The organism is Pseudomonas sp. PGPR N4 (assembly GCF_059693665.1).
On sequence record NZ_JCAUKV010000003.1, the window covers coordinates 226640 to 284049 of the forward strand.

Here is a 57410-nt window from a genome sequence, read left to right on the forward strand (position 1 = left end):
TTGGCGCGGTCCGAGCCTGCCTGCAGGTTGCTGATCATCTGCTGGATATTGCCGGTCGACTCCTGAGTGCGCTGAGCCAGCGTGCGCACTTCCGAGGCGACGACAGCAAAGCCACGGCCATGGTCGCCGGCGCGGGCGGCCTCGATAGCGGCGTTGAGGGCGAGCAGGTTGGTTTGCTCGGCGATGCCGCGAATCACGTCCAGCACCGAGGTGATGGCGTCGCTTTCGTCCTTGAGCTCATCGATGATGGTGGCGGTCTGCTGGGCCTGGCTGGACAACTCGCGGATCAGCGTGATGGTGGTTTCGATCTCCTCGCGGCCCACCACGGTGCTGCCATGGATCTGCTGGGAGAGGTTGGCTGCATCGCTGGTGCTCTGGGCCACGTCGCGCACGGTGGCGCTCATTTCATTGATCGCGGTGGCGACCAGTTCGGTGCTCTGGCGTTGCTGTTCGACGCTGCGGCTGGTTTGCAGGGTGACGGCCGACGACTCTTCGGCAGCCGTGGCCACCTGAGCAGTCGCGCTGCCGATCTCCTGGACGATCTCGGTGATCTCCTGGGCCATGCGGTTGAGGTTGGCGGCGATCTGGCCGAATTCGTCCTGGCTGCGATAGTGGGTGCGTGCGGTCAGATCGCGGCCGGCCAGAGCATTCAGGGTGGCGTTGATGTCATGCACCGCCCGGCCCATGCTGCGGATGATCAGTGATGCCAGCAGAGCCACGCAGAATAGCGCCAGCGCTGCACCAATAGCGGTCAGCCAGAGCGCGCGGGCGGCGCCGCTGCGGGCTTGCTCGGCAAGTTGGCCGACGGTCTGCGCCAGGCTGGTTTCGACTTCGCTCATTTGGTCGATGCGTTGGGTCGCAAGTTCAAACCAGGCTTCAGGCTTGGTATTCAGAGGCTGGCCCAGCGGTACGTCGAAACCCAGTTTCTGCAGTTTTGCCACTTCCAGCGCTGCCGGGCTTTGCAGAGCGTTCTGGTATTGGCTCAATACGCCGGCGGGTGCCTTGCGCATAAAACCTTCGCTATAAGCGGTAAATTCACCCAGGTTACGGCTAAAGCGCGATAACAATGCCGCATCGAAGTGATCCTGATTGAATGCTAGGCCGAGGATAACGCGCTCACGGCCCGCGCGCTCCTTGAGTTCGATAAATTGATTGAGCGCGCTGAGCGCTTGCACCACGGCAGTATCGGTGACGCGGTTTTCCAATGAATGGGTATAGCCGATCAGCTGTTGAATAAGTTCGGTATAACGCAGACTGGATTGTGTGCTGTCGATGCTCAAACCGTCGACCTGGCCACGCAGCGCTGAAAGTTGCTCGAGGCTGCTTAGTGTCTGGCTCAACTCAGCGGATTTTTCCGGCAGGTTGTGCAGTGTTTCCAGTGCAGCGCTGCTGTCCTGGCGAAACTGACCAAGGCGATCGCCCATGCTCTTGCCCTGGCTACCGATGAACACCCCGCTGGCGCCACGCTCGCGTTGCAGGCGGGTGATCAGCTGGCTGATCGACTGGGCGGTGCCGCTGGCGCTGACGGTGGCCTGCATGTCCCGCAGGGTGCGCAGGTTGTCGTTCAGAAACAGGCCGGCTAGCACCAGAAAGCCGAGCAGGGGGAACAGCAATATCAACAACAGTTTCTGGCGTAGCGGTGCGTTGGTCAACATTGGCTTTGGCCTCGATATACTTGTGAGCAGAAGTAAATATGGCGAGTGCCGAAGCTGTTGTTGTCATTGGTGGCACGCAGCCACTATGTTAAATGTTTAATCAAATAAAGCGAAGATAATAAGCGACGTATTTCGTCGGAGAATTTGCTGCCCAACTTTAGTGCAATAAACAAAGTGTTGATCCATGTCAGTGCATGTTTAATTAGTTGCGACATAAAGATAATTAGTTCGAAAATCAACGTTTGCCCCGCCGTGCGCGCATCCCCGTAGGAGCGGCCTTGTGTCGCGAAAGGCCCGCACAGCGGGCCCGGCTATGTCAGCGGCGAAGCTGAAAATATGGGGGCGCTTCGCACCCCTTTCGCGACACAAGGCCGCTCCTACCGACAGCGCTGAAATGCTCGACAAAAAAAACCGCATCCTTGGATGCGGTTTTTTATGGGCCGGCGGTGAGTTAAGCCGCCTTGGCCTCTTCCTGGCTCAGTGAGCGGTTCAGGGCACTGAACAGCGCCTTGAAGCTTGCGGTAGTGATGTTTTCATCAATACCCACACCATGCACCGGGCGGCCACCGGCAACGCGCAGCTCGATGTAGGCGGCAGCCTTGGCGTTGGTGCCGGCACCGATGGCATGCTCGTTGTAGTCCATGATTTCTACCGCAACCGGCATGCAGGCCGCCAGCGCTTCCAGCGCGCCGTTGCCCTTGCCGTGCCAGTGCAGGTTGGTTTCGCCTTCACCGGCTACTTCCACTTCGACCTTGCTGCTGCCGTTTTCTTCCTGCAGGCGGTGGCTGACCAGGGCGTACGGGGCGTTGGCCTGGAGGTACTCCTTGTGCAGCAGCTTGTAGATCTGCTGGGCGGTCATTTCCAGGCCCAGGCGGTCGGTTTCACCCTGTACGACCTGGCTGAACTCGATCTGCATGCGGCGCGGCAGGCTGATGCCGTATTCCTGTTCAAGCAAGTAGGTGATGCCGCCTTTGCCCGACTGGCTGTTGACGCGGATCACCGCCTCGTAGCTGCGGCCAATGTCGGCCGGGTCGATCGGCAAGTACGGCACTTCCCACAGCTCGCCTTCCTGCTGCTTGCTGAAACCTTTGCGAATGGCGTCCTGGTGCGAGCCGGAGAACGCGGTGTGGACCAGGTCGCCAACATACGGGTGACGCGGATGCACCGGCAGCTGGTTGCACTCCTCGACGACCTTGCGCACGCCGTCGATGTCGGAGAAGTCCAGCTGTGGGTCGATACCCTGGGTGTAGAGGTTCAGCGCCAGGGTCACCAAGTCGACGTTGCCGGTGCGCTCGCCGTTGCCGAACAGGCAGCCTTCGGCGCGGTCGGCACCGGCCATCAGGCCCAGCTCGGTGGCAGCAATGCCAGTGCCACGGTCGTTGTGGCAGTGCAGGCTGATGATCACGCTGTCGCGGCGATTGACGTTGCGGCAGAACCACTCGATCTGGTCGGCGTAGATATTCGGCGTGGCCACTTCAACGGTAGCTGGCAGGTTGAAGATGATCTTGTGCTCAGGCGTCGGGTTCCACACCTCGGTCACGGCGTCGCAGACTTCCTTGGCGAACTCCAGTTCGGTGGCGCTGAAGGTCTCTGGCGAGTACTGGAAGGTCCAGTGCGTCTCGGGCTGCTGCGCTGCGTATTTGACGAACAGCTTGGCGGCGTTGACGGCGATGTCCTTGACGCCTTGCTTGTCCTGGTTGAAGACAATGCGGCGGAACGACGGGCTGGTTGCGTTGTACAGGTGGACAATGGCCTTTTTCGCCCCACGCAGCGACTCGAAGGTGCGTGCGATCAGGTCTTCGCGGGCCTGAGTCAGTACCTGGATGGTGGTGTCATCCGGGATGTGGCCGCCTTCGATCAAGGTGCGCACGAAGTCGAAATCAGTCTGCGAGGCAGACGGGAACGACGCTTCGATTTCTTTCACGCCAACCTGCACCAGCGTCTTCCAGAAACGCAGCTTCTTCTCCGCGTCCATCGGCTCGATCAGCGACTGGTTGCCATCACGCAGGTCCGAGCTGCACCAGATCGGCGCTTCGGTGATGGTCTTGGATGGCCAGGTGCGGTCGGGCAAATCGATGGTGGGGAAGGCGCGATATTTCTTCGACGGGTCTTTGAGCATGGTCATGCGAATAATCCTTTTGGGTGCGGCCGAGATCGGGCCTGCCGGACGATAACGAGATGAATAGGCGAGGCGACGCGATTCACCCTGGTAGTCGGGCACTGACCAGGCAGAGGCTGCGGTGTTGGCGGAGCAAAATGAGGGTGCTGGAGGTTTTCATGGCTTCAACCCTAACCACAGCGGTGAGGGTTGGCAAGCCTTGAAAAAAAATTGAGATAAATGTTCAAGAATGTGCAGTTGGCGAGATTGAATCGCCGCGATCAAATTCGGAACCCGATTAAATTGCGCAGTCCATTTCATCAGCGCAAGAGCTTCCCGGTGGCAGGGAAGCTCTTGCCTGGCCTGCGCTCAGGGTTGGAATGCCCCGATGAAAATCGCCGGATCAACCCGCGCATCGTTCAGGCTGACGTTCCAGTGCATGTGCGGGCCGGTGGCGCGACCGGTCGCGCCGACCCGGCCAACCACGTCGCCACGGCGCAGCTGCTGGCCATTCTTCACATCGATTTTCGACATGTGGCAGAACATGCTGATAAAGCCCTGGCCGTGGTCGACGAACACGGTCTGGCCATTGAAGAAGTAGTTACCGATCAGGATCACCGTACCGTTGGCCGGGGTCTTGATCGGCGTCCCGGCGGGTACGGCAAAGTCCAGCCCGGCATGCGGATTGCGCTCTTCACCGTTGAAGAAGCGGCGCACGCCAAACTTGCTCGACAGCGGCCCGTTGACCGGTTTGTCGAGGATCAGGTTGCTCGGCAGGGCCGGGCTGAAGCTGCGGTAGGCCTTGATCTGCTCGGCCAGCTCGCGGTCGATGCGCTTGAGGTCGGCCGGGTCTGGGTTGACCTGGCGCTTGTTCTTCAGGGTGATGTGCTGCTCGGGGTACTTCTTGCTGCCGACGGTGAACGGCAGGCTGCGGTTGCCCTGGCTGAGGGTGGCAGTGCCGGGTTTCTGTGTCAGCGGGATGCCGACGATCGCCAGCCAGTTGTCCTGCTCCTTGACCACCAGCACCGGCTTGCCGTCAAAGCGCGCTTGTGGGGCGTTGGCAGCAGGGCCCAGGTCGACCACGGCGACGCCGCCCGGCACTGGCTTGTTGAGGGTGCGGGTGATGTAGCTGGCCTGGGCCGCAGTGGTCAGCAGCAGCAAAGACAGGGCAAGCAGCGGGGCGAGCAAACGGGGCATGTGTCAATCCAATAGCGAAAGGGTGACCGGAGTCTGGTGGTTGTCTTCGACCCGCACCTGCAGCTCACCTTCGTTGAGGCGAGCGGTCAGGCGTTGACCGTTGCGCGTCTGCGCCGCGCTGCGGATGGCCTGGCCGCGCTCATCCAGGAGGATGCTGTAGCCACGCGCCAGGGTCGCCAGCGGGCTGACCACCTGCAAGGTCTGCAACTGGGCCTGGAAGCGTTGGCGGCGGTCCTTGAGGGTTTCGCGCATGGCTCGTGGCAGGCGCTCGGCGAGGCTGTCCAGGCGCTGGCCGAGCAACTTCAGCGTGCGCCCCGGGTGCTGCGCGGCCAGGCGCGTGTCGAGGCGGCCGAGGCGCTCCTGACGTGCGCGCATGTTCAGCGCAAAGGCGCGGCGCAGGCGCATGTCCAGATCGTCCAGACGCTGCGCCTGTTGGCGCAGGCGTTCGCCGGGATGTCGCAGGCGGCGGGCCAGGCCTTCGACGCGCAGGCGGTCATGGCTCAGGCGGTTCTGCATCCGTAGCAACAGCCGCCGTTGCAGGCTCTCAAGGCGCAGCTGCAAACCGCTGCTGTCCGGGGCCAGCAGCTCGGCGGCAGCGGACGGCGTGGGTGCGCGTACGTCGGCGACGAAGTCACTGATCGAAACGTCGGTTTCATGGCCTACAGCACTGACGATGGGCGTCACGCAGGCGGCAATCGCACGCGCTACCGCTTCTTCGTTGAAGCACCAGAGGTCTTCCAGCGAACCGCCGCCACGGGCCAGGATCAGGGCATCAAAGCCACGGCTGTCGGCCAGGCGCAGGGCGCGCACGATCTGGTTGATCGCCTCGCGGCCCTGCACGGCAGTCGGGATCAGGTTCAGCTCGACCTGCGGCGCGCGCCGGCCAAACACGCTGATGATGTCGCGGATCACCGCGCCGGTCGGCGAGGTGATGATACCGATGCGCTGCGGGTGTGCCGGCAGTGGCTGCTTGCGCTCGGTGCTGAACAGGCCTTCGGCGCTCAGTTTCTCTTTCAGCGCTTCGAAGGCCAGGCGCAGGGCGCCGTCACCAGCCGGTTCGACCGTATCGAGGATCAGCTGATAGTCGCCACGCCCCTCGAACAGCGAGACCTTGCCGCGCACGCGCACTGCCAGGCCATCGCGCAGTGCCTGACGCACGCGCGTGGCGTTCTGCCGGAACAGCGCACAGCGCACCTGCGCGCCGCTGTCCTTGAGGGTGAAGTAGATGTGGCCAGAGGCGGGCCGGGCCAGGTTGGAAATCTCGCCCTCAACCCAGACGTTGCGGAACACGTCCTCGAGCAGCACGCGGGCGCGGCCGTTGAGTTGGCTGACGGTGAGGACCTCGCGGTCGAGGCCGAGTCGTTCGAAAGGGTCTTTGATCATGTTCGGCATCATAAAGGACAAGGCCAGCTTGTGCATCGCCCTCTGCACCGAGCATGCGCTGGAATGCTACCTTTGCGCATTGCCCAGGGAGGGACTTGCATGCTCGCTCAATTGCCGTTTACCGGCCTCGACTGGCTACCCGTGCTGCTCGCGGTCAGCGCGGCTTACATCGTGTTCGGCATTGCCGGCTTTGGTACGGCGTTGATTGCAGCGCCGGTGTTGATTCATTTCATGCCGCTGTCCAAGGTGGTGCCGCTGCTGGTGCTGCTCGACTTCATCGCGGCGTTCGGTAACCTGCTGCCGTCGCGCAAGGACGTCGCCCGCGCCGAATTGCTGCGGCTGCTGCCGTTCATGGCCATCGGTTGCATTTTGGGCGTGGTGTTTTTGTTGCAGCTGAAATCAGACCTGCTGTTGCTGCTGATGGGCGTGTTTGTTACGGCCTATGCCATTTATGGCCTGGCGATCAAAACCCGGCCGACACGTCTGAATCCGCTCTGGGCGGTGCCCATGGGAACCGTCGGCGGGCTGTTCGGCGCCATGTTCGGCAGTGGTGGTTTCCTTTATGCGATCTACCTGAATGCACGGCTGGATTCCAAGAATGAGGCCCGCGCGACCCAGTGCGCGCTGATCAGCTGCAGCACCATCGTGCGCCTGTCGTTGTTCGTTATCGCCGGGGTGTATGCCGACATAAGCCTGCTGTTGCTGGCGGCGTGCTTGCTGCCAGTGATGTTTCTGGGCACCTGGATTGGCCGTCGGTTGAGCTTCAAACTCTCCCGCGAAGCCTTCGTGCGGCTGGTGACCTGGCTGGTACTGGCCAGCGGTGTGGCCTTGATTGTTCGCTACCTGACGAGCTGAGCAGGGGGTAGAATTGGCCGATTATTGAAGTCCCAGGCCTGCCTTGTTCATGAACACCCAGAGCATCATCGTCCCCAAACTGTCCACCGTCCCGGTGCACGAGGCCCGCGCGCGGGCGATCCTGCGCTGGCTGGTCAGGGAGAAAATCGTCGAGGAGCAGTTGAGCACCTGTGGGCGCAGCGGCAACCGCATGGCCTACGCGCTGGCGCCAGGCGCGCGCAAGATCGCCCTGCGGCCTGAGCTGCTGCCGTTCGATCAGCCGGTCAACGGCCTGGAAGTCATGCTCAAGCGCTGCATCTATACGCCGACCGAAGGCTTTCTTGAAGAAGCCGGCTGCCCGGAGTGCCGGCGCGAAGTCGGCGAGCCGCTGTTCGACAGCCTGGAGGAGTGGATGCCGGGGGTGAGCGACAACTTCACCTGTCCTCTGTGCGCCTTCGAAGACGATATCAATGGCTTCCTATTCCTGCAGCCATGTGCCTTTTCCAACCTGGGGTTCATCTTCAACAACTGGGGCGAGGCCGGTTTTACCTCGACCTTCCTCGCCGCGTTTGCCGACTGGCTCGACCATCCGGTAGCCGTGGTGCAGGTAAAACTGCCACAGGCCTGACCGAAGGCCCTTATTTTGCATTGAGTGGCGCGCCGTGGATGAGTATAATGGCGCGCTTCCAATTTTCCCGCCCGGGAGCCCCCGCGATGCTGCGTATCAGCCAAGAAGCACTGACCTTCGACGACATTCTCCTTGTACCTGGTTATTCCGAGGTACTGCCCAATGAAGTCAGTCTCAAGACCCGTTTGACCCGTGGCATCGAGCTGAACATTCCGCTGGTATCCGCTGCCATGGACACCGTTACCGAAGCCCGCCTGGCCATCGCCATGGCGCAGGAAGGCGGTATCGGCATCATCCACAAGAACATGACCATCGAACAACAGGCCAGCGAAGTGCGCAAGGTCAAGAAGTTCGAGGCTGGCGTGGTCAAGGACCCGATCACCATCGAAGCCGACGCCACCGTGCGTGACCTGTTCGACCTGACCCGCCTGAACAACATCTCTGGTGTTCCGGTGCTGGCCAATGGCGACCTGGTCGGTATCGTCACTTCCCGTGACGTGCGCTTCGAGACCCGTCTGGACGCCAAGGTGCGTGATGTGATGACGCCAAAAGAGCGTTTGGTCACCGTCCGCGAAGGCGCCGACAAGAACGAAGTCCGCGAGCTGCTGCACAAGCACCGCCTGGAAAAAGTTTTGATCGTAGACGGCAACTTCAGCCTCAAGGGCATGATGACCGTCAAGGACATCGAAAAGGCCAAGGCCTACCCGCTGGCGAGCAAGGACGACCAGGGGCGTCTGCGCGTCGGCGCTGCGGTCGGCACCGGCAAGGACACCGGCGAGCGCGTTGCTGCGCTGGTTGCTGCCGGCGTTGACGTGGTGGTGGTCGACACCGCCCACGGTCACTCCAAAGGCGTGATCGACCGCGTTCGCTGGGTCAAGGAAACCTATCCACACGTGCAGGTGATCGGCGGCAACATCGCCACTGGCGCTGCCGCCAAAGCCCTGGCTGACGCCGGCGCTGACGCAGTCAAGGTCGGTATCGGCCCAGGCTCGATCTGCACCACGCGTATCGTCGCTGGTGTCGGCGTGCCGCAGATCAGCGCTATCGCCAACGTTGCCGCTGCCCTCGAAGGCACCGGCGTACCACTGATCGCCGACGGCGGCATCCGCTTCTCCGGTGACCTGTCCAAGGCCATCGTCGCTGGCGCCTCGTGCGTGATGATGGGTTCGATGTTTGCCGGTACTGAAGAAGCACCAGGCGAAGTCGAGCTGTTCCAGGGTCGTTCCTACAAGGCTTACCGCGGCATGGGTTCGCTGGGTGCAATGGCTCAGGCGCAAGGTTCGTCCGACCGTTACTTCCAGGATTCCTCGGCCGGCGCCGAGAAGCTGGTCCCGGAAGGTATCGAAGGCCGCGTACCGTACAAGGGCGCACTGGCTGCAATCATTCACCAGCTGATGGGCGGCCTGCGTTCGTCCATGGGCTACACCGGCAGTGCCACCATCGAAGAGATGCGCACCAAGCCTGAGTTTGTACGCATCACCGGTGCCGGCATGGCCGAGTCCCACGTGCATGACGTGCAGATCACCAAGGAAGCGCCAAACTACCGCGTAGGCTGAGGCTTCCAGCATCATTAGCAAGCGGGGCTGTTACGACAGCCCCGTGTTGTTTCCGATTTCCACTGACGAGATTGAGTCATGGCCCTCGACATTCACGCTCACCGCATCCTGATCCTCGACTTCGGTTCCCAGTACACCCAGCTGATCGCCCGCCGCGTGCGCGAGATCGGTGTCTACTGCGAGCTGCACCCGTTCGACATGGACGATGAAGCGATCCGCGAATTCAACCCGCGCGGCATCATCCTCGCTGGCGGCCCAGAGTCGGTCCACGAAGCCAACAGCCCGCGTGCACCGCAAGCGGTGTTCGACCTCAACGTACCAGTGCTGGGCATCTGCTACGGCATGCAGACCATGGCCGAGCAGATGGGCGGCAAGGTTGAAGGCTCCGAGCTGCGCGAATTCGGCTACGCCCGCGTTGACGTGGTCGGCAAGAGCCGCCTGCTCGACGGCATCGAAGACCATGTAGACGCCGACGGCGTATTCGGTCTCGATGTCTGGATGAGCCACGGTGACAAGGTCACCCGCATGCCAGAGAACTTCCACGTTCTGGCCAGCACCCCAAGCTGCCCGATCGCCGGCATGTTCGACGACAGCCGCGGCTACTACGGCGTGCAGTTCCACCCTGAAGTGACCCACACCAAGCAGGGCGGACGCATCCTGTCGCGCTTCATCCTCGATATCTGCGGCTGCGAAGCGCTGTGGACCTCGTCCAACATCGTTGAAGATGCCATCGCTCAGGTTCGCGCCCAGGTCGGCACTGCCAACGTTCTGCTCGGCCTGTCCGGCGGCGTCGACTCGTCGGTGGTTGCTGCGCTGCTGCACCGCGCCATTGGCGACCAGCTGACCTGCGTATTCGTCGACAACGGTCTGCTGCGCCTGCACGAAGGTGAGCAAGTGATGGCCATGTTCGCCGAGAACATGGGCGTCAAGGTGATCCGCGCCAACGCCGAAGCTCAGTTCCTGGGCAACCTGGAAGGCGAAGCCGACCCGGAGAAAAAGCGCAAAATCATCGGCCGCACCTTCATCGACGTGTTCGATGCCGAAGCCAGCAAACTGGAAAACATCCAGTTCCTCGCCCAAGGCACCATCTACCCCGACGTGATTGAGTCGGCTGGCGCCAAGAGCGGCAAGGCCCACGTGATCAAGTCGCACCACAACGTCGGCGGCCTGCCAGAGGAAATGAACCTCAAGCTGGTCGAGCCACTGCGTGAGCTGTTCAAGGACGAAGTGCGCAAACTCGGCCTGGAGCTCGGCCTGCCGTACGACATGGTCTACCGCCACCCGTTCCCAGGCCCGGGCCTGGGCGTACGTATCCTTGGTGAAGTGAAAAAGGAATACGCCGACATCCTCCGTCGCGCTGACCACATCTTCATCGAAGAACTGCGCAAAGCCGACTGGTATCACAAGACCAGCCAGGCCTTCGTAGTGTTCCAGCCGGTCAAGTCGGTTGGTGTGGTCGGTGACGGCCGTCGCTACGCCTGGGTCGTGGCCCTGCGCGCCGTCGAGACCGTGGACTTCATGACCGCACGTTGGGCACACCTGCCTTACGAGCTGCTGGAAACGGTCAGCGGGCGGATCATCAACGAGATCGAAGGCATCTCGCGCGTTACTTATGACGTGTCGAGCAAGCCGCCGGCGACGATTGAGTGGGAATGATCTGCTAGCGCAGCGATTGAGAAACCGGCTTAGGCCGGTTTTTCTCTATCTGCGGGCGGTAAGCGAGGGCTACGAAGCAGCCCTGGCGTCCTCAAGTCAACCACAGCCTGAAACGACAAAGCCCGCATTCGCGGGCTTTGTCGTTTCAAGCGCAGACCTCTATCAGAAGTCGTAACGCACGTTTGCGGTAAAGGTATCCGCGTCGAACCCACTGCTGGTCAGGTAGCTGTAGTTACCGCCCACGCTCCACGCGCCGACGCGGTAGTTGGCGCCCAGGCCCAGCTCGTAGCTATCACGCGCAGGTGTCGCACCGGTGGTGGTGAACGGCGTACCGCCGAGGACGAAGGTGGAAGTGGTGGCGGTCTTGTCGCCGATGAAGTCGTGCCAGGCCATCAGCTTGGCTTCTGGTTCCAGCGTGCCCACACCTACATCGAAGGCTGCTGCCAGGCGAGCGCCGAGGCCCATTTCGCCGATTTCGTAGCGTTGGCTGCCGACGTTGAGGGCGGCCGAGCTGCCTTTTTCACGGTACGAATCAATCGACACGTTGGCATAGCGTGCACCGACCTGAGGTTCCAGCAGCCATTGCTTGTCGAGCTGGAAGGTGTAGCCAGCCAGGGCGTTGACGCCGAAGATCTCACTGTCGAAGCTGGCCTTGGCGCGGGTGCCGGCAATGTAGCGTTTGGACTCGTTGTCGTTCCAGCCATACATCAGCGAGGTGTCGACGAAGAAGTTGTCGTGGGTCCAGTTGCCGTACAAGGTCAGTGCATGGCCTTCGACATCGGTTTTGCTGCCCAGGTCGGATTTGACGTCGCTGGTCAGGTAGCTGTAGGCCAGGCCCACGGTGGTGTCGGCGTTGAGCTTGCCGTCGGCACCCACGGCGATGCCGTTGGTGTTGGCGTCGTAGCCGTCGATACCGTGGCGGCGGTCCTGGTTGGCATCGCTGGTCAGCGCTTGCAGCCATACGCCTTGCTCGGCCAGCACGTCACCGGATGACAGACCGCTACGCGCCTTGCTGGCACGGCGGTTGATGGCACCGGCGACCAGGTTCTGGCTGTTGGTGGCGGCGTGGATTGCGCCACCGCTGACGTCTGGGGTCAGGGTTTCGGCCAGTTTGGCCAGCTCTTCGCTGGTGGCGGCGTTGGCGAAACGCTGGAACACCGGGTCGCTTTCGTCCAGTTGGCCCATGACGGTGTTCTTGAACGGCTTGATGGCGTTCACTGCGTTGCGCGAACCACGCGCTTCCAGCAGGTTTTCCGTGATCACCTCATCGCTGCGGGTGGCAACCAGAGCTTTCACATCCTGGCCTTCGATGCCGAAGTTCTTCACTTCAAGCAGCGCCGAGGAGGAGACCACCGAGAGGTTCTCTGGGTCTTCCCAAGTGCCGGAGTTGAGCAGGGTGTAGCGGGTGCCCTGGGCCGAAGTGCGGAAGTCGTCGGAGCGCGCCTGCAGTTCGATCTGGCTGCCGGCGGAGAAGAAGGTATTGCCGGTGACAGTCAGGATCGGCCTGTTCGGCAGGGTGTCGTTGTCCAGCAGCAGGCGCAGGCGGGCGGTGTCGCTGTCCATGTCGAGGTCGCCGTCAATCGTCGTCTGCGGGCGTAGCAGGGTCAGGCGGCCGCCGTCGATATCGACGAAGCCGGCGCGGATGGTCGAGCCATCGAACATCGCCTCGCCTTGCACCAGCACGCCACTCAAGCCCAGTACATCACCCTTTACCTGGCCGCCTTGCCAGTAAAAATACGATGGAGCTGCATCGTCATTGGCCTTGATTGCAGCCTCGCCGCCTTCGATCAGGCCAGCTGTCTGGGTGATGGCGAAGGTGTCGAAACCGGCAGCGGGATCCAGGCCGACGAAGTGAATGCCAAAGCCTTCGCCCGAGATGGTCCCGCTATTGTTGACGTCGGTCTTGAAGACGTCGGTGATCTGACCGGTGAACTGAGCGTGGTCGATCTCGATACCGGCGGAGTCGAGGCCGCGCGCGGTAATGATGCCGGTGTTGTTGATGCGTGCCTGAGTCGAGGTGATCATCATGCCGTTGGCGTTTTCACCCGTGACGTTGATGTTGCCGCTGTTGTTCACTTCACCGGCGATGACCGCTCTGTACAGATCCAAGCCCATCGCGCCGGGGCCGTCCACCGTGATGTTGCCCTGGTTTACCACGTCACCAGCGACGGTAGAACTCAGGGTCATGGAGATACCGCCCGCGTAGTCGGTCAGGCTCTTGGTTGTCAGGTTGATATTGCCCTGATTGACCAGATTGCCACCCAGGGTCACATCTTGCAGGTATACACCTGCGCCCGTCGACGTTCCGGTGAAAGTGGCGTTGCCAAAGGTCTCATCGATGCTGATGAATTGGCCGGTGCTCAGGTCGTAATTGACGTCGGCCACGGGAACGGCATTGGCTGCGGTAGTCGTGGTAGCCGCAATGGCGAGCGCGAGCAATGAGCGACGCATAGGAGAAATGTTCAAGGCAGTATCCTTACAGGGCAGAAACTGACATGGGAGGACCTACGCGTCAGCGTCTGTTTCAGGCATCCCTGCCAGCTTGTCAGTGAAGTGCTGAGTCAAGCGCGAGCGAATTTACACCAAACCATTAGAATGATTCATCCTTGATCGGGTTTTTTAAGGGGAAAAATCCAAGAAATGCGACCAGCTAGCTATTTTCTAGAGAAATACAGGATTAATCAGCAATAACCGGAACTTTGCCGTTCGTGAGATGGTCAACAGTAGTCTTTTTTTGCCAAGCCTCATTTTTCAGCGGAGTTTCAAGCCACTCAGACCATGCCGCTTCCCAGCCCTGGTCATGGCTGGCGCCGTCAATGCGGACTGTTTGGGAGAGTGGGGAATCAAGCGCTTGTTGGTATTTGTCAGCCAGAGTCGCTGGAATGATCTGGTCCGCTGTTCCAACCAGATGCCGCTGTGGAACAGAGGCGAGCTGAGACCGGTAGTCCAGTGGCTCCAGCGAACCGTCGAGTGGCGACAGGTTTTTCATTGCGACCCACAAGCGCGGGCTGAGATTGCCAGCCAGTGTCTGCACCTGGGTCACATCAGTCCGCTGGGCTGCCAACAGCAAGGCAAGCGCGGCGCCACCTGAATACCCCACCAGTTCGAATTCCTGGTTGCCATAGCGCTGTTTCAATTGGTCCAGCGCCTGGCTGAGGCGAGTGACCACGTCCTGAGAAAACCGTCTGTTGGTCCACAGTTCTGGGCGGCACGCCGCGCTCATGACGAACTGGCAAGGGCGTGCCAGGTAGGCGTTTGGTGCCGGGTCGGCCAGCGCCAGCCGGGCCACCAACAGATTGTGCGGGCTCGGATCCAGGCTGGGTTGGCTGGCCGTGGCCCAGGCATGGCCGTCGCCTTCGAGGTAGACGCGCAGGCGAGTCTGGTTGCCTGCAGCGTGCGGTGTCAGTACCAGCAGCGGGAAGGCGCGTCCCGGCAGCACCTCAACCTGGCGACCCTGTGCGTCAGCTAGGTGCTGCAACGCCTCGCGCGGCGATTGGCAGGCCACAAGCAGCGCGCTTATGACCACCAGCCAGGCTTTACCGAGGTAGACCAGTGCCTGAGAGTAGGGGGCGTATCTATTGCTCATCGGTTGTGGATTACCATGGCTGATATTTAATAGCTCGCCGGCGTCCAGATCGAGGTGGCCTCTGCAGTAGCCAAGATCTTGATACTTCTATGGTTGCTTGGAGTGGCAGTCTGGTTCGGTTGGTGCAAATTGCGCGACGTCTACCGATACTACAGAGCCAGATGATCCCTGGCACGCCAACACGCCCCGCTCAGGATTGAAATAAACAGCCCGCCACGGGCTTCAGGCTTGCTGGGAACGGTCGATAGCCTGACGATGCGCCCGCCGCGGCGATCGCAGCTCGTTCTCCCCCGTGCAGGTCCGTATATGAACTGGTTCCACGACGCCAAGATTTCAACCAAGTTGTATGTTGCATTCGCGCTATGCGCTTCCATCACGTTGATCGTTGGGATTATCGGTAGCCAGGGAATTGGCTCGTTGTCTACAAACTTGCAGTTGGTCTTCAGCAACAACCTGGTGTCGGTGGCCAAGACCGCAGAGGCGCGGTCCGATGCCATTGCCCAAAACCGCGATTTGTATCGTCTGCTGGCAGCTTCCATCGCAGGCAGCGACGCCGCTGAGCGCAGCGCCATTGTTGCTTCCATGAATGAAAACCGCCAAACCAGCGAGCGCGCCTTCGCCGTTTACCGCGCCACACCGCTGGCGGATGACGAGCGTGCCGCGGGCGATCGCATGGAAAAGGACTGGCCAGCGTATCAGGCCATCATTGAGCGTGTGGCGGCGACCATCGAGCGTGGTGATCTGGCCGCAGCCAAGCAGCTGATGGCTGGAGAAATGCACCAGGCGTATCGCACCGTGATGGACGAGATGGAGATCATGGTCAAGTCCAACAACCGGCAGATCGGTGAAGGTGCACAGGATGCTCGCGACAGCGAGGCTGCTGCCAAGCTCAACCTCTACCTTGGCATCGGTGCCTCCTTCATCACTGCGCTGCTGCTGGGTATTTTCATCAGCCGGGTGATCAGTGCGCCGATCGCATTGGCGGTTGGCAACGCGCAGCGAATTGCCGGTGGCGATCTGAGCAAAACCATTGAAAGCGGCCATCGTGACGAAGGCGGCCAGTTGCTCGCGGCGTTAGGCGCGATGCAAAGCGGGCTCAAGGGCACTATCCAGCAGATTGCCAGTGCGGCAGATCAACTGGCTTCGGCGGCCGAAGAGCTCAACGCGGTGACCGAAGAGAGCAGCCGCGGCCTGGTCCGTCAAAATGACGAAATCCAGCTGGCGGCTACCGCCGTCACCGAAATGAGCGCTGCGGTTGACGAAGTGGCGCGCAACGCCACATCGACCTCCGAGGCTTCCCGCCACACCAGCAATGAAGCAGCCAGCGGCCGCGATCAGGCGCGTGAGGCGGTCAAGGCGATCACCAGTGTGAATGCCGAGATCGGCCAGTCGACCGTGATTGTCGATGAGTTGGCAGGCAGCGTGCGCGATATCGCCAAAGTCCTTGACGTCATCCGTGGTATCGCCGAGCAGACCAACCTGCTCGCACTCAACGCGGCCATCGAGGCGGCGCGGGCAGGTGAGCAGGGCCGCGGTTTTGCTGTGGTGGCCGACGAAGTCAGAGCCCTGGCCGCGCGCACCCAAGCCTCCACCGGCGAGATCGAAGCGATGATCGCCAGCGTGCAATCGCGCGCCGACGACGCGGTCAAGGCCATGGGCAACAGCCGTGCCCTGGCCAGTAATACTCAGGAACTGGCCAAGGCCACTGGCGAATCGCTTGAGCGTATCGCTCAGAACATCGCTGGCATCAACGACCGCAACATGCTGATCGCCACCGCATCCGAAGAGCAGGCCAACGTCGCGCGGGAAGTGGATCGTAACCTGGTCAACATTCAGGATCTTTCCACCCAGACCGCAGCAGGCGCCAACCAGACCAGCGCATCCAGCCAGGAGCTGTCGCGCCTGGCGGTATCGTTCAATCAGCTGGTCAGCACCTTCAAGCTGTAAGCCGCGAACACTAGGGCTTGAGCTTTGCCAGTCACTTGCATGGAGGCATGCAGGTGACTGGCAAGCGCTTGTCGGCAGCGTTTTCAATTAAGCTTGAGCCGCCACTCCCTACCGGAACCCTCGCAATGACGCTGACAATCCGCCCTGCCGAGCGCGCCGATGCTGCGCTGATCCTGCGTTTTATCACTGAACTGGCGATCTATGAAAAGGCCGAACACGAGGTCAAGACCGACGTCGCCGGGATCGAGAGCAGCCTGTTCGGCGAGCACAGTACGACCCATGGCCTGATCTGCGAGCTGGACGGCGAGCCGATTGGTTTTGCCGTGTACTTCTTCAATTACTCGACCTGGCTGGGCAAGCACGGCTTGTATCTGGAGGACCTGTACGTGTCGCCGCAACAGCGTGGTGCAGGCGCGGGTAAAGCATTGCTGCGCCATCTGGCGAAGATGGCAGTGGCACGCGGGTGCGGACGCTTTGAATGGTCGGTGCTGGATTGGAATACCCCTGCGATCGAATTCTACGAAGCCATTGGCGCCAAGGCGCAGGATGAGTGGATTGGCTATCGCTTGAGCGGGGAGGCGTTGGTCGCGTTTGCCAGCGGTAGGCGGTCTGCGTAGCGGCCTCAGGATTTATGCAGCACCGTAAAATCGCCGGGCCCGCTTTGCGGGCCTTTCGCGACACAAGGCCGCTCCTACAGGGGACGGTGTGCAGGCATAAAATTTATTGTGGATTGTTATGTTATAACAACCGTAGAATCTCGCCTCGTCTTTAGCCGCACTTGTGCTCGATCAGGAGTTGTAATGAGAACCGCCCCGCTATCACTTGCCGCGCTGACCGCGCTGGTCATGACCGACCTTCATGCCAATCAAACCGGTAGCTCGGTCATCACCCTGGGCGAGATCAAGGTCTCGCAGGCAGCCGGCACCGCGCTGCGCACCGAGAACGTGCTGACCTCGGTCGATGTGCTGGGCGGCGATCAGGTCGAAGACAAGAACGTGATGAACAGCTGGCAGTTGCTCGGGCAGATGCCGGGCATCCAGTTGACTGAGACAGGGCAGGGCGCCGAGTCGGGCAAGGCGACTTTCCGCGCCTTCAACGGTGAGGGTTACATCAACGGCATCAAGATGCTCATCGATGGCATCCCGAGCAACGTCAACAGCGGCAACCAGCGCTTTGTCGACATGGTGTTCCCGCTCGACATCAGCTACATCGAAGTGGTCCGCGGTACCAACGACCCGCGCTACGGCCTGCACAACATCGGCGGCAACATCAACTACGTCACCCGCCAAGGTGGCAACTACATCGACAGCCGAGTCACTTACGGCAGTTTCGATACCCGTGAAGTACAGCTGGCGATCGGCCATGAAGAGGGCAACTTCGCCCAGAACTACATCCTGGCCAAGCAGGACTCGGACGGCTTTCGCGACAACAGCAACTCCAATAAATACGCCCTCGGCGGCAAATGGTTCGTTACTGATGACGAGCAGACCCTGCGCGTTGGCCTGATCGCCCGGCTGTATCACCACCAGGCCGAGGAGAGCGGGTTTCTCACCCGCGATGAGCTGCGCGCCAGCCGCACCCAGTCGCCCGCCAAGAACGCCAACGACGGCGACGACCGCGACATGAAGCAGCTGAGCCTGCACATGGACTGGCAACTCAGCGATCAATTGAGCATGAGCAACATGCTCTACTACAACAGTTACAACGATGATCGCACCATCACCTTCACTGACTACCCGCTGGGCAACGCCCCGCGCCAGCGCCGCATGTGGGACGAGCAGCAGACCGGCCTGCTGAGCACGCTGACCTGGCGCGCCAACGACCTGTTGACCCTGGACGGCGGTATTAACGTAGAAGAGCAGGACAACACTTATCGCCGGCAACGCTACAGCTTTGGCGTGCCGACCGATTTCGATGCAGCCCCTGCGCGCATTCAGGACGACGACCACTACACCTTGCGCAACCTCGGTGGCTATGTGCAGGCGATCATCCAGCCGATCGAGTCACTGAAGATCATCCCGGCCATGCGTGTCGACAAGTTCGACGGCAATACCACCACCCTCGGCGGCCAGAAGGCCTCGTTGCAGGACTACGGCTGGATCCAGCAGCCGAAGCTGAGCGTGGTCTACAGCGTCAGCGAAAGCGTCGACGTCTACGCCAACTGGGGCCGCACGTTCCAGATTCTTACAGGTAGCAGTTTCCCGGCCTACTTGAGCGCCGGCCAGGCCAGCTATGAGCCGTCGATCAATACCGGCAAAGAACTGGGGGTCAAGTTCCGCCCGTTCGACGGCGCTGAGGCGCGCGCTTCCGTGTGGCAGCAGGATGCTACCGATGAAGTGGCCAACATGCCGGCCACCGGCACCTCGGTGGGGCTTGGTGAAACCCGTCGGCGCGGCATCGACCTGCAGCTCAACGCGCAATTGAACGAACAGTGGACGTTGTGGGGCTCGCACTCGATTCAGGAGGCCAAGGTGGTCAAGGCCTTCGCCGCCACCGGCGAGTCGCTGGCGGGCAAGGAGGTGTTTTCGACGCCGCGTTACATCAGCAACCTCGGCGCCGACTACCAGTACAACGATGACTGGCGCTTTGGCCTGCAGGCCCGTGCCCAGGGCGACTACTACATCGATGCGCAGAATCAGCAAGGCAAGTACGGTGGCTTTGCCGTGCTGGATGCCAGCGTGCGCTACCGTATCTCCAGCGCGACCAGTGTCGACCTGCAAATGAAGAACCTTACTGATCGCGAGTACGAATACGTCTGGTACGACAACTTCTTCTGGGGAGGCGACGATCAGCCGATGTTTTCGCCAGCGCCGGGCCGCTCGGCGTTTGTCTCGCTCAACATGAAGTTGTAAAGCCTGACCAGCTGGGGTTCGAAGGTTAAGACCATCAACACTTCACTTAATCTTTCGCATTTGCAGGTGTATCGTATTCGCCCTTCATTGCCAGCCCGGTGCTGGCAGACTGATCGCGTATAACGAGGTACCTGCACCGATGTCCTTTACCCGTCGACAAATGCTCAAGGGCCTGACTGGCCTGGTCGTGGTTGGCCTGGGCGCTGGAGGCGCAGCGCGCTACTGGCTGGGCAAGGTCGAGGACGACAACGCCGGACATGACTACGAGCTGATCGCCGCGCCGCTTGAAGTCGAGCTGGTAGCGGGCTTCAAGACCGAGGCCTGGGCCTTTGGCCCATCGGCGCCGGGCACCGAGCTGCGGGTCCGCCAGGGCACCTGGCTGCGGGTGCGCTTCATCAACCACCTGCCGGTCGAAACCACCATCCATTGGCACGGTATCCGCCTGCCGCTGGAAATGGACGGCGTGCCCTATGTCTCGCAACTGCCGGTCAAGCCCGGCGAGTACTTCGACTACAAGTTCCGCGTGCCGGACGCCGGCAGCTACTGGTATCACCCGCACGTGAGCAGCTCCGAGGAGCTTGGTCGGGGCCTGGTCGGCCCACTGATCGTCGAAGAGCGCGAGCCCACCGGCTTCAAGCATGAGCGCACGCTGAGCCTGAAAAACTGGCACGTCGACGAGCAGGGCGGGTGGCTGCCGTTCAGCATCCCCCGTGAAGCTGCGCGCAATGGCACCGCTGGGCGCTTGATCACCATCAACGGTCAGGCCGATTCGGTCACCGAGCTGCCGGCCGGGCAGGTCGTGCGCGTGCGCCTGCTCAACCTCGACAATACCTGGACCTACCGCATCAACCTGCGTGGCAACTGCGAGGCGATGATCTACGCCCTCGATGGCAACCCGGTCACGCCGCGGCCATTGGACGATGACTATTGGCTGGGCCCTGGCATGCGCATCTGCCTGGCGATCCGCATCCCTGAAGCCGGCGAGGAGATCTCCCTGCGCGACGGCTTTGTGCGCCTCGGCACCCTGCGCTCGGTTGCCAGCAGCGACGCCCCCGGCGAATGGCCGCCGGCATTACCGGCCAACCCGATCGCCGAACCAGACCTGGCCAACGCCGAGAAGATCAACTTCAATTTCGAGTGGGTCGGCAAGGTTTCGGTCGACACCGACAGCGGCCGCCCGCCAAGCCTGTGGCAGATCAACGGCAAGGCCTGGGACATTACCGACAAGACCTGCGCCGACCGCCCGATCGCCACATTGGAAAAGGGCAAGAGCTACATCTTCGAGCTGAAGAACATGACCCAGTACCAGCACCCGATTCACTTGCATGGCATGAGCTTCAAGGTGCTCAGCTCCAACCGGCACAAAATCACCGAGCCGTGGTTCACCGATACCTACCTGCTGGGCAAGAACGAGCGCGCCCAGGTGGCCCTGGTGGCTGATAACCCGGGTACCTGGATGTTCCATTGCCACGTCATCGACCACATGGAAACCGGCCTGATGGCCGCGATTGCGGTGGTCTGATGCGCGCGCAGATTATCGATCGCAGCCGTGATCAGGCCTTTATGCAGATGGCCCTGGAGCTGGCTGCGCAAGGTGCGGCGTTGGGCGAAGTGCCGGTTGGCGCGGTGCTGGTGCAGGGTGGCGAAGTGATCGGCAGCGGCTTCAACCGACCGATCACCGATAGCGACCCCAGCGCCCACGCCGAGATGGTCGCCATTCGCGCTGCAGCGCAGGCGGCCAGCAACTACCGGCTGCCCGGCAGCACGCTGTACGTGACCCTGGAGCCGTGCAGTATGTGCGCAGGTTTGATCGTTCATTCGCGGGTGGCGCGGGTGGTGTATGGGGCGCTGGAACCGAAAGCGGGGATCGTGCAGAGCCAGGGGCAGTTCTTTACCCAGGGCTTTCTCAACCATCGGGTGCTGTTCGAAGGTGGGGTGCTGGCGCAGGAATGCGGGCAGATACTCAGCGATTTCTTCAAGGCGCGGCGGGCAAAAGCCTCGAGCTGAGCCGGTTACATCGGCGGTGACTGTTCCGCTGGCTTGTCCTTGTTGACCCCTGGCACATGCAGGTTGCCTTCGGCGACCTGGCCTTCGAGCTGCGGCTGGGTCACCCAGGTCAGGATGTCGTAGTAGCGGCGGATGTTGGCGACAAAATGCACCGGCTCGCCGCCGCGGGCGTAGCCATAGCGGGTCTTGCTGTACCACTGCTTCTGCGACAGGCGCGGCAGCATCTTCTTTACGTCCAGCCATTTGTTCGGGTTCAGGCCTTCGCGCTTGGCCAGGGTGCGGGCGTCTTCCAGGTGGCCGCTGCCGACGTTGTAGCCGGCCAGGGCGAACCAGGTACGGTCCGGCTCCTTGATGCTGTCGTCGAGCTGTTCCTTGACCAGCATGAAGTACTTGGCGCCGCCGGTGATGCTCTGCTTGGCATCCAGCCGGTTGGACACGCCCATCGCCTGCGCGGTGCGCTGGGTCAGCATCATCAGCCCGCGCACGCCGGTCTTGGAGGTCACCTCAGGCTGCCACATCGACTCCTGATAGCCGATTGCCGCAAGCAGGCGCCAATCGACCTGCTCGACCTTGGCCGAGGCCTTGAAGTGCTTTTCATACTTGGGCAGGCGCTGCTGCAAATGCTGGGCGAAGGTGTAGGCGCCGACGTAACCGAGGACGTCGACGTGGCCGTAGTAACGATCCTTGAGGCGCTGCAGGGTGCCGTTCTTTTGCGCTTTGTCGAGGAACTCGTTGACCTCGTTGAGCAGGCTGTTGTCTTCGCCCGCGGCGACTGCCCAGCGCTGATCACGACTGTCGCCCAAGTCAAAGGCAACCCGTACATTGGGGAAGTACACCTGGTTCATCGCCAGCTCGTTGGAGTCGACCAGGGTCAGGTCGATCTGGCCTTCATCGACCATGCGCAGCAGGTCGACTACTTCAACGGCGTCGGATTCTTCGTATTCCAGGGTCGGGAACTGTTTTTTCAGCGCTGCCAGTTGCTCTGCATGGCTGCTGCCCTTGAGCACCATGATCTTCTTGCCGATCAGGCCCTTGGCCTGGGTCGGCCGCGAACGCCCATTGCGGTAGATGACCTGCGGGGTGACTTCGAGGTACGGATGCGAGAATTTCGCCTGGATGTTGCGCTTTTCGCTGCTGACCAGGCCCGCCGCTGCCAGCACTGGACCGGACGGTTTGCCCAGTTGATCGAACATTTCGTCGATATTGTCGGCGGTTTCGATCTCCAGCTTCACCCCCAGGTCATCGGCGAAACGCTTGACCAGCTCGTATTCGAAGCCGGTTTCCCCGTTGCGGTCCTGGAAGTAAGTGGCCGGGCTGTTGCGGGTAATCACGCGCAGCACGCCGTCTTCCTTGACGCGCTCGAGAGTGCTGGGTTTTTCAACACAGGCACCGAGCATCAGGAAGAGGCCGGTTGCGAAGAGCCATTGGGCGCAACGCTTGCGCAAAGCAGTGGGGGCGAACATAGCTTGCAGTATACGCAAAGGGCCGCAACTGCCATATCTCGACAACGCTGGGCAGGTCTGCTAGCAGATTGGCCAGGGATTTGTTGATGGCCGAGCAAAATCGGTAAAAAGCCCCGACTTTTCTGACCCCGGAGTCCGGTTCAGCCGCCCGGCAGCATTGCCTTGCAGCGGGTGCCCAATCGCGCGAATTACGCTAGAATGCACGGCCTCTAAGCACACCCCTTCCTGAGGCTGTCCCGACGATGTTGATCCTGCGCGGCGCTCCTGCCCTTTCTGCCTTTCGCCACGGTAAGCTACTCGAGCAACTGAGCCAGAAAGTCCCCGCTGTTACCGGCTTGTATGCCGAATTCGCCCACTTCGCTGACGTCGATGGTGAATTGACCGCCGACCAGCAGCAAGTGTTGGCCCGTCTGCTCAAGTACGGGCCGAGCGTGCCGGTACAAGAGCCGACTGGCCGCCTGTTCCTGGTAGTTCCGCGCCTGGGCACGATTTCGCCCTGGGCCAGCAAGGCCAGCGACATCGCCCACAACTGCGGCCTGCAGAGCATTCAGCGCCTGGAGCGCGGCATTGCCTTCTATGTGGCCGGCGACCTCAGTGAGGCCGACGCGCAAGAAGTTGCCGCCGCGCTGCATGACCGCATGACCCAGCGCGTGCTGACCCAACTGGAGCAGGCAGGCGATCTGTTCAGCCATGCCCAGCCCAAGCCGATGACCTCGGTCGACGTGCTCGGCGGTGGCCGTACAGCTCTGGCGCAGGCCAACATCGACCTCGGTCTGGCCCTGGCCGAAGACGAGATCGATTACCTGGTCAACGCCTTCCAGGGCCTCAAGCGTAACCCGAACGACATCGAACTGATGATGTTCGCCCAGGCCAACTCCGAGCATTGCCGACACAAGATCTTCAATGCCACCTGGGACATCGACGGCCAGGCGCAGGACAAGAGCCTGTTCGGCATGATCAAGAACACCTACCAGATGCACAGCGAAGGCGTGTTGTCGGCTTACAAGGACAACGCCTCGGTGATCGTCGGCAGCGTGGCCGGGCGCTTCTTCCCGAACCCTGAAACCCGCCAGTACGGCGCGGTGCAGGAGCCGGTGCACATCCTCATGAAGGTCGAGACGCACAACCACCCGACCGCCATTTCGCCATTCTCCGGCGCTTCCACCGGTTCTGGTGGCGAGATCCGTGACGAAGGCGCGACCGGTCGCGGCGCCAAGCCCAAGGCTGGCCTGACCGGCTTTACCGTGTCCAACCTGCGGATCCCAGGCTTCGAACAGCCGTGGGAGAAGCCATACGGCAAGCCAGAGCGCATCGTCAACGCCCTCGACATCATGGTCGAAGGCCCGCTCGGCGGCGCCGCGTTCAACAACGAATTCGGCCGTCCGGCCCTGACCGGCTATTTCCGTACCTTCGAGCAGTCGATCCAGACCCCGCACGGCGAAGAAGTGCGCGGCTACCACAAGCCGATCATGCTGGCCGGCGGCCTGGGCAACATCCGTGAAGATCACGTGCAAAAGGCCGAGATCACCGTTGGCGCCAAGCTGATCGTGCTCGGCGGCCCAGCCATGCTGATCGGCCTGGGTGGCGGCGCGGCGTCGTCGGTTGCCACCGGCGCCAGCTCGGCTGACCTCGATTTCGCTTCCGTTCAACGGGAAAACCCGGAAATGGAGCGCCGCTGCCAGGAAGTCATCGACCGCTGCTGGCAGCTGGGCGACGACAACCCGATCGCCTTCATCCATGACGTCGGCGCGGGCGGCATTTCCAACGCCTTCCCGGAACTGGTCAACGACGGTGGTCGTGGTGGCCGCTTCGAACTGCGCAACGTGCCCAACGACGAGCCGGGCATGGCCCCGCACGAAATCTGGAGCAACGAATCGCAAGAGCGTTACGTGATGGCGGTCGATGCGGCCAACTTCGAGCGTTTCAAAGCCATCTGCGAACGTGAGCGCTGCCCGTTTGCGGTGGTCGGCGAAGCCACTGCCGAACCGCACCTGACCGTTACCGACAGCCACTTCGGCAACACCCCGGTCGACATGCCGCTCGACGTCCTGCTCGGCAAGCCGCCGCGCATGCACCGTTCGGTCACTCGCGAAGAAGAGCTTGGCGATGAGTTCGACCCAAGCACGCTGGACCTGGCCGACTCGGTCGAGCGCGTGCTGCACCACCCGGCGGTGGCCAGCAAGAGCTTCCTGATCACCATCGGCGACCGCACCATCACCGGCCTGGTTGCACGCGACCAGATGGTCGGCCCATGGCAGGTTCCGGTAGCGGATTGCGCCGTGACCGCGACCAGCTTCGACGTCTACACCGGCGAAGCCATGGCGATGGGTGAGCGTACCCCGCTGGCCCTGCTGGATGCCCCGGCCTCCGGCCGCATGGCGGTCGGTGAGGCGCTGACCAACCTGGCTGCTGCGCGTATCGACAAGCTGTCCGACATCAAACTCTCGGCCAACTGGATGTCGGCAGCCGGCCACCCGGGTGAAGATGCCCGCCTGTTCGACGCCGTCCGAGCCGTAGGCATGGAACTTTGCCCTGAGCTGGGTCTGACCATTCCAGTGGGCAAGGACTCCATGTCGATGAAGACCCAGTGGAGCGAGCAGGGCGCGCAAAAAAGCGTGACTTCGCCGATGTCGCTGATCATCAGCGGCTTCGCCCCGGTGGTCGACGTACGCCAGACCCTGACCCCGCAACTGCGCATGGACAAGGGCGAAACCGACCTGATCCTGATCGACCTGGGCCGCGGCAAAAACCGCATGGGCGCGTCGATCCTGGCGCAGACCCACGGCAAGCTGGCTGCGCAAGCGCCGGACGTCGACGACGCTGAAGACCTCAAGGCCTTCTTCGCCGTGATCCAGGGCCTCAACGCCGATGGTCACCTGCTGGCCTACCACGACCGTTCCGACGGCGGCCTGCTGACCACCGTGCTGGAAATGGCCTTCGCCGGCCATTGCGGTCTGGACCTTGAACTCGACACCCTGACCAGCAAGCGCGAAAAAGTCGCGGCGATTCTCTTCAACGAAGAGCTCGGCGCGGTCATCCAGGTTCGCCAGGATGCCACCCCGGACGTGCTCGCGCAGTTCAGCGCTGCTGGCCTGGGCGAGGATTGCGTGGCCGTGATCGGTCAGCCGATCAACAACAGCGAAGTGCTGATCAAGCTCGCCGGCGAAGCGGTATTCACCGGTGATCGCGGCCAGCTGCAGCGCGAGTGGGCCAAGACCAGCTATCAGATCCAGCGCCTGCGTGACAACGTCGACTGCGCTGATCAGGAATACGCCGGCCTGCTGGTTGAAGACAACCCAGGCCTGAGCGTCAAGCTTGGTTTCGACGTCAACCATGACATCGCGGCGCCGTACATCAAAAAAGGCATCCGCCCGCAAGTGGCAGTCCTGCGTGAGCAGGGCGTCAACGGCCAGGTCGAGATGGCTGCGGCGTTCGACCGTGCCGGCTTCAACGCCGTCGACGTGCACATGAGCGATATCCTCGCCGGTCGTGTTGACCTGGAAGCGTTCAAAGGCCTGGTTGCCTGCGGCGGCTTCTCTTACGGTGACGTGCTCGGTGCCGGTGAGGGCTGGGCCAAGTCGGCGCTGTTCAACAGCCGCGCGCGGGATGCCTTCCAGGCATTCTTCGAGCGTGACGACAGCTTCACCCTGGGTGTGTGCAACGGTTGCCAGATGATGTCCAACCTGCACGAGCTGATCCCGGGCAGCGAGCTGTGGCCGCACTTCGTGCGTAACCGCTCCGAGCAGTTCGAAGCCCGTGTGGCGATGGTCGAGGTGCAGAAGTCCAACTCGATCTTCCTGCAGGGCATGGCCGGTTCGCATATGCCGATCGCCATCGCCCACGGTGAAGGCCACGCCGAGTTCGCCGACCCGGCCGCGCTGCTTGCAGCCGACCAGTCTGGCTGCGTGGCGCTGCGCTTTGTCGACAACCACGGCAAGGTCACCGAAGCCTACCCGGCCAACCCGAACGGCTCACCGCGTGGTATCACCGGTCTCACCAGCCGCGATGGCCGCGTGACGATCATGATGCCGCACCCTGAGCGGGTGTTCCGCGCAGTGCAGAACTCGTGGCGTCCAGACGACTGGCAGGAAGATGCGGCGTGGATGCGCATGTTCCGCAACGCGCGGGTGTGGGTGAACTAAGCGGTGTACAAGCTCGCCTTCTTCGTCCCGGCCAGCCATGTCGAAGTGGTCAAGGCCGCCGTGTTTGCCGCCGGTGGCGGCCGTATCGGTGGCTATGAGCACTGCGCCTGGCAGACCCTTGGCCAAGGCCAGTTCCGGCCGATGGCCGGCAGCCAGCCGTTTCTCGGGCAGGCTGGCGAGGTCGAGCAGGTCGAGGAGTGGAAGGTCGAGCTGGTGGTGGCCGACGAGCTGATTCAGCAGGTTGTCACTGCCTTGAAGCACAGCCACCCGTACGAAACGCCTGCTTATGAGGTTTGGCCGTTGGCTGACTTCTGAGCTGTTGTTGTCGCACCGTTACACGCGAAAAGCCCCGGCAGGCCACTGCCGGGGCTTTTCAATTTACAGTGACACGCTGCTGCACGTGCCTCAGTCGCCACTGCGCCTCGTGGGCAGCGAAGTGCAGGCCAACAGCCCGACTTCAAACAGGACCCACATCGGCACCGCCAGCATCGTCTGTGAGAACACATCCGGCGGCGTCAGGATCATCCCCACCACAAAGCAGCCGACGATCACGTAGGGCCGACTCTTGCGCAGCGTCGCCACATCGGTCAAACCGGCCCAGACCACGATGAAGGTCGCCACCGGGATCTCGAACGCCAGGCCAAACGCCAGGAACAGCGCCATGATGAAATCCAGATACAGGCTGATGTCGGTCATCATCGCCACGCCATCAGGCGTCACGCTGGCGAAAAAGCCGAACATCATCGGAAATACCAGAAAGAACGCGAAGGCCATGCCGCTGTAGAACAGGACGATGCTCGACAGCAGCAGTGGCAGGGCGATGCGCCGCTCGCGCTGGTACATGCCGGGCGCTATGAAGCCCCAGGCCTGATGCAGCAGCAACGGCATGGCCACGAACAACGCGCACATCGCGGTCAGCTTGAACGGCGTCAGAAACGGCGAGGTGACGCTGGTGGCAATCATGCTGGTGCCTTCCGGCAGGTACCGGCGCAGCGGCTCGGAAATCAGCGTGTACAGCGTCTGCGCAAACGGGAACAGCGCGGCGAACAGCAGGCCGATCATCAGCAGGGCGCGCAGCAGGCGTTTGCGCAGTTCGCGCAGATGCTCGGTGATCGGCATGCGAGGCTGCTCAGGCACAGCAATGCTCATGATGCATTCTCCTTGGCGATGACCGGCGCAGCGGCGTCATTGGCCGGCTGCGTGTCGAGGCGGATACCCTGGCGCAGGTCCTGTTCCAGGCGTTGCAGCGGCGCGCTGTCCAGTGCCGGCAGGTCGATCTCGCGTTCGACCTGGGTGCGCAGCGTGTGCATCGCGCGACGGGCCTGGCCCAGCACGCGGCCGACCGCGCGCGCCGCCACCGGCAGGCGCTCGGGGCCGAGCACCAGCAGGGCGACGATGCCGACCAGCATCAGCTCGGTGAAGCCGATCTCGAACATCAGGCCTGACGGTCCGTGTGCGCCTGCGGCACGCTCTGCCCGTTCAGCGTTGGCGCCTGCTCGGCCTGAACATTGGCAGCGTTGTTGGCATCGGTATCGCCGCCCATGGATTTGCGAAAGCCCTGGATCGCCTCGCCGACATCGCTGCCCAGGCCCTTGAGGCGCTTGGTGCCAAACAGCAGAAACACGATCAACAGCACGATCACCAGTTGCCAGATTCCAATACCACCCATGTCAGCGCACTCCTGTAAGGCCATGAAAAGAGAAGCAATCCTGCCTGTCCTAGATGACGCCTGGATGACGGTGGAACGGCTGCCATCTGCCTGCAACACGCACGGTGTTGACTGGCGGCTTTCGGTGATGAAAAGGCAGGCGGCAATGGGCGGTAAGCAACAGCAGGGCGCGGCACTGTTGATGGTCATGGTGGCGCTGGCGATGCTGGCTGCGGGCTTGACCTGGCTGGTCGAAGGTGGCCGTCGTCAGGTCGATGAAGTGCGCCTGCTGCAGCAGCGGGTGCAGGCGCGGGCGATGCAACAGGCCGGTCTGGCCTATGCCAAACAAGCCCTGCGCGATCCCGCTTGGCGGCTCAGCCCGCTGTTCTGGCAGGCCCTGCGCGGGCAGCCACTGAATTACGATTTTGCCGGCGGTACGGCGCAGTTGCGGGTACGCGATCAGCACACCTGCTTCAACGTCAATGCCCTGCTTGGCAACGACGCCGAGCGCGCCGAGCGCCAACTGCGCTACTTGCTGGGCGACAACATGGCGGCCGAACGGCTGGTGCACGGCCTGGCGGACTGGCTCGACAGTGACAGCGATGCCCGCCTGCAAGGCGCCGAAAGTGCCCAGTACCTGCGCCAGCAGCCACCGCGGCTGGCGGCCAATCAGCCGATGCTCGACAGCAGCGAGCTGAACCTGCTGCTGGAGCCGGACGCGACCCGCCAGCGCCGCTATCCGATGTTGTGTGCGATCGCGCAGACCAGTGGCTGGCGCTTGAACGCCAACGCCTTGGGCCTGGAACACCTGGAGCTGCTCGATGCGTTGTATGAAGGCAAGTATCCGCGTTCACTGCTCAGCCGCATTGTCAGTGGCCGGCCTGCGACCGGTTATGCCGATGCAGCGGATCTGCGCCAGGCGCTGGGTGCGGTCGATGATGAAACGTTCGAGCGCTTGAGTGAGGGCTTGCTGCTCAACAGCGGCCATTACCTGTTGCAGCTGTCGTTCGAGGAAGAGGGGCTGAGCTTGCGCAGTCAGTTGCAGGTCGAGGCTCTGGGTGTGGTGCAGTGGCATGCGCGGGTGCCGGCGCAGCAGGTGCGCGTCAGGGCGCGCGAACCGTTGTTGTGAGCCCACAATCGAGAACGCCCCGGTCGCAGTGCCAGGGCGGCGCTGCAACCGGGGCGTTGATCAGGTTTGATCAGGCAGTGCCGATCTCGCCGCCATCATTACGCTGAATGACTACCGTCGAAGCTCGCGGGCGCACCGTGGCACCTGCCGGAGTGGCGTCGGTAGCGACGTCGTTGTACGGCCAGTTGCCCGGATGCTGGATGTTGACGAACATCGACTTGTTGTCTGGGGCAAAGGCAATCCCGGTCACTTCACAGCCGTTCGGGCCGACGAAGAAACGGCGCAGGGCCGACTGGTTCTGCGCGTTCACCGGGACCTGCTTGCCGGCAGCATCGACCAGATCGGTCGGGATCACCGCCAGCAGCTGGTCGTTGGTGTAGTCGGTGAGGGTCGACTCGCCGTTGTCGGTTTCGATCCAGAGCACGCCGCGGCTGTCGAAGCTCATGCCATCGGGGCTGGCGAACTGGTTCAGTTCGGTCAAGCCGGAGCGGTTGATATCGGCAGTGCCGGCAGCGTTGGCGCCAAACACGAAGATGTCCCAGTTGAAGCTCAACTGGTCGTCGCTGTCGTGCCAGCGGATCACGTGGCCATGACGGTTCGGCCCGCGTGGGTTGGCAGCATCGACCTTGTCCGCAGTGCGCGCGCTGTTGTTGGTGAGGGTCAGGTAGACGTCACCGTTGACCGGGTGTACCGCGGTCCACTCGGGGCGGTCCATCGGCGTTGCACCAACGGCATCGGCGGCGCCGCGGGTATTGATGATGATCCCCGGCAGGTCACCGAACAGCGCGCCCAGGGTGCTGCCGCCGGTGGTGGCGGTGGCCACGTCGAGCAGCAGCCAGTTGCCGCTGCCGTCGGCATTGAAGCGAGCTACGTACAGCTTGCCTTGGTCCATGTACTTGGCACCGGTAGCCAGGCGGTCGGCCGGGGTGGCGTCCGCCGGGTCCCAGACCGCGTCGGAGACGAACTTGTACAGGTATTCGTTGTTGGAGTCGTCGCCGGTGTACCAGACCAACGGCTTGCCCGCGACCGGCAGGCCCGGGCAGCAGCCCTCGTGGCGGAAGCGGCCCAATGCGGTGCGCTTCACTGCCAGGGTGCTGGCGTTGTACGGGTCGATCTCGACGATGTAGCCGTAGGTGCTGGCTTCGTTGCGGTAGTCGTCAGTGGCGCTGGCGCCGCTTGGGGTGATGTTGAAACGGCCGAACTCATCGTCCACTTCGCTGGCATCACCGGCACAGGTTTCCCAGCGGTACTGGCCACGGGTGGCGCTGACGCCGATGCGCACTTGATCCGCCGGGCGGGTCGCAGTGTTGACGAAGATGCCTGGCCAGTTTTCTTCGCAGGTCAGGTAGGTGCCCCACGGCGTGTAGCCATTGCCGCAGTTGTTGTTGGTGCCGCGGCACTGGGTGCCGGCTGGGGAGAATTTGGTCTTGACATGGTCGCTGCCGCGCAGTGGTCCGGCGATATCCATCAGCGACACCGTGGTGAAGCGGCGGTTGAGCGGGTCGTTGTCGACCACCTGCCAGCGCCCGCTGACCTTGCTCAGGCGGACCACGCCGGCGCCGTGGGCGTTGATTTCCTTGCGTGCTTCTTCCACCGGGCGCTTGCCGCTGCCGTCGGTGGTGGGGCCGGCCGGGTGCAGTGCGGCGGCATCGATGTACTCGAAGTTGATCGCCAGCAGGCCGTCATCCGAGCTGCCGTTGATAGGGAAGAAGTGCATGCCGTCGTGGTGCATGCCCATCGCGTTGGCCTGGTCGGTGGAGGTGTTGCTGCCATCGGACTTCCACGGATTGGCGTTGCTGTTCAGCGGAGTGCCCCAGGGCGCCAGCACGTAGGCGCTGTAACCGGCAGCGACGACGCAGGCATCGGTGCGCGAGCCTGCGATGGAGTCGAAACCGAGCCTGAGCTTGACCGGCTCCGGGGTAGACGGCGAGTCGTTGTCGGAACCGCCACCACTGTCGAAACAGCCTGTCAGACCGGTGCCGGCGATCATTGCGATGGCTGCGCCAAGGCTGCCGCGCATCACGGTGCGACGGCTCAGGTAAGTGTCCATGACGCTGGCCATCGGCAGGTTGCCGCTTTGGTTGCGGTCCAGGTTGTCGCCGGTGTCTCGACTCATCAGGGTGTCCTTATAGTGGCTGAGTTGGAGGAAACCGCGACTGTAGTGCTCAAGTGTGATGATTCCTTGGCAGAAATATTAAGGTCTGCTTAAAACCAGCAGTTCTTACCAGTGCGTATTGACAGAACAGTCGGCGATTACTGTCGGATATCTGCCATGAAACTGTCATCTGAGCGCCGCAATATCCGAACCCCAACGTGAACTCGGAAAAGGATGCGGGCCTGATGGTTAGCAGTGTGGGCAGACGCGAGGTAATCAGCTGGATGGGTGTCGCGGCGTTGACGCCGTTGCTTGGCGCCTGCTCGGCGCTGCCCGGCCAGCGTGGCGGCGGTGCGCCGCTGGACCTGCTGTATCTCGCCGACACCCTGGATGCCCGCCAACCCGGCCAGGCGGTGGTGCCGGCGACGCGCCTGGGGCCGGTCAGCCACCTCGGCCGCGCGCCGTGGATGACCGGCGCCAGCGCCAGTGCCGCATCCCCGGAGCTTGCGCCTTTGCTGGATGCCAGCCAGAGCAGCCGCGCACAGCTGGGTGGGTACCCGGTGCTGGCCGCGTTGCTCGAGCAACTGCGCAACGAAGCCGGCGCAGACAACTGCCTGACCCTGGAGAACGGTCAGGGCTGGAATGGCAGCGGCCTGGCTTATCTGAGCCAGGGCGAAAGCGGCGTGCAGGGCAGCCAGCTACTGGGCAGCGATGTCCGCGTCAGCAGCGATGAACGTGTGCTCTGGCCACAGCGCTGTGCGGCGCTCTATCAGCAGTCTACCGCGGCGACACTGGGTGCAGGCCTGTCTGCCGAGCAGAGCAAGGCGCTCGGCATCGACAGCCTGCGGGTGTTCCAGCGCGCAGGTGTGCGGATTGCTGTGGTGGGGGTGACCGACCCTTATGCGCAGGATCAAAAAGCCTCTCTGAAGCAGTGGTATCAGTCACTGCAAGCGGTCTTTCAGCAGGCGCGACGCGAGGCTGATCTGGTCATTGCGCTGGCCGATGTCGGCACCGGCCCGGGCCTGTGGCTGGCCGAGCGCGTGGCTGAAATCGACGTGCTGCTATGCGCCCGTGGCCAGGACTTGTGGCCGGCGCCAGTGCTGGCCAGCCAGGCCAGCGGCCGGCAGGTGCCGGTGCTGTTCGCCGGTTGCCGTGGCAGCGGCGCGTTCCGTTTGCGTTGCCAGCAGGTGGCGGGTCAATGGCAGTTTCAGGCGCGTTTCTTTCCCGCCTTCGAGCAGCAGTTGACGCCCGCTGCCCAGGCGCGCGCCGCACAACTGCGCAGTGTGGTGCGGGCGCAGCGTGCCGGCCATGCCGCTTGGCTCGATCTACCGTTGGCACGAGCGCCGCAAGCCCTGTGGCGGCGCGATACGCGCGGCGGCAGTTGGGATGCCTTGCTCCAGCAAGCGTTGTCTGACAGCAGCGCCATGCCGGTGTTGTTGCCGGGGCTGCGCTACGACTATCCGTTGGCAGGCGGTGAAATGATTACCCGCGAGCACCTGATAAGCCTTACCGGTGGCTACCCGGCGCCCGTGGTCGAGGCGCCGGCACGGCAGGTTGAACAGGTGCTGGAAAACGCCGCCGAGCAGTTGTTCGGCGACCCGCTGCTGCTCGACAACAGCCAGGATCTACCACGCTGGCAAGACCAGGCCTGGCGCGTCAGTTATAGCCCGCAAGGCAAGCGTATCGCTGACTTTGCGACCGTGCAGGGCCAGTGCCGTACCTTCGGCCTGCAGTTCGCCGCCGATGCCGGTGAGCCGCTGTGGCAAACCCTCGAAGCCTGGTTGCGTCGTCAGCCCAGCGACTGGCGCCTGGCACCGCTGCAGTTGCCTGAGGTGCGCTATGTACAGGGGCATCCCGGCTGGCACCCACGGCAGGCTAAGACGTGAGCTGGAGCAGTCGCCTCGGCGCTTTTTTGCTGTTGACCCTCGCCGGCTGGCTGGCGGCGCAATGTGTGCTGCAGCTTAGCCGTCAGCCGCAGCCGGCCACGACGGCGCAGCCTGAACACGCGGCCATTCCAGGGCTGATGGCGGGGCACTGGCAAGCCCCGCTCGACACCGGCGAGATCCCTCTGACCCGGCTGCCCTTGCAGTACCTCGGCGGGCTGCGTGCCCAGCCGCTGTCGGCGACGGTGGTGGTGCTGCGTTTCGGCGAGCAGATTCGCACCTTGGGCCGCGGCCAGCGGCTGGCGCCGGGGATCGTGCTGCAGGACATCGATGGCGCAGGCCTGATTATCGACAACCAGGGGCGGCGCGAACGCCTGCCCTGGCCGCCACGGCCCGCCGTGACCGGCTTCAAGCGGCAAGGATGAGTTGATGTTTGCTAGATACTGCGCAGCGGCTGCATTGAGCCTGAGCTTGTCATTGGCCTGGGCTGAAGAGCCCGAAGTGCTCGACGAAGGCGGCACGCCGATGTACGAAGTGAATTTCGTCGACACTGACCTGGTCGAGTTCATCGACAGCGTGTCGCGGATCACCGGCACTACGTTCATCGTCGACCCGCGGGTCAAAGGCAAGGTCACCGTGCGCACCGTCGACCGGCATGACGCTGACGCCATCTACGATATCTTCCTCGCCCAGCTGCGTGCGCAGGGTTACGCCGCCGTCGACCTGCCCAATGGCAGCGTCAAGATCGTCCCCGATCAAGCCGCGCGGCTCGAGCCGGTGCCGGTCGAGAACGCCGCCAGCAAGAATACCGGCAGCGATGGTGTCGCCACCCGCGTGTTCAATGTGCGCAATGCGGGCAGCGAGCAGATACTTGGCATCATCAAGCCGCTGATCGATCCCCGGGTGGGCGTGATCACGCCGTACCCTGCGGCCAATCTGCTGGTGGTGACCGACTGGCGCAGCAACCTCGAACGCATCGACAGCCTGCTGCGCGAACTCGACCAGGTCAGCGAGGAGCCACTGCAGGTGATGAAACTGCAGCACGCCAGCGCTGCCGATACCGCCCAGTTGGTCACGCGGCTGCTGGCCAGTGAACAGGCCGCCGACCGTGCCCAGGTGGTGGCCGACCCGCGCAGCAATGCCTTGCTGGTGCGCGGTAGCGCCGACAGCCGTGAGCGCGTGCGCGCCTTGTTGGCGCAGCTGGATCGGCCCGGCGACAACCTGCACAGCAGCAATACCCAGGTGATCTACTTGCGCCACGCCAATGCCAGCGAAGTGGTCAAGGTCTTGCGCGGCCTGAGCCAGACCGGCGCGGTGCCGGCCGAAGGGCAGGGCGAGGGCAAGGATCAGCCGGTGGCGATGGCCAGTGACTCCGGTATTCGCCTGGAATACGAGGAGGGCACCAACGCTGTGGTGATGGTCGGCCCGGACAGCGAGCTGGCGGCCTATCGCAACATTGTCGAGCAGCTGGATATCCGTCGTGCGCAGGTGGTGGTCGAGGCGATCATTGCCGAGGTCTCGGACATTCAAGCCCAGGAGTTGGGTGTGCAGTGGCTGTTTGCTGACGAGAAGTTTGGCGCTGGCGTGGTCAACTTCGGCAGTAACGGAGTGAACATCGCTGGTATTGCCGGCGCGGCCGCCGAGGGTGATACCAGTGCGCTGGGCAAGCTGCTGTCGGCCACCACTGGGGTGACTGCCGGCATCGGCAACTTCGGCGGCGGCTTCAACTTCGCCATGTTGGTCAATGCACTCAAGGGCAAGAGCGGCTTCAATCTGCTGTCGACGCCAACCCTGTTGACCCTGGACAACGCCGAGGCGTCGATCCTGGTCGGTCAGGAGGTGCCGTTCGTGACCGGCTCGGTAACCCAGAACAACGCCAACCCGTACCAGACCATCGAGCGCAAGGAGGTCGGGGTCAAGCTGCGGATCAAACCGCAGGTCAACGTCGACAACAGTGTGCGCCTGGATATCGTCCAGGAAGTTTCGTCGATTGCCGACAGCAGCAGCGCCAGTGACGTCATTACCAACAAGCGCGAGATCAAGACCAAGGTCATGGTCGAGGACAACGGCCTGGTGATTCTCGGTGGCCTGATCAGCGATGAATTGAGCACCAGCAACCAGCGTGTGCCGCTGCTTGGTGATGTCCCCGTGCTGGGCCGCTTATTCCGCTCCGATGCCAGCCGCAATACCAAGCAGAACCTGATGGTGTTCATCCGCCCGCGCATCCTGCGTGACGGCCCAAGCCTCGCCGGTCTGAGCCAGGACAAGTACCGCAGCCTGCAGCAGAGCACGCCGCTGCAATTGCCAGTGTTGGCCGAAGGCTCGCAGTTGTTGCAGGTGTTTCCGGCCAGCCGCGCGCGGCTCGAAGGCGGTAACTGGTGATGCTGCCCTATCGCCTGGCGCGCCAGTCCGGCCTGGCCCTGGCACCACTCGCCGAAGGTTGGCAGCTGTGGCTGCGGGCCGACGCCGACAGCGCGCAGTTGCAGGAACTGCTGCGCGTGCACGGCCAGCCGGCAGCGGTCGAGTACCTGCCGGCGGCAGACTTCGATCAACGCCTCGGCCAGCTTTATCAAGCCGGCAGCGCGGCCAACCAGGCGTTGATCGAAGGCATCGGCGAGCAGGTCGATCTCGACAGCCTGATGAGCGAAATGCCACGCATCGAAGACCTGCTCGAAAGCGATGACGAAGCGCCGGTGATCCGCCTGATCAACGGCCTGTTCGGCCAGGCCATGCGCCTGCGTGCATCGGACATCCACATCGAAACCTTCGAGCAAAGCCTGGTGGTGCGCCTGCGCGTCGACGGCCACCTGCGCGAAGTGCTGCGCCCACCGCGGGCACTGTCGGCGATGCTGGTGTCGCGGATCAAGGTCATGGCCCGCCTCGATATCGCCGAAAAACGCCAGCCACAGGACGGCCGGATCACCCTGCGCGCAGCTGGTCGCGAGATCGATGTGCGGGTCTCGACCTTGCCTGGCATCCACGGTGAGCGGGTGGTGATGCGCGTGCTCGACAAGCAGGCCAGTCTGCTGGCGCTGGACAACCTGGGCATGCCCACCGCCGTGTTGCAGGGCTTGCGCAATTGCCTGGCGCGGCCCAATGGCATTGTCCTCAGTACCGGCCCGACCGGCTCGGGCAAGACCACCACCCTGTACGCCAGCCTCAACAGCCTCAACGACGGCAGCCGCAACATCCTCACCGTGGAAGACCCGGTCGAATATGCCATCGCCGGCATTGGCCAGACCGCGATCAACCCACGCGCCGGGCTGACCTTTGCCGCCGGCCTGCGGGCGATTCTGCGTCAGGACCCGGACGTGATCATGCTCGGCGAAATCCGCGACCAGGAGACTGCACAGATTGCCGTGCAGGCCAGCCTCACCGGCCACCTGGTGCTGTCGACCCTGCACACCAACAGCGCCGTGGGCGCCGTTACCCGTCTGCGCGACATGGGCATCGAGCCGTTTCTGATTGCCTCGTGCCTGCGCGGCGTATTGGCCCAGCGGCTGGTCCGGCAACTGTGCAGCTGTGCTGTCGCGCAGCCGCTGCAGGCCGCAGAAAAACAACTGTTCCCCGAACTGGGCGCGTTGCGCGAGACCTTTCACGCGGTCGGCTGCGAAGCCTGCCAGGGCAGCGGCTATGCCGGACGGATGGGCCTGTACGAATTCGTTGAACTGGATGCCGGGCTGATTGCCTTGCTGTACGAGGGCGCCAGCGAAGTGGCCATGCACGCCTACCTGGCGGACCGTCGGCGCAGCCTGGTGAGCATGGCCAGTGACTGCCTGCAGCGCGGCCAGACCAGCCTTGCCGAAGTGTTGCGCGTGGTCCAGGGCTAACCTATGCCGACCTATCGCTACCAGGCCGTCGACCTTGCCGGCAAACGCCACGCCGCCACTTTGCAGGCCGACAGCGAGCGCCATGCACGGCAGTTGTTGCGCGAGCAGGGGTTGTTCGCCAAAGGCCTCAAGCGCCACGACAACGCGACCGGTCGCTCCCGTCACCAGCGCCTCAGCCGGGCGCAGCTGTGCGAGCTGACCCGCCAACTGGCAACCCTGACTGGCGCCGGTATCCCTCTGGTCGATGCCCTCGCCACACTGGAGCGGCAGTTGCGCCAGCCGGCGCTGCAAGCGGTACTGGTCGGTGTGCGCGGGGCGTTGGCCGAGGGCCTTGGGCTGGCCCGGAGTTTGGCAAGGCAGGGCGCGCCGTTCACTGGTCTCTACTGCGCGCTGGTCGAAGCCGGTGAGCGTTCCGGGCGGCTGGCGCAGGTGCTGACGCGGCTGGCAGATCACCTCGAACAGGTCCAGCGCCAGCAACACAAGGCGCGTACGGCGTTGATCTATCCGGCGGTGCTGATGGGGGTATCGCTGGCCGTAGTGGTCGGCCTGATGACCTTCGTGGTGCCCAAACTCACCGAACAATTTGCCCATTCCGGACAGAGCCTGCCGCTGGTGACCTCGATCCTCATCGGCCTCAGCCAGGGCCTGGTCAGCGCCGGGCCCTGGCTGTTGGCGGCGGTCCTGCTATTCAGCGTGATCAGCCGCTGGCTGCTGCGCAAAGCGCACTGGTGCCTGCGCCGCGATCAATGGCTGCTGCGCCTGCCGCGTGTCGGCGGCCTGCTGCAAGTGCTGGAAAGCGCGCGGCTGGCGCGCAGCCTGGCGATTCTCAGCAGCAGTGGCGTGGCCCTGCTCGAAGCGCTGCAGGTGGCCACCGAAACGGTTGGCAACCGGCGCATTCGCCAGGCCATGGAGCAGGTCCGCCAGCAGGTCGAGGGCGGCACCAGCCTGCACCGGGCACTGGACGCCAGCCAACAGTTTCCGCCACTGCTGGTGAACATGGTCGGCAGCGGCGAGGCCAGCGGCACCCTGGCCGACATGCTCGAGCGCGTGGCCGACGACCAGGAGCGTGGCTTTGCCCGTCAGGTCGATACCGCGATGGCGCTGTTTGAACCTTTGATGATTCTGGTGATGGGCGGCGTGGTGCTGTTCATCGTACTGGCGGTCTTGCTGCCGATCATGCAACTCAACCAGGGCCTGCAACTGTGACAAGGAGAACCGGCAATGCAGCATCGACGTAAGCGCCAACAAGGCTTCACCCTGATGGAAATCATGGTGGTGATTTTCATCATCGGCCTGCTCATCGCCGTGGTCGCACCGAGCGTGCTGGGCAATCAGGACAAGGCCATGCGCCAGAAGGTCATGGCCGACCTGGCAACGCTCGAGCAGGCGCTGGACATGTATCGGCTCGACAACCTGCGCTTTCCCAGCAGCGAGCAGGGCTTGGCGGCGCTGGTTACAAAACCGGTCGCCGAACCCGTCCCGCGGGCCTGGCGCAGCGACGGTTATATCCGCCGCTTGCCAGAAGACCCTTGGGGCACTCCGTACCAGTACCGCATGCCCGGCGAGCATGGTCGGGTCGACGTGTATTCGCTGGGTGCCGATGGCGTAGCGGGCGGCGAAGACCTGGATGCCGACCTGGGCAACTGGGCGCTGTGACCGATGCTCGCTCAGCGTGGCTTCAGCCTGATCGAACTGCTCGTGGTGCTGGCGATTGCCGGCTTGATGAGCGGCCTCAGTGTGGCCTGGCTCGACAGTGGCAACAGCAACGTCAGCCAGACGCTCGAGCGGCTGGCTGCACAGACCCGCGAGCAAGCTGCGCTGGCGCGCCATGCCGGGCAATTGCGCGGGCTGCGTTGGAACGGCCGGCGGCCGGAGTTTGTTCGCCGCGAGGGCGACGCCTGGGTGGTCGAACCGGTGCGCCTCGGCCAGTGGCCAAAGACGCTGCGCCCGGACTGGTCCGCCAGTGCTACGCCGCAATTGCTGTTCACTCCCGAGGGCTGGGCACAGCCCGGCACGCTGCTGTGGCGCTGGCCGCAAGGCAGCCAGCGCTGGCAGTGGGGGCGCGACGGTCGCTTGCTGACCCAGGCCGCGCCATGAAGTCGCGCCAGGCGGGCTTCACCTTGCTTGAGGTCGTGGTGGCGCTGGCCATCGCCTCGGTGCTGGCGGTGATCGCCAGTCAGGTCCTGCGCCAGCGCCTGGCGGTGCAGGAGACCGTACAGCAGCATCGCCTCGGGCTGCTCTGCGCGCGTGAATTGCAGGCGCGCTTTGTCGTCGAGCAGTACTGGCCTGCGGCCAATCAGGGCAGCGGAGAATTGCAGCAGGGCGGGCAGACCTGCCATTGGCAACTGCAATTGCGCAGCACCGGTGTGCGTGACCTGCGCCGTGGCGAGCTGCAGTTGTTCGCAGACCGCGAGCAGCGCCTGCCGCTGGGTTTGTACAGCGTGTTTCTGGAGCGGCCATGAAGCGTCGCCAGGCAGGCTTGACCCTGATCGAGCTGATGGTCGCGCTGGCCCTGACCGCCGTGCTCGGGATCATGCTCGCCGCGCTGGTCAACGGCTGGCTCAAAGTTCGCGAACGTCTCGACAGCACCAGCAACGAACGCGGTGTGCTGGAGTTTTGCCTGGCCCTGGAGCGGCGTTTCGACAGCCCGGTGCTGCGCCGTCTCTATGAGCAGCGCTTGCCCTTGGCCGTGCGCTGGCTCGATTGGCAACCGCAGGCGCAGCAGTTGCTCTGGGTGGCTGCCGCCGCCTGGCCGCAGGCCGAGGGCGGCTCGCGGCTGCAACGTCAGCGCCTGCGCTTCGATCCGCGCGAGCAGCAGTTGCTGTTGGAAAGCTCGGCAGACCTGTATGCCGTCGGCATGCCGCATTGGGTCGTGCGCGAGCGGTTGCAGCGGGTCAGCAGTTGGAGCGTTGTCTATTACCAGGGCGGCCGCTGGCTGGCCTGGCCTTCCGATCAACCGGCACACCCCGGCGCCGGTGTACGGCTGCAACTGCAGCGTGATGGAGCACCTTATGTCTGCACGTTCGTCCTGCCCTGGGGGCTTTCATGAAGCGTGAATGGCGGTGGCGCTCGCCAGCGCGGCCTTGGTTGTTGGTGCGGCCTGTGGCTGATGGGCATTGGCACTGGTGCCTGCTGGACAACGGCGTGCTCCGTGACGAAGGGCAGGGGCCCCCGCCGCAGGGCCTCAACGCTCGGGTTGGCGTGGTGGTACCGGGGGACGCATGCAGCCATTTTCAGGTGCCGGCGCCGCCCGGGCTCAAGCGTGAGGAATGGCCGCTGCTGTTGGAGGATCGCCTGCTGCAAGGAAGCGATGAGGTTGACTGTGCCTGCATCGGTCGCGCGACAGGGCAATTACGGCTGGTGGTGGTGGCACGTGATCGGCTCGATGACTGGTTGGCTCAGTGCGTGGAGTGGGGCCTGGAGGTGGAACGTTGCTGGTCGCAGTTTCAGCTCTTGCCGGCGCTCGAGCGGGGCTGTGGATGGCAATGGCGACAGGAGCAAGCGACCTTGTATGCGCGGGTCGACGAGGAGGGCTGCGAACACTGGCTGGCCTGGCCACAGGGGATGGGTGGTGCGCCTGCGCCATGGGGTACACAGGTATTTGCGCAGGTCGATGGGCCCTGGCCGAAGCGGGTTGCGGATCTCGATGCAGCACCGGGGCTGCGGGAAATGCGCCGCCCGCGCAAATCGTTGAATGTCACGGCTCAGCACAAAGGCTTGATCGCTGCCTGCCTGGTGCTCGCCGCTGTCTGGGGCGCCCTGTGGTTAAGCCAGCAATGGCGTCAGGCCCAGCTCTATCGTGAGCAGGTACTGGCGGTCACTGGCCCCCAGGCCTCACCGCGTGAAGCGGCGCAGGAGCTCAAGCAGCTGCGTGCTGCCGACGGCGAGCGAGCCTTGCGCCTGCGCCGGCTCGACGGCTTGCAGGAGCAGTTGCAGGACTGGTTGCACGCGCATCCGCAGTGGCGTCTGCGCGCGGTGCGCTTCGATGGGCAGCGCTGGCATCTGCACCTGGATGGCGAGGGCGCGCTGCCGCCGTGGGAGGAATTGGCCGCTGCGGTCGGCGCGACGGTACAGGTGCAGGCAGCGGGCGTGGTGTTCGATCTGGGGAGCAGTTCATGATCCGCGTACTTTCGCCCCGCCTGCGTATGCGCCTGGCCTTGGGGCTGATCGCGTTGTTGCTGGTCGTCATTTTGGTACGGGAGGTGAACGCACGCTGGGCCCAGATGAGCCAGTGGCGGGGGCTGGCCGAGGCGGCGGTCAGCCTTGAGCGCGGCGCTGGATTGAGCCTGGAGCGTTTGCGCCAATCCGCCCAGGCCCGGCATATCGAGCTGACCGAGGTCGAGTTGCAGGACGATGATTGGCACGTGCGCGGGGCGGTCGCCGACGAGCAGGCGCTGCTGGCGTGGTTGCAAGCATTGCAGGCCGAGGGCGTGCAGCCGCTGCAATGGGGCATGGAGCAGGCTGGCAAGCAGTTGCGCTTCGACTTGCAGTTTCGGCCATGAGGGTGCGCGTGCTGTTGTGGCCGGCGCTGGTGTGTGCTGTAACCCTGCTTGTGGAGTTGCCCGCGAGCTGGTTGCTGCCAGGCAGGGTCGTCAGCGGCAGCCTCTGGCAGGGACAGGCCGAGCAGGTGGGCGATGTCGGGCCGCTGCGTTGGCAGTGGCGACCGTGGCGAATGCAGGCTGAGGTCCGCTTGGCTTATCAGGGGCAGGCTTGGCTGGCGCGGTTGAGCGGTTGGCCCTGGCGCTGGCGGGTGGAGGTCGAGGCGCTCGAAGCGGCGCCGAGTGTGCCGGTGGCTTATCGCCTGGCGGGGCAATGGCAGGGGCGTGTCAGTGTGACGGGTTCATGGCGACAGTGCGCCGGTACCGAGGGGCGTTTGCAGGTGACCGACCTGGCGCTGGTATCGCCGTGGTCGCTGCAGTTAGGGCAGGGCTGGCTTGCAATGCACTGTGCGGGTGACTGGCGCTTGCAGGGTGCGCTGGCCCAGCAGAATCAACACCAGATTGATCTCGATGCGGACCTGCTCGCCCGCCGCGCGCGGGTCGCTTTTGAGGTTCAGCCAGAAGCCGCGCTGACGCCATTGTTACGTGGCGCCCAATGGCTGGGGCCGCAGGCTGGCAAGGGCGAGCGGCAGGTAAGGTGGTAGTTGCAGCGCACACTCGCGTAAGCCTGTTAACACCAAGTTAACAGGCTCTTACAGTTTCATTTGTTGGCGATTTTAGTGGGGACCTCAGGGTTAAGGCCCTGACTGGCTTCGTTATTGGCGGTTGGCGCGGGACAGGCCCGCGCCTGATTCATCTATCGGCGCCCGCCCTTGCCCCCGACACTCGATACCCACTCTTCACTGCGGCTATGCCCACTGGTACGCAGCAGGCCCAGGTCCAAGCCATTCTCGCCATCGGCGCGGACGCTGTTCTTGATCACGTCAAGCAAAGCCGTGCCCAGGTCGACCGGCGAATTTGACGCATCCACTGCGAAATCGCGGCGGTAGTCGCGGCCATATAGGGTCTGCTCGGTGACGGATGCAGCTTGCACCTCCACTTGGCCTTTGCCTGACTGCAGCTTGGCACCTTCCAGTTTCAGATTGCCGCCGACCTTGAGCTGGACTCCATCGCGTCCACTCAAACTCGCTTGCTCGCTGACGGTGTCGCGCTGAACCTGCGACACGTCCAGTTTCAGCGTAGGCGACAGGCTTGGGTCGACCTTGCTGACCTGCTTGCCGAACTTGCCGGTGAGCTTGTCGCCCGCGGGACCTGCCAACGCAGCCAGGGCATTGTTGAAGCCCTGCGGATTGCGCTCGCGGCTCAAGCGCGCATCAACATCGACGCTGAGGTTGTTGACTTGGTCCTTGCGGCTGGCGACCAGTAGGTCGCCACCGATGTCGGCGTCGATGCGTCCTGCATCCAGGCGCGCGCTCAGCAAGCGACTGTCGCCGCTGCTGGTCAGGACGATGTGGTCGGCGCGCAGGTTGCTGGTGTTCCAGGTCTGGTTGTCGCGTTGGTCGAGGTTGACCTTGACCCGGCCGTGCAGGCCTTGGCTGTCGAGGCTGCCGCTGGATTGGGCAAAGCCGGCGCCGGCAGTGACGGCGAGGTTGTCGCGCCGCTCGCTGTTCGATGAGCCTTCCAGCAGCAGGCCGCCGTTGTCTGCGGTGATCGCGATCTGCCCCGCCGTCGCCTGCAGCCCTTGCAGGTGCATGGCAGTTTCTTCGCGTGCGCTGCTGGCCAGGGCCAGCTTGCCGGTGGCGTCGATCTGCGCATCCACTGCCTGGCGCGAGGACTCATCCACACGACCACTGTTGAAGTGGCCGCCAACTGCGCCACCGCGGCTATTGCCTTGCTTGAGGGCCAATTCCAGGCCGCCGCCGAGGGCGTTGCCGTGGCCCTCGTGACTTGAGGTAGCGGCCTTGACCTGTAACAGCCCGGCGCTGTTCATATCGACGTTGGCGACCTTGGCCGCACGGCTGCCGATACGTGTGCCTTCCAGCAACAGGTCGCCAGCATTGCTCAGGCTGACATCGCCCTTGGCGTCGATCTGGGCTACCTGCGCAGTCGTATCGTCGAGCGAGCGTTGCTCGCCCTTGAGATAGCCGCGCACTTCACCCCCCGTGCTGCCGGGGCGGTTGCCGCCTTTGGCCCAGGCGTTGCCCTCGATGGCATTGATCTGCTCGCTGTGCCGATCAGTGGCCTGCACCAGGCTCAGTTGCCCGCCGCTGTGCAGGCTTACCCCCGCATCGCCACCGTCGAAGCGGCTGCCCTCATAGCGGCCTTCGCTGCCCAACTGAACCTGAATGCCTTGCTTGCCGTAGAGGCTGCCTGGGCGGGCCGTGTCCTTGCTGACAAGACTTGCCAGTGAATCACCCTTGGCCGAGGCGCGCACATTGATGTCTTCGCCAGTGCTGGTGTCGACCCGCAGGTCGCCGCCATAGGCCAGGCGGTCGACCTTGCTCTGCTGCTGATCAACCGCCGCCGCCATGTGATGATGGTCGGCATCGATCTGCAGGGTGCCGGTATTGGCTCGCCATGCCGTACCTTGATCATCGATGCGATCTGCCTTGAGCACCACCGAGCCACCACTCAGCTCGCTGACCTGCGCATAGCCGCGGCGCTGGTTTTCCAGGCGTTTGAGGTGCTCCACAGTCATGTCGGCGCCGGCGCTCGGGGCGACCAGCGCATCCTCCACAGAGGCCTGCTGGAAGCGCTGCCCCTCACCGCCTGCGATCAGTTGCTCGATCGGCCGGGTGAGCCCGCGGTATTCCAGGCTGCCACCCAGGCTGGCGCTCCAGTCGTTACGGTTGTGCTCGCGCACTTCAGTGTCATGCACCGCCCGATTGTCGATGTGCTCGGCATCGATTTGCAGAGTATCGCCGGCAGTCACCCGTGCGGCTTCGGTGACCAGTTGCTTGCTGTTGATATGAAGGTTGCCTGTGGCCGAGAGTTCGCTGCGCTGCACCTTGCTGTCCTTTTGCTGTTGCGTATCGCGGTTGTGGTGGCCTTCGAAGGCCGCACCGAGCTTGTCGATGCCGCCGCTCAACAGCAGGCCGCCGCCGCTCTGGCTGGAGCTGTCGAGCGACTCGTGCTGATTGTGGGTGGCGCTCAGGGTGGTTTGCTCTGCGTTGATGTTCAGGTCGCCGTGGGTGGCCTTGACCTGTGAGCCGTTGACTTGCAGGTGGGCATCGCTGCGCAGGTCGACGTTGCCGGCTTGCAGCTCACTGCCCAGCTGGGTGGTGTCTTGCTGCTCATGCTGGCTGTTGACTACCTGATAGCCCAGGCCCGCCTTGTACTGGTGCGAAGCAGGCTTGCCGTCCTCAGCCTCCTGGGTCTGCTTGGCAGATGCGGTGAGGCCGCGTTGATGAGTTGAAGCCTGCTGCTGGGATCGAGACTGGGCACTGTCGATCAGCAGGTCGCCCTTGGCGTCGACCTTCAGCTGCTGGCCAGCCTTGAGCCTGGAGCCGTGAATGCGCATCTGCTCGGCGCTGGCCAGGTGCAGGTTGCTCTGGGCCTGCACCTCGCTGGCCTGGGCTTGTTCATGTTGCTCGGCGTCGTCCTTGCTCTTGCTTATGAGGCCGAACAACTTGCTGTCGCGGCTGTGCGAGTTGGAGCTTGACTGGGTCTGCCCGCTGGTGACCTCGAGGCTGCCCTGGTCACTGTGCAGGACTGCCTCGCTCTGGCTATGCACTTCACTGCCGCGGACCCTGATCGCGCCGGTGGCACTGGCGCTGACCAGGCCAGCCTGAAGGCGGCTGCCGCGGGCGGTTTCCTGATAGTCGTCGCTGTTACTGTCGCCATTCCACAGGTGTTTGCGATGGCGGATGGTTTGGTTTACCCGCGTGCTGTCGACAGCTGCATCGATGTCCAGTTTGCCGCCGCTGGCGAGATTAATCTGGCCCTCGCTGGTTAGCGTTGCGGCAGCCATTCGCAGGTCGCCGCCCGACTGCAATTGGACCGCTTCGTCAGCCTTCAACGTGGTGCCTTGCACGGTGCGTTCGGTGGTAGTGCGGTCGCGGTTGTAAGTCTCTGTGGTCACGAACCACCAGCCTTTATCCCAGTTCTCCTGCTCGCGGGCGATGGTTTCGCGAGTAGTGGTATCCAGGGTCAGCTGTTGCCCGGCCTTGGCTTCGATACGCTTGGCCTGACCATCAATAGCGCGCAGGGTCAAGTTGTCCCTGGCCTGCAGCGCCAACAGCCCCTGCTCGCTGCGTAACGTGGCGGCCTGGCCGGGTTCACCGCTGATGAACAGATCGCCTGCCGAACCGATGCTGACGCCGTCGCGGCCGTTGACCTGCACCGCGCCAACGCGCACGCCGGCACCTTCGCCAGTACTGACTATCCGAATACGCCCTGCGTGCATCGCACCGAACAGCTGGGCGTCGATGCTCGAAGGCGTCGCAGCCAGGTGTTCGACGACGTTACCGGTCACCGCATCGATACGATTGCGGCCAACGGTGATGTTGAGGTCGTCCTTGGCGCCGAGCTCGCCCGTGCTGTGAATCTGCGGTGCGATCAGGTCCAGCGCACCGCCGTCGTTGCGTTGGCCGCCGCTCAGCACCTGCAGCGAGCCGCTCGCCTGCAAGGTATCGAGCAGCTTCAACTGCTGATCCTGGACCTCTGCAGTACCGACCGCGAAGCCGGCCCGGGTGGTGTTGATGAAGCTGCCGCCGTTGAGGGTGATGCCGTTGGGGTTGGCGAGGATGTAGTTGGCCGCGCGACCGAAGATTTCCTGCGGGCCTTCGATCAGCGAGGCGTTGCGGCTGACCACCTCATTGAGGATGGTCGAAGCGGCCTGACCGTGAAACTGCGGGTTGGCCGCCAGGGCGCCGGCCAGTTGCGACTGGCCCGACTGCAGCGAGTTGTTGAGCACCAGCCCGGGCTTGCCGACGTTATAGTCGATGAACTGGTTGTGCGACAGGCCACTGGCATTTGGCGGGACGATTTCGATCACCGGCACGCCATGGGCCGGGTTGATTACGGGCGTTCCACCGGGGCCGCTGCTGGGCTGCAATGCGGGTTGGGCAAGGGCTGCGCCCGTGCAGAACAGGCCGACAAACACCGCCCAGCGCAGTGTGTCTGGTTGGATCAAGGGGAGTTGCGCAAGGTTTTTCATTATTGTTTTTCTCGTGGTGGTGGGTGAATCACAGGGACAGGCTCCAATCCAGCACCCAGAATCCCGGCTCGAGGGCCTGTCGAGAACGGTCACTGGCGTACAGCGGAAATTGATAGTCGAGGCGCAGGCGGCTGCCCGGCAGGCTGACCTCGACGCCAGCGGCGGCGCCGGCCAGTCGTTGCCAGGGGCTGTCGCTGGTGAGGCGGGCCCAACCTAGGTCTAGGCTGAGTTGTGGGCGCAGCTGCAAGTTGAAGGGCAGGGGTATGGCCAAGGGTTGGCTAACGCTGTTGCGCCAGACCGCGCCGCTGGCGCCGGCGACGCTGTAGGCGCGAAAACCGCGTACCGCCGAGTCGTCGCTGAGCAGCAACTGTTCGATGGCCGGCAGCACATCGCGGCTGTACTGCAGATTGAGTTCGCTCTGCCAGCGCCAGGGGCTTTGCGCTGGCCCCTGACGCACATGCAGCAGATTTGCCCGGTACTTGAGAAACTGCGCTTGTGGATGCGCGGCTGCGCTAGCCGGTGGGTCTGCGCCAAACCAGGCCAAGCCGCGGGCAATGCCGAGGTAGCCGTGCCACAGGCCTGCGTCCAGCCACAGCAGATTGACCCCGGCGTCCAGCGTGGTCAGGGTCGGGCTCTGTAGTTGCAACAGGCTGTCGTCGAGGCGGTTCTGCAGTTGCTTGTGGTCAAGCCGCGTGCTGGCGCTGAGCATGCCGTGCTGACCGCGCCAGAGCACGCGCTCGGCGCTCACGCCCTGGAAGCGGCTAGTGCCGTTGCTGGTGTAACGGGTATCCGGAATCGGCGCTCGGTAGCTCAGCTGGCTGGCGTTGACGGCGAACGTCCACGGGCCGTAGGGCACGCTGTAATACAGGCTGGCGCCCTGGCTCTGCCCCGGTGCGTCGAATACGGCGGCGTTGAGGGTCAGGCGCAGGTCGTCGTTGACCTGCAGCGGGCTGTCGACGCCGAGGCCGAGGCTCAACCGGTGGCGACCGGTAAGGGGGCTGCCGCGGTTGTCCAGGCGGCTGTCCAGGTGCCAGCGCGAACCCACTGCGCGCGGCTCGATGAGTATTTGGGTGCCGCCCTGCAGGGTGCCCGGCAGCAGCGCGGCAGTCAGGTCGTAGGCGCGCAGCCGATTGAGTTGGTCGAGGCCTTGCTCCAGATCAGGCAAGTACAACGGCCGGCCCAGCAGATGGGGAAAGGCGCCGCGTAACGACAATGGCAGGTCGGGATCGGCAAGCCTGATCGACTCGACAAAGCCTTCGATGATGACCACCTCGAGTGGCTTGCCAGTCGCCGGTTGCCGGGCCAGGTACGGTCGACTGGCCGGATAACCGGCGCGTACATAGAGTTCGGTGATGGCCTTGAGTAGGCGATTGAGATCGGCCACGCCCGTGCAGGATGGCAGCAGCGGCCGCAGGTGTTGTTCAAGGTCGGCGCTGGAGATCTGTTTGTTGCCGGTGATGCGCACACCGGAGATCGCCCAGCACTGTTGATCAGGCGGGGCTGACGTGGTCGACTCGACAGTGCTGTCGACCCGCCCCCGGCGCTGCCACTGCTGCAAACGCTGGTGCTGCTCGATTTGCTGCAGCGCGCGTTGTTGATCACGTATCTGCTGGCTGGCGGGGTCGCTGGCGAGCGCCTCTACTGTGCCAAAAAGGCCCAGCAAGAGGGCGCAAAGGATTAGTCGACCTACACGGGGCAGGCAAGTAGGCATGGTGAACTTCCGCAACTAGGGCACGGTTTGCGTGCTTCTTTGCGGAAATTCTAAGAAGTTGGCTATTGGAAAATATGCCGTACCTTGCTGACCGGAGCGTCAGACAAGTGCGCGAAGTGCGTAGGAAATTTCTTGTCAGGAACCGGCGGCTTCAGGGCCGGATCTCGATCATGGTGCCATCCTTGACCATGCTCCATACCTCGCGCATATCGGCATTGCGCATGGCGATACAGCCCTCGGTCCAGTCCAGGGTATGGAAATACCACTCCGGGTATTCCTCATCCAGCGGCGTACCGTGGATCATGATCATGCTGCCGGCGGGTACGCCTGCGCGGCGGGCTTTGGCGGCGTCGGTGATGTTTGGGTAGGAGATGTGCATGGCCAGGTTGTAGCGGTCGCTGGCCTTGCGCCAATCGAGCCAGTAGAAACCTTCCGGGGTGCGTTTGTCGCCTTCGCGCTCCTTGGCGCCCTTGGGCTGCTTGCCCAGCGAGATGCGGTAGGTCTTGAGCGGCTCGCCGCGGCTGATCAGTTGCAGGCGGCGTTCGGACTTGAGCACCAGCACCTTGTCGATCAGCGGTTGCTGGGTCTGCTGGGTCTGCTGCTGCTGCTGCTGCTGCGCGGGCGCCTGGGTTTGCACCTGGCCCTGGGGCTTGCGAATGATGACTTCGGTAAACGCCGCTTGCGACACCGAAGCGACACCACAGCAGATAAGGGCTAGCAACCAACGCATGAAACGGTATCCCTGCAGACTAGGTAATGGGCGGCGCAACAGTCATCGGCGCCACGTATTCATGGCCTATGGGGAAGTGCTGCTCGATGCGGTCGCGATAATAGCATTCTAGTGTGCGTGCGACTGTGCGAAAAGCCAGATGGTCCCACGGGATCTCATGCTCCTCGAACAAACGCACCTCCAGGCTTTCGACGCCGACGGCATAGTCCAGATCGGCCAGTTCGGCGCGGAAGAACAGGTGCACCTGATTGATATGCGGCAGGTCGAACAGCTGATACAGCCTCATTTCGCCGACCCTGGCGCAGGCTTCTTCGACGGTTTCGCGACGAGCGGCCTGATCGATGGTCTCGCCGTTCTCCATGAAGCCTGCGGGCAGAGTCCAGAAGCCGCGGCGCGGCTCGATAGCGCGGCGGCACAGCAGCACCTGGCTGCCATGGGTCGGTAGCACCCCGGCGACGATGTTGGGGTTTTGGTAATGGATGGTCTGGCAATGATCGCAGACGTAGCGCAGGCGGCTGTCGCCGTCGGGGATGCGCTGGATGACCGGCTTGCCGCACGCACTGCAGAAATTCATGCTTTGCTCCCTTTATATGCGCCTATCTTGGCGCGCCTTGCCGCCCGCCAGCAAGTGCCCGTCGGCCAGGGCTTGGGTGGCCCGCAGCTTTTGGTGCATCATGCACGGCAGGCCTTGCAATCGAGAGTGCGTATGCTGGACGAGCTGTTGCGCCGAATGAGCAACCATACCCCCGCGGCCATGGCGGGTGACCGTCGTTTTCCGGAAGCGGCGGTGCTGCTGCCCATCACCCGCAGCGACGAGCCCGAGCTGGTCTTGACCCTGCGGGCCAAGGGCCTGTCGACCCATGGCGGCGAAGTGGCGTTCCCTGGTGGACGGCGTGACCCGGAAGATCCGGATCTGGTGTTCACCGCGCTGCGCGAAGCCCATGAAGAGATCGGCCTGCCGCCGGGCCTGGTGGAAGTGATCGGGCCGCTCAGCCCGCTGATTTCGCTGCATGGCCTGAAGGTGACGCCGTTCGTCGGTTTGATCCCTGACTACGTCGAATATCGGCCCAACGACGCCGAGATTGCCGCGGTGTTCAGCGTGCCGCTGGAGTTCTTCCGTCAGGACCCGCGCGACCACACCCACCGCATCGATTATCAAGGCCGCAGTTGGTATGTGCCCAGCTATCGCTATGAGGGCTACAAGATCTGGGGTTTGTCGGCGATCATGATCGTCGAACTGGTTAACCTGTTGTATGACGCAGGTATCAGCCTGCATCAGCCGCCTGAGCGTTTCATCAATATCTGAGTGGGGTCGACCCCACCAAGCCGCCGTCCGTGAGGAGCCAACCATGAAGTACCGCCTGGGTGACATGCACGTAGAGACCCATCCCACCAGCTGGACGGCACCGACCGCCACGCTGATCGGCAAGGTCCGCCTGCAGGCCGGGGCCAGCGTCTGGTTTGGCGCGGTGCTGCGCGGCGACAACGAGCTGATCGACATCGGCGAGGGCAGTAATGTCCAGGACGGCACCGTAATGCACACCGACATGGGCTCGCCGCTGACCATCGGCAAGGGCGTGACCATTGGCCACAACGCCATGCTGCATGGCTGCACGGTTGGCGACCACAGCCTGATCGGCATCAACGCGGTGGTGCTCAACGGCGCGCGTATCGGCAAACACTGCATCATCGGCGCCAATGCGCTGATTGCCGAAGGCAAGGAAATCCCTGACGGCTCGTTGGTGATGGGCTCGCCGGGCAAGGTTGTGCGCGAGCTGACCGATGCGCAGAAAAGCATGCTCGAAGCCAGCGCCGCTCACTACGTGCGCAACGCCGAGCGCTATGCCCGCGACCTCGCTGTGCAGGAAGACTGACATGAGCGAAGTCGAACGTCCGGTCAGCTCGCCCTGCGTGAACATCTGCGCGCTGGATGAGCAGGATATCTGCACCGGTTGCCAGCGCAGCGTGGCCGAGATCAGCCGCTGGGGGCGGATGGATAACGACGAACGCCGGCAGGTACTCAGGCTGTGCCATGAGCGGGCGCTGGCGTCCGGGATGATTGTTGGCCTGTGAGGCTGGCGTTGACTTGAAAATCAAGTAATCTGTGCGGCTTGCCCGAAGGTCGCTCACCATGTTCTATCTGCTCGCCTATATCAGCAGCGTAGTGCTGATCAACTACGCGTTTTCCAGCGCTCCGCATCTGGACGTGATCTGGTCCGCCTGGGGCGGGCTGGTGTTTATTCTGCGTGACATGGTGCAGACCCGCTTTGGCCACGGCGCGCTGGTGGCGATGCTGGCCGCGCTGGTGCTGTCGTACATCACCTCGGAACCGGCCATCGCCCTGGCCAGCGCCACCGCGTTCTTTGTCTCCGAACTGATCGACTGGCTGGTGTTCAGCATCACCAAGCGGCCGCTGCGCGATCGCCTGTGGCTGAGTTCGGCGCTGAGCATTCCGGTGGACACCTTTATCTTCTTCGGCATGATCGGCGCGTTGACGCCGCTTGTGGTCGGCACCGCCATGGCCTCCAAGTTTGCCGGCGTCAGCGCCGTGTGGTTGGCGATGACCTGGCGCGCACGCAAGGCAGCGCTGCTGCGCTGAGCGCCGCGCCTGTTGTAGAATACCGGTCCTTTTTCAGCGGGTAGCGCTCAGCCTGACGCCGCCCCGCACGCCCACGAGGACCTGAAATGACCCGTATCGGAACTCCACTGTCGCCGACCGCGACCCGTGTACTGCTGTGCGGCTGCGGCGAGCTGGGCAAAGAAGTGGTGATCGAGCTGCAGCGCCTGGGCGTCGAAGTGATCGCCGTCGACCGCTACGCCAACGCGCCGGCCATGCAGGTCGCGCACCGCAGCCACGTCATCAACATGCTTGATGGGGTTGCGCTGCGGGCAGTGATCGAGGCAGAAAAACCGCATTACATCGTCCCTGAAATCGAAGCCATCGCCACCGCGACTCTGGTCGAGCTGGAAAACGAAGGCTTCAACGTGGTGCCAACCGCACGCGCGACTCAGCTGACCATGAACCGCGAAGGCATTCGTCGCCTGGCCGCCGAAGAGCTGGACCTGCCGACCTCGCCGTACCACTTCGCCGACACCTTCGAAGACTACGCCAGCGCCGTCAATGACCTCGGCTACCCGTGCGTGGTCAAGCCGGTGATGAGTTCGTCGGGCAAGGGCCAGAGCCTGCTGCGCAGCGCCGATGACCTGCAACAGGCCTGGGACTACGCCCAGGAAGGCGGCCGCGCCGGCAAAGGTCGGGTAATCGTCGAAGGCTTTATCGACTTTGAATACGAGATCACCCTGCTGACCGTGCGCCACGTCGGTGGCACCACCTTCCTTGCGCCGGTCGGCCATCGTCAGGAGAAGGGTGACTATCAAGAGTCTTGGCAGCCACAGGCGATGAGCGCCAAGGCTTTGGCCGAGTCGCAGCGCGTCGCCCAGGCAGTTACCGATGCCCTCGGCGGGCGTGGCCTGTTTGGCGTCGAGCTGTTCGTCAAAGGCGATCAGGTGTGGTTCAGCGAAGTCTCGCCGCGCCCGCACGATACTGGCCTGGTCACCTTGATTTCCCAGGACCTGTCGCAGTTTGCCCTGCACGCGCGGGCGATCCTCGGTCTGCCGATTCCACTGGTGCGTCAGTTTGGTCCGTCGGCGTCGGCGGTGATCCTGCCGCAAGGCAAGTCGCAGCAGACCAGCTTCGCCAACCTTGGCGCTGCCCTGAGCGAGCCTGACACGGCGATCCGCCTGTTCGGCAAGCCCGAAATCGACGGCCAGCGCCGCATGGGCGTGTGCCTGGCGCGTGACGAGTCGATCGAGGCCGCACGGGCCAAGGCGACCCGTTCAGCGCAGGCGGTCAAGGTCGAGTTCTGATTCAGCAATGGGGCTGCCTTGCAGCCCCAACTTCTATCAGAGGTGCGCGTTGCGCGTCTCCTTCAGGCACAGCACAGCCAGCAGGCTGATCAGCGCTGCCGCCGACACATACCCGCCAACCCAGCTCAAACCGCCCATGCTCACCAGCTTCTGGGCAAAGAACGGTGCCGCCGAGGCGCCGACAATACCGCCCAGGTTATACGCCGCCGACGCGCCGGTATAACGCACCTGAGTCGGGAACAGCTCTGGCAGCAGTGCGCCCATCGGCGCGAAGGTCACGCCCATCAAGAACAGTTCGATCGCCAGAAACAGCGCCACGCCCGCGGTCGAGCCTGAGGTCAGCAGTGGCTCCATGGTAAAGCCCGACGCAATTGCCAGCAGTGCCCCGACGATCAGCACCGGTTTGCGCCCGTAGCGGTCGCTGAGCCAGGCCGACAGCGGCGTGGCCAAGGCCATGAACACCACTGCAAAGCACAGCAGGCCAAGGAAGGTCTCGCGGCTGTAGCCAAGGGTGCTCACGCCATAGCTGAGCGAGAATACCGTCGAAATGTAGAACAGCGCATAGCACACGACCATGGCCGCGGCGCCGAGCAGGGTTGGCCGCCAGTGTTTGGCAAAGACATCCACTACCGGCATCTTCACCCGCTGATTGTCGGCAATGGCCTTGGCGAACACCGGGCTCTCTTCCAGCTTGAGGCGCACATACAGACCAACCAGCACCAGTGCGGCGCTGAGCAGGAATGGGATGCGCCAGCCCCACGCGCGGAACTGCTCGTCACTCAGGCCCAGAGCGAGGCCGAGGAACAGCCCGTTGGCCGCCAGAAAACCAATCGACGGGCCAAGTTGCGGGAACATGCCGAACCAGGCGCGCTTGCCTGGCGGGGCGTTCTCTGTGGCCAGCAGTGCTGCGCCGCCCCATTCGCCACCCAGGCCCAGGCCTTGGCCAAAGCGCAGGATGCACAGGATGATCGGTGCCCACACGCCAATGCTGTCGTAGCCCGGCAGCACACCGATCAGCGTGGTCGACACGCCCATCAGCAGCAGCGAGGCAACCAGAGTCGATTTACGGCCGATCCGGTCGCCAAAATGGCCGAACAGGGCGGAACCCAACGGCCGCGCCATGAAGGCGATGCCGAAAGTCAGAAACGCCGCGAGCATCTGCGCGGTGCCCGAGCCGGACGGGAAGAACACCGGGCCGATCACCAGCGCGGCGGCGGTGGCGTAGACATAGAAATCGTAGAACTCGATCGCGGTGCCGATAAAGCTGGCGGTAGCCACCCTCGCTGGCGAGTTGACCGGTGCTGCCGGGGTCGAATCGGAATAGGTGCTGCTGGTGGTCATCTGTGTAGATCCCTGACAGTCGAAGCTCCATGGCCGGCGCAGGTCAGACAGGCAGCTGCGCGCGCACAGGCGCTGGAGCGAATGGTTGTGGGTCGCTCGACTGATCAAAGCCCTGGGGGTAGGCGAGGGGAGCGGGCACTGTTCAGGATGGTGAGGCAGGCGCGCGGGGTACATCAGTGGAGCGGACTGGCCGTGTGGCGCCAAATGCGGATAGCGGGCGCGACGGCAGGGCTGGGTAAGCGTGACCCGAGTATAGCTAGCGGGTCACGGTCCAGACCAGTACCTTGCTCGCACAATTGTCTTCGGTTTCAAGGATTTCCAGCCGGTAGCGGCCAATCTTCAGGCACACGGCACTGGCCGGGATGCTTTCCAGTGCCTCGGTGACCAACCCGTTGAGGGTCTTCGGCCCGCCGTCACAGGGCAGATGCCAGCCCAAGCTGCGGTTGACCTCGCGCAGCGAGGCGGCGCCTTCGATGACGAAGCGGCCATCGGCCTGCGGATGAATGTGCGGGTTCTGCGGGCTTTGCTCGTCCTCGAACTCGCCGACGATTTCTTCGAGGATGTCTTCCAGAGTGACGATGCCCAGCACTTCGCCGTATTCATCGACCACCACGCCAAGGCGCCGTTGCTGCTTGTGAAAGTTCAGCAGCTGCATCTGCAGTGGCGTGCTTTCGGGCACGAAGTACGGCTCATAGCAGGCGGCGGCAATCGTCTCCAGGGTCAGCTCGGCGTGTGGCAGCAGATGGCTGATCAGCTTGGTGTTGAGGATTGCCTCGACCTGGTTGATGTCGTTGTGAAACACCGGCAAGCGGGTATGCCGGCTGACGATCAGTTGTTCGATGATGCGTTCGATAGGGTCGTCGAGATTGATCCCGTCGACTTCGTTGCGTGGCACCAGAATGTCGTTGACGGTGATCTCGTCAAGTGAACGCAAACCATCGAGCAGGCCGTGGCGCTGGGCTTCGAACTCGTCCTGATCGTCATCGTCGTTATTCTGTGGGTGCAGCGCAACCGCAGTCGGCGCCGGGCGGAACGGGCGCAGGATGAGCTTGGCGATGCCGTCGAGCAGGCACGCCAGCGGTTGCAGCAGGGTCAGCGGCAACTTCAGCAGGTTGGCGCCAAGGCTGACGAACGCTTCCGGATTACGCCGTACCATTCGCCGCGGCAGGTATTCGGCCAGTACCAGCACCAATACCGCAGCCATCAGACCGCCCAGCCAGAAGCCGTGCTCGCCGCTGTAGCGCTGACCCAGCAGGCAGCCCAGGCCAAACACCAGTAGCTTGCCCAGGCTGGCGCCGAACACCAACGCCTGAGCCGGCAAGGCAGGTGCGGCAGGCTCTGTGCCACGTGGTTGCGCGTTGAGTTGTTGGCGGGCGCTATCGACCGCAGTGAACAATGCCGCCCACAGCAGCGCCAGGGCTAGGCAACCCAGCAGTGGCGCATGCAACTGGACGAACAGCGGCAGACTATCCATGGACCACCGTCAGATATGCAGGATGAATTCGCGTACCAGCTTGCTGCCGAAATAGGCCAGCATCAGCAGGCAGAAACCGGCCAGGGTCCAGCGGATCGCCTTGTGCCCGCGCCAGCCCAGGCGGGTGCGGCCCCACAGCAGCACGCTGAACACCACCCACGCCACGCAGGCGAGCAAGGTCTTGTGCACCAGGTGCTGGGCAAACAGGTTGTCGAGGAACAGCCAGCCCGAGATCAGTGACAGCGACAGCAGTGCCCAACCGGCCCAGAGGAAGCCGAACAGCAGGCTTTCCATGGTTTGCAGCGGCGGGAAGTTGCGGATCAGCCCGGACGGGTGCTTGTGCTTGAGCTGGTAGTCCTGCAGCAGCAACAGCAGCGCCTGGAACACGGCGATGGTGAACAGCCCGTATGCCAGGATCGACAGCAGGATATGGGCAAGGATGCCCGGTTCTTCGTTGATCAGCGGCACTGTACCTGCGGGGGCGAACTGCGCCAGCAAGGCGGTGATCGCGCCGAGCGGAAACAGCAGGACCAGCAGGTTCTCCACCGGAATGCGCAGGCACGCCAGCAGGGTCAGGGCGATCACTGCGACGGCGATCAGGCTCGAGGCACTGAAGAAGTCCAGGCTCAGCCCCAACGGGGTGATCAACTGGAAGAACAGCGCGCCGGCCTGGGCGATGACCGCGATCGTGCCGAGCAGACCGAGCAGGCGCTTGTCGGCACGCGTGCCCTGGGCCAGGCGCATGCTGTGGTAGATCGCAGCGGCAATATAAAGGCCGACGGCGAGCAGATTGGGGATGAGGCTGGGTGAAGAGAGCATAAGTCCTGATAGGCAAGCCCGGGAAGACCGCGAGTTTGGCATAGAACGCGGGTGCCAAGGAAGGCCGACGCACGGCTCTGGCGTTGATCCAGCGCAGGCCTCGCGCTGCGGGTGATTGGGCCGATGGTCCTGTACATGGTGTGCGCGGCGTCAAGTCTCCGCTATAATCGCCGGCTTGCTGTTCCCCGTGCGTGTCGATTACCGCCGGGGCGCCTGACAAATCGCGGCTTTGCCAAGCCTGAAAGGATCACCATGTTCGAAAACCTGACCGACCGCCTGTCA

At 63.3% G+C, this 57410-nt stretch carries 48 protein-coding genes and 1 pseudogene (2 of these 49 running past the window's edge); 30 read left to right on the forward strand and 19 right to left on the reverse strand.

Going from position 1 to position 57410, the window contains the following annotated elements:
* The 5 genes and pseudogenes from AC58X1_RS14810 to xseA form a co-directional block, all read right to left on the reverse strand.
* Window positions 1-563, reverse strand: partial view of a methyl-accepting chemotaxis protein gene (locus tag AC58X1_RS14810; protein WP_409035103.1) — the 5' portion only. 304 nt of this gene lie to the left of the window's left edge; the window shows 563 of its 867 coding nt (coding positions 1-563); it begins with the start codon at window positions 561-563; the stop codon falls past the left edge of the window.
* Window positions 558-1655: pseudogene (locus AC58X1_RS14815) on the reverse strand (nitrate- and nitrite sensing domain-containing protein); the annotation flags it as partial. The pseudogene AC58X1_RS14815 and the gene AC58X1_RS14810, both read right to left, overlap by 6 nt.
* Window positions 1656-2106: 451 nt before the next feature.
* Entirely contained in the window at window positions 2107-3780 is a 1674-nt protein-coding gene (gene leuA / locus AC58X1_RS14820; protein WP_181108798.1) for a 2-isopropylmalate synthase, read from the reverse strand.
* 342 nt (window positions 3781-4122) lie between these two features.
* Window positions 4123-4950, reverse strand: coding sequence for a M23 family metallopeptidase (locus AC58X1_RS14825; RefSeq protein WP_150571055.1), 828 nt, complete (start codon window positions 4948-4950; stop codon window positions 4123-4125).
* Between the two features lie 3 nt (window positions 4951-4953).
* Window positions 4954-6333, reverse strand: coding sequence for an exodeoxyribonuclease VII large subunit (xseA, locus tag AC58X1_RS14830; protein WP_150571054.1), 1380 nt, complete (start codon window positions 6331-6333; stop codon window positions 4954-4956).
* Window positions 6334-6432: 99 nt separating this feature from the next.
* Between xseA and AC58X1_RS14835 the strand changes: the two genes are divergently transcribed.
* From AC58X1_RS14835 to guaA, 4 genes are all read left to right on the forward strand, one after another.
* Window positions 6433-7188: a sulfite exporter TauE/SafE family protein gene (locus tag AC58X1_RS14835; protein ID WP_497429043.1), complete on the forward strand. Its 756-nt coding sequence runs from the start codon at window positions 6433-6435 to the stop codon at window positions 7186-7188.
* A 49-nt stretch (window positions 7189-7237) separates the two neighbouring features.
* Window positions 7238-7795 carry a sugar ABC transporter ATPase gene (locus AC58X1_RS14840; protein ID WP_101317006.1) on the forward strand — a complete coding sequence of 186 codons (558 nt, stop codon included), beginning with the start codon at window positions 7238-7240 and terminating at the stop codon, window positions 7793-7795.
* Between the two features lie 86 nt (window positions 7796-7881).
* The gene (gene guaB, locus AC58X1_RS14845) at window positions 7882-9351 is read left to right on the forward strand and encodes an IMP dehydrogenase (RefSeq protein ID WP_101317008.1); all 1470 of its coding nucleotides are present in this window, start codon (window positions 7882-7884) and stop codon (window positions 9349-9351) included.
* A 78-nt stretch (window positions 9352-9429) separates the two neighbouring features.
* Window positions 9430-11007 carry a glutamine-hydrolyzing GMP synthase gene (gene guaA / locus AC58X1_RS14850; protein WP_103436237.1) on the forward strand — a complete coding sequence of 526 codons (1578 nt, stop codon included), beginning with the start codon at window positions 9430-9432 and terminating at the stop codon, window positions 11005-11007.
* A 162-nt stretch (window positions 11008-11169) separates the two neighbouring features.
* Here guaA and AC58X1_RS14855 read toward each other — a convergent pair whose 3' ends face one another.
* Window positions 11170-13473: an autotransporter family protein gene (locus tag AC58X1_RS14855; RefSeq protein ID WP_259075667.1), complete on the reverse strand. Its 2304-nt coding sequence runs from the start codon at window positions 13471-13473 to the stop codon at window positions 11170-11172.
* Window positions 13474-13684: 211 nt separating this feature from the next.
* Window positions 13685-14593 carry an alpha/beta hydrolase gene (locus AC58X1_RS14860; RefSeq protein ID WP_259075665.1) on the reverse strand — a complete coding sequence of 303 codons (909 nt, stop codon included), beginning with the start codon at window positions 14591-14593 and terminating at the stop codon, window positions 13685-13687.
* Between the two features lie 306 nt (window positions 14594-14899).
* Between AC58X1_RS14860 and AC58X1_RS14865 the strand changes: the two genes are divergently transcribed.
* The 5 genes from AC58X1_RS14865 (at window position 14900) to tadA (ending at window position 21399) form a co-directional block, all read left to right on the forward strand.
* The gene (locus AC58X1_RS14865) at window positions 14900-16540 is read left to right on the forward strand and encodes a methyl-accepting chemotaxis protein (RefSeq protein WP_150571051.1); all 1641 of its coding nucleotides are present in this window, start codon (window positions 14900-14902) and stop codon (window positions 16538-16540) included.
* Between the two features lie 125 nt (window positions 16541-16665).
* A complete protein-coding gene (locus AC58X1_RS14870) occupies window positions 16666-17157 on the forward strand; it encodes a GNAT family N-acetyltransferase (protein WP_259075663.1) in 492 nt (163 codons plus the stop codon).
* Between the two features lie 183 nt (window positions 17158-17340).
* Window positions 17341-19392: a TonB-dependent receptor gene (locus AC58X1_RS14875; protein ID WP_497429044.1), complete on the forward strand. Its 2052-nt coding sequence runs from the start codon at window positions 17341-17343 to the stop codon at window positions 19390-19392.
* A 139-nt stretch (window positions 19393-19531) separates the two neighbouring features.
* Window positions 19532-20914, forward strand: a complete 1383-nt coding sequence (locus AC58X1_RS14880; RefSeq protein ID WP_101317023.1) for a multicopper oxidase family protein — start codon at window positions 19532-19534, stop codon at window positions 20912-20914.
* The gene (gene tadA / locus AC58X1_RS14885) at window positions 20914-21399 is read left to right on the forward strand and encodes a tRNA adenosine(34) deaminase TadA (RefSeq protein WP_101317025.1); all 486 of its coding nucleotides are present in this window, start codon (window positions 20914-20916) and stop codon (window positions 21397-21399) included. Before AC58X1_RS14880 ends, tadA begins: the two co-directional genes overlap by 1 nt.
* Window positions 21400-21404: 5 nt before the next feature.
* On the opposite strand, the gene mltF is transcribed toward tadA, so the two are convergent.
* On the reverse strand, window positions 21405-22862 hold the full coding sequence (mltF, locus tag AC58X1_RS14890; RefSeq protein WP_101317027.1) for a membrane-bound lytic murein transglycosylase MltF: 1458 nt from the start codon (window positions 22860-22862) through the stop codon (window positions 21405-21407).
* Window positions 22863-23104: 242 nt separating this feature from the next.
* Here mltF and purL point away from each other — a divergent pair, with 242 nt between their 5' ends.
* Window positions 23105-27004 carry a phosphoribosylformylglycinamidine synthase gene (purL, locus tag AC58X1_RS14895; RefSeq protein WP_259075657.1) on the forward strand — a complete coding sequence of 1300 codons (3900 nt, stop codon included), beginning with the start codon at window positions 23105-23107 and terminating at the stop codon, window positions 27002-27004.
* A 3-nt stretch (window positions 27005-27007) separates the two neighbouring features.
* Window positions 27008-27319 (forward strand): divalent cation tolerance protein CutA, encoded by a 312-nt coding sequence (cutA, locus tag AC58X1_RS14900; RefSeq protein ID WP_103436248.1) that lies wholly within the window; start codon window positions 27008-27010, stop codon window positions 27317-27319.
* Between the two features lie 90 nt (window positions 27320-27409).
* Here cutA and tatC read toward each other — a convergent pair whose 3' ends face one another.
* From tatC to tatA, 3 genes are read right to left on the reverse strand one after another with little or no spacing between them, the layout of a single operon-like run.
* Window positions 27410-28153 carry a twin-arginine translocase subunit TatC gene (gene tatC / locus AC58X1_RS14905; protein WP_150571047.1) on the reverse strand — a complete coding sequence of 248 codons (744 nt, stop codon included), beginning with the start codon at window positions 28151-28153 and terminating at the stop codon, window positions 27410-27412.
* The gene (gene tatB, locus AC58X1_RS14910) at window positions 28150-28440 is read right to left on the reverse strand and encodes a Sec-independent protein translocase protein TatB (protein ID WP_101317037.1); all 291 of its coding nucleotides are present in this window, start codon (window positions 28438-28440) and stop codon (window positions 28150-28152) included. Before tatB ends, tatC begins: the two co-directional genes overlap by 4 nt.
* Entirely contained in the window at window positions 28440-28673 is a 234-nt protein-coding gene (tatA, locus tag AC58X1_RS14915) for a twin-arginine translocase TatA/TatE family subunit (protein WP_101317039.1), read from the reverse strand. Before tatA ends, tatB begins: the two co-directional genes overlap by 1 nt.
* Window positions 28674-28818: 145 nt before the next feature.
* Between tatA and gspK the strand changes: the two genes are divergently transcribed.
* The gene (gspK, locus tag AC58X1_RS14920; RefSeq protein WP_101317041.1) at window positions 28819-29781 is read left to right on the forward strand and encodes a type II secretion system minor pseudopilin GspK; all 963 of its coding nucleotides are present in this window, start codon (window positions 28819-28821) and stop codon (window positions 29779-29781) included.
* Window positions 29782-29851: 70 nt separating this feature from the next.
* Here gspK and AC58X1_RS14925 read toward each other — a convergent pair whose 3' ends face one another.
* Entirely contained in the window at window positions 29852-31897 is a 2046-nt protein-coding gene (locus AC58X1_RS14925) for a PhoX family protein (protein ID WP_259075651.1), read from the reverse strand.
* A gap of 224 nt (window positions 31898-32121) precedes the next feature.
* Here AC58X1_RS14925 and AC58X1_RS14930 point away from each other — a divergent pair, with 224 nt between their 5' ends.
* From AC58X1_RS14930 to AC58X1_RS14985, 12 genes are read left to right on the forward strand one after another with little or no spacing between them, the layout of a single operon-like run.
* Window positions 32122-33762, forward strand: a complete 1641-nt coding sequence (locus tag AC58X1_RS14930) for a bifunctional UDP-sugar hydrolase/5'-nucleotidase (RefSeq protein WP_259075649.1) — start codon at window positions 32122-32124, stop codon at window positions 33760-33762.
* Entirely contained in the window at window positions 33759-34184 is a 426-nt protein-coding gene (locus AC58X1_RS14935; RefSeq protein WP_259075647.1) for a pilus assembly protein PilZ, read from the forward strand. Before AC58X1_RS14930 ends, AC58X1_RS14935 begins: the two co-directional genes overlap by 4 nt.
* A gap of 4 nt (window positions 34185-34188) precedes the next feature.
* Complete coding sequence (gene gspD, locus AC58X1_RS14940; RefSeq protein WP_401179438.1) at window positions 34189-36141, forward strand: type II secretion system secretin GspD; 1953 nt, start codon at window positions 34189-34191, stop codon at window positions 36139-36141.
* Window positions 36141-37589 carry a GspE/PulE family protein gene (locus AC58X1_RS14945; RefSeq protein ID WP_150571082.1) on the forward strand — a complete coding sequence of 483 codons (1449 nt, stop codon included), beginning with the start codon at window positions 36141-36143 and terminating at the stop codon, window positions 37587-37589. Before gspD ends, AC58X1_RS14945 begins: the two co-directional genes overlap by 1 nt.
* A 3-nt stretch (window positions 37590-37592) precedes the next feature.
* On the forward strand, window positions 37593-38795 hold the full coding sequence (gene gspF, locus AC58X1_RS14950) for a type II secretion system inner membrane protein GspF (protein ID WP_150571042.1): 1203 nt from the start codon (window positions 37593-37595) through the stop codon (window positions 38793-38795).
* Between the two features lie 15 nt (window positions 38796-38810).
* Window positions 38811-39245, forward strand: a complete 435-nt coding sequence (gspG, locus tag AC58X1_RS14955; protein WP_101317055.1) for a type II secretion system major pseudopilin GspG — start codon at window positions 38811-38813, stop codon at window positions 39243-39245.
* 3 nt (window positions 39246-39248) lie between these two features.
* Window positions 39249-39686 (forward strand): type II secretion system minor pseudopilin GspH, encoded by a 438-nt coding sequence (gene gspH, locus AC58X1_RS14960; RefSeq protein ID WP_497429045.1) that lies wholly within the window; start codon window positions 39249-39251, stop codon window positions 39684-39686.
* Window positions 39683-40051, forward strand: coding sequence for a type II secretion system protein (locus AC58X1_RS14965; RefSeq protein ID WP_207072487.1), 369 nt, complete (start codon window positions 39683-39685; stop codon window positions 40049-40051). The genes gspH and AC58X1_RS14965 overlap by 4 nt, the downstream gene beginning before the upstream one ends.
* Window positions 40048-40638 carry a type II secretion system protein gene (locus AC58X1_RS14970; RefSeq protein WP_150573298.1) on the forward strand — a complete coding sequence of 197 codons (591 nt, stop codon included), beginning with the start codon at window positions 40048-40050 and terminating at the stop codon, window positions 40636-40638. The genes AC58X1_RS14965 and AC58X1_RS14970 overlap by 4 nt, the downstream gene beginning before the upstream one ends.
* A complete protein-coding gene (locus AC58X1_RS14975) occupies window positions 40635-41708 on the forward strand; it encodes a GspL/Epsl periplasmic domain-containing protein (protein WP_150573299.1) in 1074 nt (357 codons plus the stop codon). The genes AC58X1_RS14970 and AC58X1_RS14975 overlap by 4 nt, the downstream gene beginning before the upstream one ends.
* Window positions 41705-42091: a type II secretion system protein GspM gene (gspM, locus tag AC58X1_RS14980; protein ID WP_497429046.1), complete on the forward strand. Its 387-nt coding sequence runs from the start codon at window positions 41705-41707 to the stop codon at window positions 42089-42091. The genes AC58X1_RS14975 and gspM overlap by 4 nt, the downstream gene beginning before the upstream one ends.
* Window positions 42092-42099: 8 nt before the next feature.
* Window positions 42100-42732: a type II secretion system protein N gene (locus AC58X1_RS14985; RefSeq protein ID WP_224785578.1), complete on the forward strand. Its 633-nt coding sequence runs from the start codon at window positions 42100-42102 to the stop codon at window positions 42730-42732.
* Between the two features lie 152 nt (window positions 42733-42884).
* Here AC58X1_RS14985 and AC58X1_RS14990 read toward each other — a convergent pair whose 3' ends face one another.
* The 4 genes from AC58X1_RS14990 to AC58X1_RS15005 all read right to left on the reverse strand — a co-directional run bounded on the left by AC58X1_RS14990 (window position 42885) and on the right by AC58X1_RS15005 (window position 50201).
* A complete protein-coding gene (locus AC58X1_RS14990) occupies window positions 42885-47186 on the reverse strand; it encodes a hemagglutinin repeat-containing protein (protein WP_497429047.1) in 4302 nt (1433 codons plus the stop codon).
* A 28-nt stretch (window positions 47187-47214) separates the two neighbouring features.
* Window positions 47215-48897 (reverse strand): ShlB/FhaC/HecB family hemolysin secretion/activation protein, encoded by a 1683-nt coding sequence (locus AC58X1_RS14995; protein ID WP_497429048.1) that lies wholly within the window; start codon window positions 48895-48897, stop codon window positions 47215-47217.
* Between the two features lie 151 nt (window positions 48898-49048).
* Entirely contained in the window at window positions 49049-49627 is a 579-nt protein-coding gene (locus AC58X1_RS15000) for a L,D-transpeptidase family protein (protein ID WP_497429049.1), read from the reverse strand.
* 19 nt (window positions 49628-49646) lie between these two features.
* A complete protein-coding gene (locus tag AC58X1_RS15005; protein ID WP_101317077.1) occupies window positions 49647-50201 on the reverse strand; it encodes an NUDIX hydrolase in 555 nt (184 codons plus the stop codon).
* A gap of 132 nt (window positions 50202-50333) precedes the next feature.
* Here AC58X1_RS15005 and AC58X1_RS15010 point away from each other — a divergent pair, with 132 nt between their 5' ends.
* From AC58X1_RS15010 to purT, 5 genes are all read left to right on the forward strand, one after another.
* A complete protein-coding gene (locus tag AC58X1_RS15010) occupies window positions 50334-50933 on the forward strand; it encodes a CoA pyrophosphatase (protein ID WP_101317079.1) in 600 nt (199 codons plus the stop codon).
* A gap of 43 nt (window positions 50934-50976) precedes the next feature.
* Window positions 50977-51501, forward strand: a complete 525-nt coding sequence (locus AC58X1_RS15015) for a gamma carbonic anhydrase family protein (RefSeq protein ID WP_497429050.1) — start codon at window positions 50977-50979, stop codon at window positions 51499-51501.
* Between the two features lies 1 nt (window position 51502).
* Window positions 51503-51700 carry a DUF1289 domain-containing protein gene (locus AC58X1_RS15020; RefSeq protein ID WP_101317083.1) on the forward strand — a complete coding sequence of 66 codons (198 nt, stop codon included), beginning with the start codon at window positions 51503-51505 and terminating at the stop codon, window positions 51698-51700.
* 58 nt (window positions 51701-51758) lie between these two features.
* Window positions 51759-52226 (forward strand): VUT family protein, encoded by a 468-nt coding sequence (locus AC58X1_RS15025; protein WP_101317085.1) that lies wholly within the window; start codon window positions 51759-51761, stop codon window positions 52224-52226.
* 86 nt (window positions 52227-52312) lie between these two features.
* Window positions 52313-53494 carry a formate-dependent phosphoribosylglycinamide formyltransferase gene (gene purT, locus AC58X1_RS15030; protein ID WP_101317087.1) on the forward strand — a complete coding sequence of 394 codons (1182 nt, stop codon included), beginning with the start codon at window positions 52313-52315 and terminating at the stop codon, window positions 53492-53494.
* Window positions 53495-53530: 36 nt separating this feature from the next.
* On the opposite strand, the gene AC58X1_RS15035 is transcribed toward purT, so the two are convergent.
* From AC58X1_RS15035 to AC58X1_RS15045, 3 genes are all read right to left on the reverse strand, one after another.
* Complete coding sequence (locus AC58X1_RS15035) at window positions 53531-54835, reverse strand: MFS transporter (RefSeq protein ID WP_101317089.1); 1305 nt, start codon at window positions 54833-54835, stop codon at window positions 53531-53533.
* A gap of 256 nt (window positions 54836-55091) precedes the next feature.
* Window positions 55092-56309 carry a transporter associated domain-containing protein gene (locus AC58X1_RS15040; protein WP_497429051.1) on the reverse strand — a complete coding sequence of 406 codons (1218 nt, stop codon included), beginning with the start codon at window positions 56307-56309 and terminating at the stop codon, window positions 55092-55094.
* A 9-nt stretch (window positions 56310-56318) separates the two neighbouring features.
* Window positions 56319-57128, reverse strand: coding sequence for a cytochrome C assembly family protein (locus AC58X1_RS15045; protein WP_497429052.1), 810 nt, complete (start codon window positions 57126-57128; stop codon window positions 56319-56321).
* Window positions 57129-57380: 252 nt separating this feature from the next.
* On the opposite strand from AC58X1_RS15045, the gene ffh reads away from it, so the two are divergent.
* Window positions 57381-57410, forward strand: partial view of a signal recognition particle protein gene (gene ffh / locus AC58X1_RS15050; protein ID WP_101317095.1) — the beginning only. It continues 1347 nt past the right edge of the window; only the first 30 of its 1377 coding nucleotides appear in the window; its start codon is at window positions 57381-57383; its stop codon lies off the right edge, out of view.

Coding starts and splice junctions, on each gene's coding strand:
- tatA (WP_101317039.1), bottom strand. CDS start 28,673: ATGGGTGGTATTGGAATCTGGCAACTGGTGATCGTGCTGTTGATCGTG.
- guaB (WP_101317008.1), top strand. CDS start 7,882: ATGCTGCGTATCAGCCAAGAAGCACTGACCTTCGACGACATTCTCCTT.
- AC58X1_RS15015 (WP_497429050.1), top strand. CDS start 50,977: ATGAAGTACCGCCTGGGTGACATGCACGTAGAGACCCATCCCACCAGC.
- AC58X1_RS14970 (WP_150573298.1), top strand. CDS start 40,048: ATGAAGCGTCGCCAGGCAGGCTTGACCCTGATCGAGCTGATGGTCGCG.
- AC58X1_RS14925 (WP_259075651.1), bottom strand. CDS start 31,897: ATGAGTCGAGACACCGGCGACAACCTGGACCGCAACCAAAGCGGCAAC.
- AC58X1_RS15035 (WP_101317089.1), bottom strand. CDS start 54,835: ATGACCACCAGCAGCACCTATTCCGATTCGACCCCGGCAGCACCGGTC.
- guaA (WP_103436237.1), top strand. CDS start 9,430: ATGGCCCTCGACATTCACGCTCACCGCATCCTGATCCTCGACTTCGGT.
- AC58X1_RS14840 (WP_101317006.1), top strand. CDS start 7,238: ATGAACACCCAGAGCATCATCGTCCCCAAACTGTCCACCGTCCCGGTG.
- AC58X1_RS15040 (WP_497429051.1), bottom strand. CDS start 56,309: ATGGATAGTCTGCCGCTGTTCGTCCAGTTGCATGCGCCACTGCTGGGT.
- AC58X1_RS15025 (WP_101317085.1), top strand. CDS start 51,759: ATGTTCTATCTGCTCGCCTATATCAGCAGCGTAGTGCTGATCAACTAC.
- AC58X1_RS14965 (WP_207072487.1), top strand. CDS start 39,683: ATGAAGTCGCGCCAGGCGGGCTTCACCTTGCTTGAGGTCGTGGTGGCG.
- tatB (WP_101317037.1), bottom strand. CDS start 28,440: ATGTTCGAGATCGGCTTCACCGAGCTGATGCTGGTCGGCATCGTCGCC.
- AC58X1_RS15000 (WP_497429049.1), bottom strand. CDS start 49,627: ATGCGTTGGTTGCTAGCCCTTATCTGCTGTGGTGTCGCTTCGGTGTCG.
- AC58X1_RS14995 (WP_497429048.1), bottom strand. CDS start 48,897: ATGCCTACTTGCCTGCCCCGTGTAGGTCGACTAATCCTTTGCGCCCTC.
- AC58X1_RS14990 (WP_497429047.1), bottom strand. CDS start 47,186: ATGAAAAACCTTGCGCAACTCCCCTTGATCCAACCAGACACACTGCGC.
- AC58X1_RS15010 (WP_101317079.1), top strand. CDS start 50,334: ATGCTGGACGAGCTGTTGCGCCGAATGAGCAACCATACCCCCGCGGCC.
- gspH (WP_497429045.1), top strand. CDS start 39,249: ATGCTCGCTCAGCGTGGCTTCAGCCTGATCGAACTGCTCGTGGTGCTG.
- gspG (WP_101317055.1), top strand. CDS start 38,811: ATGCAGCATCGACGTAAGCGCCAACAAGGCTTCACCCTGATGGAAATC.
- tatC (WP_150571047.1), bottom strand. CDS start 28,153: ATGAGCATTGCTGTGCCTGAGCAGCCTCGCATGCCGATCACCGAGCAT.
- xseA (WP_150571054.1), bottom strand. CDS start 6,333: ATGATCAAAGACCCTTTCGAACGACTCGGCCTCGACCGCGAGGTCCTC.
- AC58X1_RS14865 (WP_150571051.1), top strand. CDS start 14,900: ATGAACTGGTTCCACGACGCCAAGATTTCAACCAAGTTGTATGTTGCA.
- AC58X1_RS15045 (WP_497429052.1), bottom strand. CDS start 57,128: ATGCTCTCTTCACCCAGCCTCATCCCCAATCTGCTCGCCGTCGGCCTT.
- gspM (WP_497429046.1), top strand. CDS start 41,705: ATGATCCGCGTACTTTCGCCCCGCCTGCGTATGCGCCTGGCCTTGGGG.
- AC58X1_RS14875 (WP_497429044.1), top strand. CDS start 17,341: ATGAGAACCGCCCCGCTATCACTTGCCGCGCTGACCGCGCTGGTCATG.
- AC58X1_RS14835 (WP_497429043.1), top strand. CDS start 6,433: ATGCTCGCTCAATTGCCGTTTACCGGCCTCGACTGGCTACCCGTGCTG.
- AC58X1_RS14860 (WP_259075665.1), bottom strand. CDS start 14,593: ATGAGCAATAGATACGCCCCCTACTCTCAGGCACTGGTCTACCTCGGT.
- AC58X1_RS15005 (WP_101317077.1), bottom strand. CDS start 50,201: ATGAATTTCTGCAGTGCGTGCGGCAAGCCGGTCATCCAGCGCATCCCC.
- purT (WP_101317087.1), top strand. CDS start 52,313: ATGACCCGTATCGGAACTCCACTGTCGCCGACCGCGACCCGTGTACTG.
- AC58X1_RS14825 (WP_150571055.1), bottom strand. CDS start 4,950: ATGCCCCGTTTGCTCGCCCCGCTGCTTGCCCTGTCTTTGCTGCTGCTG.
- AC58X1_RS14975 (WP_150573299.1), top strand. CDS start 40,635: ATGAAGCGTGAATGGCGGTGGCGCTCGCCAGCGCGGCCTTGGTTGTTG.
- mltF (WP_101317027.1), bottom strand. CDS start 22,862: ATGTTCGCCCCCACTGCTTTGCGCAAGCGTTGCGCCCAATGGCTCTTC.
- AC58X1_RS14930 (WP_259075649.1), top strand. CDS start 32,122: ATGGTTAGCAGTGTGGGCAGACGCGAGGTAATCAGCTGGATGGGTGTC.
- AC58X1_RS14945 (WP_150571082.1), top strand. CDS start 36,141: ATGCTGCCCTATCGCCTGGCGCGCCAGTCCGGCCTGGCCCTGGCACCA.
- AC58X1_RS14870 (WP_259075663.1), top strand. CDS start 16,666: ATGACGCTGACAATCCGCCCTGCCGAGCGCGCCGATGCTGCGCTGATC.
- gspK (WP_101317041.1), top strand. CDS start 28,819: ATGGGCGGTAAGCAACAGCAGGGCGCGGCACTGTTGATGGTCATGGTG.
- gspD (WP_401179438.1), top strand. CDS start 34,189: ATGTTTGCTAGATACTGCGCAGCGGCTGCATTGAGCCTGAGCTTGTCA.
- tadA (WP_101317025.1), top strand. CDS start 20,914: ATGCGCGCGCAGATTATCGATCGCAGCCGTGATCAGGCCTTTATGCAG.
- AC58X1_RS14880 (WP_101317023.1), top strand. CDS start 19,532: ATGTCCTTTACCCGTCGACAAATGCTCAAGGGCCTGACTGGCCTGGTC.
- leuA (WP_181108798.1), bottom strand. CDS start 3,780: ATGACCATGCTCAAAGACCCGTCGAAGAAATATCGCGCCTTCCCCACC.
- purL (WP_259075657.1), top strand. CDS start 23,105: ATGTTGATCCTGCGCGGCGCTCCTGCCCTTTCTGCCTTTCGCCACGGT.
- gspF (WP_150571042.1), top strand. CDS start 37,593: ATGCCGACCTATCGCTACCAGGCCGTCGACCTTGCCGGCAAACGCCAC.
- AC58X1_RS15020 (WP_101317083.1), top strand. CDS start 51,503: ATGAGCGAAGTCGAACGTCCGGTCAGCTCGCCCTGCGTGAACATCTGC.